Origin of the sequence: Dactylosporangium sp. NPDC005555, from assembly GCF_040605635.1 — a bacterium.
GTDB lineage: Bacteria > Actinomycetota > Actinomycetes > Mycobacteriales > Micromonosporaceae > Dactylosporangium.
In genome coordinates this window covers 1-57,237 of sequence record NZ_JBEXDG010000061.1, presented here as the reverse complement: position 1 = coordinate 57,237, position 57,237 = coordinate 1, and the positions used below count along the sequence as shown (strand labels likewise).

Below are 57,237 nucleotides of genomic sequence, written 5' to 3'. Positions count from 1 at the left end.
GGTCGACGCCTCGGGCTCGACGACCCTGATCAACCGGCCTCAGTCGCGCCGCGGCGCCAGCGCGAGCGTCGCCTTCTCCGCGCAACCCGTGACCGCCGCGATCGCGTCGCGGACGGCCTCCGGCGTGGCCTTGAAGCCGAAGACGGTCATGGCCAGGACCGGATGTCCGCCGCTGTCGAAGACCGGCGCGGAGATCACCCGCGCCTGCGCCAGCACCTCGTCGGAGAGCTCCGGCGGCTCGTAGTCCAGCGAGGCCACCAGCTCGTCGAGCTCCTCGTTGGGCACCGTGCCGGGTTCGGCGGCGAGCCGGCCGAGGGCCGCGGCGAAGCGCCGATGGCCCTCGCTGCCGAGGCCGATGGAGAACCCGCGCTCCCGGATGCGGGCCAGGGCCCGGATCTCGGCCTCCTGCGAGTCCGGCGCGAACTTGGCGACCCACGCTGCCTGCTCGCCCTCGGGCGCCCACGCCTCGAAGATCGAGGGGCCGTGCGGCCGGAACGGCAGGCGCTGGCCGACCAGCGTCGTGGGCTGGGCCGCGACCGTGGCCGAGGGCGGGTCGAGCTGGCCGATGACGACGACGCTGTCGCTCACCGGTGCGGTCACCAGGCAGCGCAGACCGTTGTCGGGCAGCTCCTGTGCGATCGAGCGGATGAGCTCGAAGTGGCGCAGCGGGCGGGTGAGGCTCATGTCCGGGTCGTAGGCGGTCAGGGTGAGCGGCGTGAAGCTGCCGTAGCCGCTGCGGAAGAACAGCAACGGGAGCTCGGTGCTCGCGGTGTCGAGGTGGCGCACCTCGGCGAGCGCGATCTTGTGGTCGCCGGCGTCGTGTACGGCGACCGGGACGCAGTCGATCCAGGCCACCGCGCCCTCGATGATCGGGGCGCCGGACGGGGCCGGGCGCCAGGGGACGCCCTCGAACCGCTCGGCGAGCGGAGCGGTCGCGATCCGGCGGCACACGTCGGACTGGTGGGCGGCGAGGATGTTGACGCACCAGTTGCCGGCCCGCCGCAGGTGCGGCCACGTCTCCGAGGTGACGCTCGGGTAGAACCCGACCAGCGGCGGGTGCATCGACACCGACGAGAACGAGCCGACGACCATGCCGATCGGCGGGCCGTCGTCCGGCTGGGCGGTGATCACGCAGACGCCGGTGGGGTACTGCCCGAGGACGTGGCGGAACCAGGCGGGGTCATCGGCCGAGCCGGCCTGGCGGTGGGCGGTGCTGGTCGACATCTTCGTCCTCTCCGTGCGGCTCAAGCGACTCACGCGTCTCCGGGCCGCAGTTCGCGGTCCTCGCGCAGCCCTATCGCGTCCGCCCACAGCGCGGTCAGGTGGTCGATCACGCCCTCGGGGTCCAGGGGCGGGTCGGGCGGGTCGGCGACGAAGGCGTCGTAGCAGTACGCGCTCACCATGAGGCTCATGGCCCGCGCCGTCTCCTCCGGGTCGAGGCCCGATCGGACGTGCCCGCTCTTCATGCCGCGGGCCAGGGACCGCGCGAAGGAGTGGCGGAAGCTGCCGACCCATTCCCGGCGCAGCTCGGCCAGCCGGGTATCACTCTGGCTGGCGGTCTCCCAGAGGCTGAAGAAGTCGCGGTTCTCCCACTGGGTCGTCACGATCGCGCTGACCGCCCGGCGCAGACCGAGGCGGCCGGTCGCCGCGTCCCAGAAGTCGGCCCCGCGGTTCAGCATGCGCAGGGCGCTCTCGCCGGCGAGCGTCGCCACGATGTCGTCGCGGTCGGCGAAGTACTGGTAGACGGTCCCCAGGCTCACGCCGGACTGCTGGGCGATGTCGCCGAGGGACACGTTCGCGTAGCCGTCGCGGGCGAAGAGTTTCTCGGCGACCTCGAGCAGCTTCTTGCGGGTCCGCAGGGCCCGCGGGCCGACCGGCGTCTCCCGCCCGTCCTGCCGCCGCACCGCCCCGCGCAGGTTGGCGGCGACCCGCTCCAGGCGCCGGCTGCGCGTCGGATCCGGCTCGTCAGACAGTTCCTGCATGCCGCCACCCTTCGTCGCCGGGTCTCCCAAAGTGAACGCGGAGGAACCATAGCGCCATCTGTGTGTCGTACGCCACCCTGAATCTGAACAGATTCAGGTACGTCGCCCACCCCTCCGCGAGGGCGGAGCACGTCGAGACCCATGCATATCTGCACAGGTGCACGCGACGGCACAGTGACAAACATGTTTCCGGCAGTCTCTTGCGCTCGTCGAGTTTCTGAGTAGATTCAGCAATCACTTGTTGAGACCGGCATCACACGCGCCGGGCACGCTCCCCTGGCTCCCCCTGCTTCGCACTCGATCGACACCCGCTTATGAGGAGATCTCCATGCCTCGTCCGACGCCCATGACTTTCGGTGTGTTCATCGCCCCGTTCCACGCCAACGACGACAGTCCGGTGCTCTCCCTGCGCCACGACCTGGCGCTCATCGAGCTCGCCGACCGGCTCGGATACGACGAGGCATGGGTCGGCGAGCACCACTCGACCGGCGTCGAGCGCATCGCCGACCCGTTCATGGCGCTGGCCGCCGCGGCCGTCCGCACCTCGCGGATCCGGCTCGGCACGGGCGTGGTCAGCCTCCCGTACCACCACCCGCTGCTGGTCGCCGACCGCACCGTGCTGCTGGACCACCTCAGCCTCGGCCGCGCGATGCTCGGCGTCGGGCCGGGTGCGCTCATCTCCGACGCCGACATGATGGGCATCGCGCCGGTGACCCAGCGGTCCCGGATGAACGAGGCGCTGGACGTGATCATCCGGCTCCTCGACGGCGAGACCGTCACCGCCTCCACCGAGTGGTTCGAGCTGCGCGAGGCCCAGCTGGCCTTCCTGCCGCTCAGCCCGAAGGGCGTCCCGATCGCCGTGGCCAGCACGACCTCACCCTCGGGCGTGACCACGGCCGGCAAGCACGGCGTCGGTGTCCTGTCGCTGAGCGCCGGGTTCATCGGCGGGAAAAAGGACATGCGCGCCCAGTGGGAGATCGCCGAGCAGGCGGCCAAGGACGCCGGCACGACCATCAGCCGGGACGAGTGGCGGATGGTGGTCCGGGTCCACCTCGCCGAGGACCGCGACCAGGCGATCCGCGACGTCGAACGGGGCCGGGCCGAGGAGCGGGAGCGGTACTTCAAGCCGGTGCTGGGCCTGGAGAACGACTACACCCTCGCCGACGAGATCGCCGACGACAGCTCCATCATCGGCACGCCCGCGGACGCCATCGAGGCCATCGAGCGGATGCTCGACCAGACCGGCGGCTTCGGCGGGTTCATGATCATGACCCACGACTGGGCGAGCCGGGAGAAGGCGCTGACCAGTCTCGAACTCTTCGCTCGTTACGTCATGCCGCACTTCCAGGGCACGCTCACGGCCGCGCAGCGCTCGGCCCGGGTCGTGACCGAGAAGCGACCGTCCTACAAGCCCCTGGCCCAGGCCGCCATCTCCAAGGCGTACTCCGACTCCGGCCGCGAACTGCCCGCCGGGGCGAACATCCAAAGCCTGCGCTGATTTGGTCCCGTGCTGCACACCCTCTCTCCGACACGGAGACAGCTCGGATAATCCGAAAGGACCGACATGCCCATCCCCTCACCCCGCCGTGTCCTCGTTCCCTTAGCCATCCTCTCGCTCGCGGCCGGCCTCACCGCCTGCCGCGGCGAGGACCAGCCGAGCTCCGCCGCCAGCAGCAGCGGCCCGATCAAGATCATGCAGATCGGGACGTTCGAGAGCCCGAACCTGTCACTGAAGGACGCGAAGGCCGGTCTCGACGCGCACGTGCAGTCCATCAACGCCGCCGGCGGCATCGACGGCCGGAAGATCGAGGTGGAGTACTGCAACGACGCGTACAACGCCAACACCGGCGCGGCCTGCGCCCGCCAGGCCGTCAGCAGCGGCGTCGTCGCCGTGGTCGGCGCGGCCAGCTCGCAGGCGCCCGCGGAACTGCCCGTGCTCGAGGCCGCGGGTATCCCGTGGCTGGCCGGCGCCGGATCGGGCGGCCCCACCGAAGGCACGAGCAAGGTGTCGTACCCGATCACCGGGGGCACCCAGTCGATGCAGGTCGGCCTGGGCCGCCTGCTGGCCAACAAGGGCGGCAAGAACATCGCGGTGATCGTCGCCGACGCGGCCGCCGCCTACGCCGCCGCCGACGACATCGCCAACGGGGCGAAGGCGGGCGGTGCCCAGTCCTACCGGATCCTGGCCCCGCTCGGCGCGCCCGACTTCAGCGCCGTCGCCTCCTCGGCGCTGGCCAAGACCCCCGACGCCATCGCCGTCGCCTCCACCGCGACCGATGCGCCGCGGATCATCCGGGCCATCCGCCAGGCCGGGTTCAAGGGCAACATCGCGACCCTGGCGAACATCTTCAAGCCCGCCGACCAGAAGGCGCTCGGTGACCTCGCCGACAAGGTGTTCATCACGTCGTCCGCGGTGCCCGTGACCAACACCTCGATCCCGCAGGTGCAGCAGTTCCTGGCCGACATGGCCAAGTACCACCCGGAGGCCGTGACCGACAACGGCTCCCTGGGCACCTGGACCTCGATCACGTTCCTCGTCGAGATCGTGAAGCGCTTGGGCGGCAACGTCTCGGCCGCCGCGATCACCGGCCTGCTGGACAAGCTCGACAAGCCGATCGTGCTGGGCACCGTGCCCGACTACGCCGGCATCCCCAACCCGCCGGTCGTCCAGACCTACCCGCGGGTGCCCACCTTCAAGGTCTACGTGTCCGAGGCGGTGGGCGGAACGCTCAAGCAGGACGGCGACGCCATCGACCCACTGGGCACCAGGTAGATGAACGCATCGGCGGCAGTGACGACGGTGGCGGCGCAGGACGCGCCCGTCCTCGAGCTGCGCGGACTGAGCGCGGGGTACGACGACCTGGCTGTGGTGCGCGACGTCGACCTCAAGGTGATGCGCGGCGAGATCGTCGCGCTCCTCGGGGCCAACGGGACGGGCAAGTCGACGACGATCCTCACCGCGGCCGGCGAACTGCCGCCGATCGGGGGCGAGGTGCGATGGCGCGGGACGGTCACGACCGCCCCGCTCCACGTTCGGGCCCGTATGGGTATGAGCTTCGTGCCCGAGGAGCGATCCGTGCTCATGGGCATGTCGGTGCGCGACAACCTGCTGCTCGGGCCGGGGCGCATCGAACGGGCCCTGGAACTCTTCCCCGAGCTCGAACCGCTGCTCGCGACCCGGGCCGGGCTGCTGTCCGGCGGCGAGCAGCAGATGTTGTCGCTGGCCCGGGCCCTGGCCGCCAGCCCGGTCGCGCTGCTGCTCGACGAGCTCTCCCTCGGTCTCGCTCCGCTCGTGGTCGACCGCCTGTTCGCCGCTCTGCGACGGGCGGCCGACCAGGAGGGGGTCGCGGTCCTGCTGGTCGAACAGCAGGCCCGCCGGGCCATGGCGGTCGCCGACCGCTGGTACCTCCTGCGGCGCGGTGCCGTCGCGGCGGCCGGTAACGCGGCCGACGGCATCGCGGCCGCGGAGTCCCTCTACCTCGGTGACGCCACCGCCCCAGGAACGGAGTGACCGTGGAAATCGTCCAGTTCGTCCTGCTCGGCTTGGGCATCGGCGCCATCTACAGCCTCCTCGGCCAGGGGCTGGTGCTGATCTACCGGGGCTCCGGGATCGTGAACTTCGCGCAGGGCTCGTTCGTGATGGTCGGCGGCTACGCGTACTACGAGTTCCGCGTGGCGGCCGGCTGGCCCGCGATTCCCGCCGTCATCGCCGCGACCGCGGTCGGCGTCCTGCTCGGGGTCGCGGTGCAGTACCTGATTCTGCGGCCGATGCGTACCTCGTCGCCGATCGAACGGGTGATCGCGACCCTGGGCGTGCTGCTCACCCTCCAGGCCGCGGCCGTGCTGCGCTACGGGGTGGGCCCCATCAGCGTGCCCTCCTTCCTGCCCACCGACGCCGTGGAGCCGCTGCCCGGAACAACCCTCGGTGTCGACCGGCTCATCATCCTGCTGATCGGTGCCGCTCTCACGGCCGCGCTCTACGCGGTCTTCCGTTGGACGTCGTTCGGGCGGGTGGCCAGTGCCATGGCCGAGAACCAGCGGGCGGTCGCGAGCCTGGGCCATTCACCGGACCGGATCGCGACCGCCAACTGGGCACTCGCGGCCGGCATCGCCGCCCTGGCCGGCGCGCTGATCGGCCCGATCACCTACCTGCAGCCGACGCAGCTCACCCTGCTCATCGTGCCGGCCCTCGCGGCCGCGCTGCTCGGCCGTTTCGTCTCGTTCCCGATCGCCTTCGCCGGCGCGCTGGGCATCGGCGTCGTGCAGGCCCTGACGACCCGCTATGTCACGGTCACCGGCTGGGGAGACAGTGTTCCCTTCGTGGTCATCGTGGCCTATCTGGTACTGCGGGGAAGCTCGCTGCCGCTGCGGAGCCACGTGCTGGAGCGCCTGCCCAGCGTCGGCGACGGCCGCATCCGGGTCATTCCGACGGTCGTGGTCGTGGGCGTGTTCGCCTTCCTGATCGCGTTCGTGGTCTCACCGGTGTGGGCGCAGGCGCTGACGGTCACGATGGCGTTCGCGATCCTCACCCTGTCGGTCACCGTGGTCACCGGGTACGCCGGGCAGCTGTCGCTGGCCCAGTACGTGCTCGCCGGGTCGGGGGCCTTCGCCGCGGCGACGTTCGTCTCCCGCGCGGGCTGGAGCTTCCTGCCGGCGCTGATCGGCGCGATGGTGGCCGCGGCGCTCGTCGGCGTGCTGGTCGCGCTGCCGGCGCTGCGGACCCGGGGCATCAACCTCGCCATCGCGACGCTCGGCATGGGCATCGTGCTGTTCAGCCTGGTGCTCAGCGACTTCCAGTTCGCCGGCGGCGACACCGGCATCCCGATCGGCGAGCCGTCGATCTTCGGCTGGGACTTCGGGGCGATCAAGCATCCCTACAACTACGGGCTCGTGGCGCTCGCGGCGCTGACCCTCAGCGCCCTGGCCGTGGCCAACCTGCGCCGCGGCCGGGCCGGCCGGCGCCTGCTCGCGGTCCGGTCCAACGAACGGGCGGCGGCCGCCCTCGGCGTCAACGTGTTCGTCGGCAAGCTCTACGCCTTCGCGCTCGCGTCGGCGCTCGCCGCGCTCGCCGGCGTCCTGCTGGCCTTCCAGGGCGTCACCGTCCTCCCGGCCCAGTTCGACGTGCTCACCTCGATCACCGCCATCGGCGTCGCGGTCGTCGGCGGCATCGGCACCATCGGCGGTGCCCTGCTCGCGGCGACGCTGCTGCCCGGCGGCGTCGGCACGCAGATCCTGCACGGCGCCGACAACCTGGAGAGCTACCTGCCGCTGGTCAGCGGGCTGTTCCTGCTCTACGTCCTGCGCAGCGGCCGCAACGGCCTCTACGAGATGAACGCCCACCTCGTGCGCCGGATCGGCCGGCTCCTGCGGGTGCCGTCCTTCCCGTCCCGCCCTCGGGCCGAGCGGGAGCAGCCCGTCACGCCGGCGCACGACCGCCGGCCGTCGCGGACGCTGCACGTGGCCGGCCTGCGGGTGCAGTTCGGCGGCGTCGTGGCCGTCGACGACGTGACGCTGGACCTCGTCCCCGGCGAGGTGCACGGCCTGATCGGCCCGAACGGGGCCGGCAAGACGACGGTCATCGACGCGCTGACCGGGTTCGTCCGGCCCACCCGCGGCTCGATCCGGCTCGACGACGAGTCGATCGCGCCGTGGAGCGCGCGGCGCCGGGCCCGGGCCGGGATGGCGAGGTCCTTCCAGTCCCTGGAGCTCTTCGCCGACCTGTCCATCCGCGAGAATCTCGCGGTCGCCTGTGACGACGGCGGCGGCCGCCGCTACCTCAGCGACCTCGTCGTGCCGGGCCGCATCCAGCTGACCCCGCCCGCCCTCGCGGCGATCCGGGAGTTCCGGCTCGAGGACGACCTCGACCGCAAGCCGGGCGAACTCGCGTTCGGCAAGCGCCGCCTCGTCGCGATCGCCCGTGCGGTGGCGGCCGACCCGCAGGTGCTGCTGCTGGACGAACCGGCGGCCGGGCTGAGCGACGAGGAGGCCCGCGAGCTCGGCACCCTCATCCGGACCCTGGCCCGCGACCGGGACATGAGCATCCTCCTCGTCGAGCACAACGTCGACCTGGTGCTCAGCACCTGCGACCGGGTCACCGTGCTCGATGCCGGGGCCGTGCTGGCCCGCGGGACGCCGCAGGAGGTCGCCCGGGACCCGCGGGTGGTGTCCGCCTACCTCGGCCGCGAGGCGGACGAGCCCGACGACATCGCCCGCGTGTGAACGGCCGCCCGGATCACGAACCAGAGCACAACCCGCAGGAGGAGCCGATGACCACGCCAGCGACGCACGAGTCCGTGGCGGCCGAAGCGCACACGTTCTTCGCGGCCCGGGCGCCGCGGCGCGAGCGGCACGGCATGCTGCACGGCGTCGGCGACGACGACGTGGTCGGTGTCGGGCTCACCCAGCCGGAAGACGAGGCGGCCGAGGTCGCCCAGGCCCAGAAGTGGCAGCGGGACCTGTTCGACGCCCGGCTCGCCTGGCTCGACGGCCCTGCGGCGCTCGGTGGGCGCGGGCTCGGCCACGACTACGTCGAACTGGTCGCCGGCATCGCCGCGGAGTACGAGGTGCCCTCCACCTCGACCTACATGGTGAGCCACGGGATCGTGGCACCGACCATCCTGGCCCACGGCACCGAGGATCAGAAACAGGCCTTCCTGCCCGGGATCTGGCGCGGCGACCTGATCTGCTGCCAGCTCTTCTCCGAGCCGGAGGCCGGCTCCGACCTCGCCAGCCTGCGCACCACCGCGGTCCGCGACGGCGACGACTGGATCGTCACCGGCCAGAAAGTGTGGTCGTCCTTCGCCCACGTCGCGAAGCTCGGTGAGCTCCTCGTGCGCACCGGACCGCCCGAGAGCCGGCACCGCGGCCTGAGCATGTTCCTCATGGACATGGACTCCCCCGGGATCGACGTCCGGCCGCTGCGCCAGGTGACCGGCTCCGAGCACTTCAACGAGGTCTTCCTCGACGGTGTGCGGGTGCCCGACTCCCGCCGGCTCGGACCGGTCGACGGCGGCTGGAACATCGCGATGACCACCGTCGGCAGCGAGCGCTCCGTGCTCGGCCGGGCCCACAACGGCATCATGATCGAGCCGGTCATCCGGCTGTTCGCCCTGGCCCGCTCGACCGGCGCCATCGCCGATCCGGCCATCCAGGACCTCCTGGCCGAGTGCTGGGCCCGCGAGCAGGTGCTCCACGAGACGGCCACACGGCTGCGGGACGCCGGCGGACCGGCCCCGGGCTCCGTGGTCAAGCTCATGACGACCTCCGACATGGAGTACTACTCCGACGTCGCGGCCCGCCTCCTGGGCTATCGGATGGTCGCCGACACCGGCGCCTGGGGCACGTACTCCTGGTCGCAGCTGCTGCTCAGCGCGCCGTCCCACCGCATCGCCGGTGGCAGCGACGAGATCCAACGCAACATCCTCGCCGAGCGCGTGCTCGGTCTTCCGCGCGAGGAGCGCCCGGCCAGCGAGAAGAGTGCCTAGGCAGATGGACGACATCGAACAGTTGCGGCAGGTGGTCCGCGCCCACCTCGAGCGGGACCCCGGAGCGGCCCTGCGCGGCGGCTCCCTCGACCCCGATGCGGTCCGGCGGCTCGACCGCGATCGCTGGCGGCGGCAGGCGAGCGAGCTCGGGCTGCCCGGGGTCCGGATTCCCGAGGAGTTCGGCGGCGCGGGCATGGGACTGGCGGAAGAGGTGGCCGTCCACACCGAGCTGGGCCGGGCGCTGGACGACGGCCCCTTCCTGACCACCTCGCTGGTGGCCGCGGCGCTGGTGGCACTGGCCGACGACGAGGCCAACCACGACCGGCTCGCCCGGATCGCCGCCGGGGACCTCGTCGCCGTGCCGGTGCTGCCCATCGAGGAGACGTTCCCGCTGGAGTACCCGCACGCCAAGGCCGCGGCCGGCGGCGACTTCGAGATCCGCGGCGAACTGCCCTGCGTGGTCGACGCGACCGCGGCCGACGCCCTCCTCGTGCTCGCCGACTATCAGGGGTACCACGCGTTCTTCTGGGTCGAGGCGAACGACCCCGGCGTCGAGGTCGTCCCGTTGAAGACGCTCGACCTGACCCGGCGCATGGGCACGGTCCGCCTGACCGGCGCCCGGGCCGAGCTGCTCGCGGAACAGGACCGCGCCCGCGCCGGCGTGGCCGCCATCCGCCAGGGCGCGATCCTCGGCATGTCGGCCGAGTGCGTCGGCGCCGCCGAGCGCGCGCTGGACATGGCGGTCGACTACGTCAAGGTGCGCACCCAGTTCGGCCGGCCGATCGGTTCGTTCCAGGCGGTCAAGCACAAATGCGCCGATCTGCTGGTCTCGCTGGAGCGGGCCCGGTCCGCGCTGTCGGTGGCCGTGCGCTCGGTGCAGCACAACGACGCGATCGGCCGGCGACCGGAGTCGCTGGCCGGGCTGGCCGTCGCGCGGATGTACTGCGGGCGGGTCGCCGCCGAGATCACCCGCGAGTCGATCCACCTGCACGGCGGTATCGGGTTCACGTGGGAGCACCCGGCCCACCTGTACTACCGGCGCGCCGTGTCGAACCGGCAGCTGCTGGACTCCACGGGCCAGCAGCCCCGGCTGCTGACCGCGTCCGTGCTCGCGGCGCACGGCGAGGACACCCAGCTGGCCTCGTTCTACGCCGGGAAGGTCGCCCGATGATCCTGCGGGTCGAGGCCGGCGGCGTCACGCTCGTGGACCTCGACGACCTGCACCGGTTGAGCGCGCACGTCGTCGACGGCGCCGCGATCGGGGCCTGGGGGCGCGCGGAGGACGGGCACGTCGTGGTCACCACGCAGACGCTGCTGCGGCTGGCCGGCGAGCGGGCGGGCGACGAGCGGTGGCGCGGCGAGTTCGACGGCATGGTCGACAACGCCCGGCGGCACGGGTGGGTGCAGGACGACGAGGTGCGCATGCACGTCGTCGACGTGTCCGGCGACCGTCGAGGATGAGGAGGTACCCCCATGCAGCTTTCCGGGCTTGCGCCAGGTGACTGGGTCACCGTTCAGGCGCGTTTCACGCCGCGGGCCGACTTCCTCGTCGCCGCGGACGGCAGGACCCGCACGTACGCCGAGGGTGAGGAGCGGATCACCCGGCTCGCCCGGGCGCTGCGGCAGATCGGGATCGGCCGCGGCGACCGGGTCGCCCTCCTCGCGGTGGACTCCCCCGAGTACGTCGAGGTGCTGCTGGCCTGCATGAAGCTGGGCGCGACATATGTGGCGCTCAACTTCCGGCTCTCCCCGGCGGAGATCCGCACGGTACTGGCGGCCAGCGGGGCCCAGGCGATCTTCCACAGCGCCCGGTACCAGGAGATCGTCGACGACTGCGAGCTCCGCGTCGCCATCGCGTTCGAGTCGGGCTACGAGGAGTTCCTCGCCGCCGGGCCGGACGGTGGCGAGCTCTCGGCGGTGACCCATGACGACGACATCCTGAGCATCTCCTTCACCAGCGGGACGACCGGCACCCCGAAGGGCGTGCTGCAGTCCCAGCGAATGATCAAGGCGGTCACGCAGTCGGGGATCCTGGAGCTCGGCCTCCGGCCGGGTGACCTGATCTACTCGGGAGCCCCGCTCTTCCACGCCGGCGGGTTCGGGCATCTGCTCTACGGCGTCGCCCGCGGCGGAGCATCCGTCCTCATGCCGCAGTGGGACGCCGATCTGGCGCTGTCCTGGCTCGGGTCCGGGCGCGTGCGGCACACGATGCTCGTCCCCAGCATGATCATCCAGCTGCTCGAACATCCGGGACTCGCGGAGGCGGACTTCTCCGGCCTGCGCTCGATCATGTACGGCGGCGCGCCCATGCCGACCTCGGTCGTCCGGCGCATGGTCGAGGTCTTCGGCTGCGACCTGCACAACGGGTTCGGCGCCGGGACCGAGGCCGGCGGGCAGCTGGTGCTGCGGCCCGAGGACCACCGGCGGGCCCTCGCCGGCGAGGAGTGGCTGCTCGGCACGATCGGCCGGCCGGCGTTCGGCTGCGACGTCCGGCTCCTCGATCCCGACGGCGCCGAGGTGCCGGACGGGGAGATCGGGGTCATCGCCAGCCGCGGCGACACGGTGATGAGCGGGTACCTCGACCGGCCCGACCTCACCGCCCGGGCCGTCCGCGACGGGTGGTTCGTCGCCGGCGACCTCGCGTGGAAGGACCCGGAGGGCTTCCTGCACCTGGCCGGCCGGGCCGACGAGATGATCATCCGGGGTGGCGAGAACGTCTACCCCGTCGAGATCGAGGACGTGGTCGGCGGGCACGCGGCCGTGGCCGAGATCGCGGTCGTGGGCGAGCCGGACCCGCACTGGGGCCAGGTGGTGACCGCGGTCGTGGCGCTGCGCGACGGCCACGGGTCACCGTCGGCGGCCGAGGTGAAGGAGCACTGCCGCGGCCGGCTGGCCAGCTACAAGGTGCCGCAGCGCATCGTCGTCGTCGAGTCCTTCCCCCGCAACCCGGCCGGCAAGATCGACAAGCTCCGGCTGCGGGAACTCCTGGCCGAGGGCCGGATCTCATGAATCAACCAGTCCCATGTACAGAGGAGCCGTCCTGATGCTGACCGGAGACCAGTACCTGGAATCCCTGCGCGACGGCCGCCGGATCTTCGTCAACGGCCACTCGGTGCCCGACGTGACCGCCGAGCCGTTGCTGCAAGGGCCCGCCCAGGCCGCGGCGCTCGGCTACGACAAGCACTACCAGCCCGGCGACGACGTCCACGGCCCGTACTTCTTCATCCCCACCTCCGTCGAGGAGCTGCGCGAGACCCAGCAGCGGCAGCTGCACTGGGACTTCCCGACCATCTCCACGGCCAACGGCCTGCTCATGGTGCTCACCGCGGCCAGCCGGATGCGGGCGCAGCAGCCGCAGTACGCCGAGCGGGCCCTCGCCTACTTCGAGGAGAGCAAGCGCCGCGACATCCGGATCGTGCAGGCGATCACCGACGCCAAGGGCAACCGCGCGTTGTCCCCGGGCAAGCAGGACGACCCCGACTTGTACGTCCGCATCGTCGACCGGGCACCCGACGGGGTCGTCATCCGCGGCGCGAAGCTGCACATCTCCTCGGCCGCGGTCTCGCACGACCTCATGGTCATGCCGACCAAGCGGATGAAGCCGGGCGAGGAGGACTGGAGCGTGGCCGCCGCGGTGCCGGTCAACGCGCCCGGGGTCCGGGTCATCAACGCCTCGTTCGCACCGCGACCCGACCTGGACCCGGACTTCTACCCGTACAGCTCCCGGCACGTGATGACCGAGGGCCTCATCGTCTTCGACGACGTCTTCGTCCCCAACGAGCGCCTCTTCCTGGCCGGCGAGCTGGAGCACTCGGCGACCTTCGTGCACTCCCTGGGCCTGTGGGAGCGCCTCGGCAGCGTCGGCAGCTACGTGCGCCTCGCGGACACGCTCGTGGGGCTCGCGCAGCTGGTCTCCGAGGCCAACGGCCTGACGCGGATCGGGCACATCAAGGACAAGATCGCGGAGATGATCATCTACGCGACGCTGATCCGGGCCGGGTTCGAGGCCGCGATGACCCACGCCACCTTCACGCCGGAGGGCTGGGCGTCGCCCGACGAGCTCTTCACCAACGCGGCGAAGTACCACGCCGCCGCGCAGTTCAGCACCATGGTGCGCAACCTGCACGACATCGCCGGCGGCTCGGTGCTGACGGCGCCGTCGCTGCGCGACCTGAGCAACCCGGAGACCGAGGCCGACCTGCGCAAGTACATGCGCACGATGGACGGTGTCGACGCCGGCTACCGGATGCGGCTGTTCCACACGATCCGCGACTTCACCGCCGACGCCTACGGCGGCTGGAAGCACGTGACCGTGATCCAGGCCGGCGGGGGCCTCTACGCCCAGAAGGTGGTCGTCACCAACCACTTCGACATGGACACGGCGAAGGCGCTCGCCCGCGAGACCGCCGGCATCACCGAGTCCGGCCAGATTCTCACCGGGCTCCACCGGTTCGGGCCGCACGGCTACGACCCGGAAGCGGCGGCGTACCCCGCGGACGCAAGCGCGTGAAGTACGAGGAGAACACGTTCGCCTGGGCCGACACGTCCGGCGCCGGGCGGCCCGAGCGGCTCACGCGGGTCCGGTGCGAGATCGACGACGGCGTCGCCACGGTGACCCTGGACCGGCCCGACCGGCTCAACGCGGTCGACCGCACGATGCGCAACGAACTCAGCGCCGCGTTCCGGTGGTGCGACGCCGCCGACGAGGTCGGAGCGGTCGTGCTGACCGGCGCCGGGCGGGCCTTCTGCGCCGGCTCGGAGATGACCGCGAACGGCTTCGCCGGAGCCGAGGCGCAGAGCCCGGACCCCGGGTGGATCGCGCCGTATCAGATCCGCAAGCCGGTGGTCGCGGCGATCCAGGGCGCGGCCGTGGGCCTCGGGCTCACCCTGGCGATGCAGTGCGACGTCCGGTTCGTCGCCGACGACGCCGTGCTCGCGCTGCCCTTCGTGCGGCTCGGCGTCACCGCGGAGCTGATGGGCCATTGGAACCTGGTCCGGCACGTCGGCCTGGGGCGGGCCCAGGAGTTGCTGCTCACGGGCCGCCGCTTCACCGGCGCCGAGGCGGCCGTGTGGGGGCTGGCCGTCTCGGCGCTGCCGACGGAGCAGGTCCTCCCCCGCGCGCAGGCCCTCGCCCGCGACATCGTCGAGCACGCCGCGCCGGTCGCGGTCGCGGCGACCAAGCGCCTGCTCTGGGAAGCGGCCGAGGCCGGTCCGTTCGAGCACGCCCGCACCGAGCGGCTGGTGATGGAGACGCTCCTGGACCGCCCCGACGCCCGCGAGGGCGTCGACGCCTTCCTGCACCGCCGCCGGCCAGTCTGGACCGGCCGACCTTCAACCGACCTGCCACCATGGCCCATCGAACACGGGGAGGACTCCACGTGACCACCATCGACCGAGAGTTCATCGGGATTCCCTCACCGGCCGTGGGCCGGGCGGGCGCCGGTGGCCATCCGCTGCAGGGCATCTACCACACCCCCGCCGGGCGGCGGCCGCGCACGGCGTTCATCGCCTCGCACTACAACGTCGACTTCAGCGAGCACTACATGGCGACCCGGATGGCCGCGCGCGGCTACGGGTTCCTCGGCTGGAACACCCGGTTCCGCGGGGCCGAGCACCTCTTCAGCCTCGACCACGCCCTGGCCGAGATCGGTGTCGGCGTGCGGCTGCTGCGCGACCGCGGCGTCGAGACCGTGGTGCTGCTCGGCAACTCGGGCGGCGGCTCGCTGATGGCGGCGTACCACTCGCAGTCCCGCGAGCCGAACATCCGCCCGCCGTACGGCCGGTCCAAGGTGTTCGAGCCGGCCCTGCACCTTCCGCCCGGCGACCTGATGGTGTTCCTGGCCGCCCACCCCGGCCGGCCGGAATGGATCACGCGGACCATGGACCCGTCGATGGTCGACGAGACCGACCCGAACTCGGTCGACCCCGAACTCGACATGTACGACCCACGCCACGGCGGCTCCTACTCCGAGGACTTCCTCGCCCGCTACCGGGCCGCCCAGATCGAGCGCAACCACCGGCTGACCGCGTGGTGCAAGGAGCAGCTCGACGCCGCGCGGGACCGTCCGGCCCGGGACCGGATCTTCACGATGGGCCGCACGTGGGCCGACCCCCGCTACGTCGACGCGAGCATCGACCCGTCGAAGCGCCCGACGCCGCTGTGCTACTTCGGCGATCCCAAGCGCGCCAACTACGGCGTCATGGGCGTCGGCATGGTGAACACGATGCGCACCTGGCTCAACATGTTCAGCCTGCAGGAGTCCGACTGCGTCGCCACACCGCATCTGGCCCGCCTCGACCTGCCCACCCTCGTGGTGCAGCCGGACGCCGACAGCGGCGTGTTCCCCAACGACGCCCAGGGCCTCTACGACGGGGCGGCGACGGCGGACAAGGAGTTCGTGACGCTGCCCGGCGACCACTACTTCGCGGAGCCCGACGGCGCCCGCGACGCGGTGGCCGAGACCCTGGCGGGCTGGCTCTCGGGCCGGGCCCAGCCGTAGGTCTCGTCAGTCGCCGTTCTCCTCGTCGCGCAGCGACAGCACGATGGTCGAGCGCGCGGCCAGGATGTGCGCGCGCATGACGGCCTCGGCCCACGCCCCGTCGCGGGCCCGGAGCGCCTGGACGAGCTCGGCGTGCTGCCGCACGCTCGTGCGCATCCGCTCGCCGCCGTAGCGCTGGAAGGTGCGGAAGATCAGCGGGGTGTCCATGATGCCGCGGACGATGCTGTCGAGCTGCGTGTGCCGGGAGGCGCGCAGGATCGCGCGGTGGAAGTCGCCGTTGAGCACGGTGAGCTCATCGGCGGCGGCCGCGCCCTTCCGGCTCAGCGCGGTCATCCGGGCCGCGATCCGCGCGATGTCGTCGAGCTCCTCGTCGGTGATGCGCTCCGCGGCCAGCCGGGCACCGTAGCTTTCGAGCATGGCCCGGACCTCGTAGTTGTCCTCGAGCTCCTGCTCCGACCACGCGACCACCCGCGCGCCGCGGTTCGGCGTGAACTCGACGAGACCCTCAGCGTCCAGCCGGCGCAACGCCTCGCGGATCGGCGTGCGCGACACCCCGGCCCGCAACGCCAGCTCCTCCTCACGCAGCCGCTGCCCGCGGGCGAACTCACCGGACAGGATGCCGGCCCGGATGGCCTCGTACGCCGTCTCGGCTGCCTTGGCCATCGGCACTCCCCGAACACTCGTCGACATGGATCCGGGCGAGTCTAGTAGCTCGGGGCCGCGCCGAAGTGGTCCGAGCCAAAGTGCATCCGGTGCGGACGACACGGGCGCGCTCGTAGTACCCGCGGCTGCCGCCGATCCCGCCGTTCAGCCGCTCCCGGGTCAGATCGTCGCGGCGAGGCCGCCGTCGACGAGCAGGGTCGTGCCGGTGACGTAGGACGACGCCGGGCTGGCCAGGAACAGCAGCGCGCCGTCCAGCTCGGGCTGCTCGCCGAAGCGGCCCAGGAGGCTGTGCTCGGCGACCATGTCGCGGAGCTTGTCCTCGCCCGTCGCCGTCATCTCGCTGGCGAAGTAGCCGGGGCACAGGGCGTTGACCCGGATGCCCTTGCGGCGTGACCACTGCTGCGCCAGATCGCGGGTCAGCCCGATCACGCCCGCCTTGCTCGCGGCGTAGGACGCGCCCGGGAACCGCGAGGCCACGACACCGTGGACGCTCGCCACGTTGACGATGGACGAGCCGGCCGGCATCACCCGGGCGCAGGCCTGGGCCATCCAGAACGAGCCGTTGAGATTCACGTCGATCACCTGGCGGAAGGAGTCGGGGGTCTCCCGCGAGGCGGCCACGGAGCCGCCGAGACCGGCGTTGTTGACGAGCACGTCGACCCGCCCGAACTCCGCCACCGCCGCGTCCACCAGGGCCTGGCACTGCTCGGGCACTGTCACGTCCACGGCCCGGGCGAGCACGGTCGCCCCCTGCGCCCGCAGCTCGCCCGCCACCTCATTGAGCCGGTCCACGCGCCGGGCGCCGAGGACCAGGATGCCGCCGACGGCCGCGACCGCCCGGGCGAAGCCCAGGCCGAGCCCGGAGCTCGCGCCGGTGATGACCACCACCCGGTCGTCGAGCCGGAACGCGTCGAGTGGTCCGCTGGTCATGTCGCCCCATCCTGGTTCTGGTACTGCACGGTGGCGAGCGCGAGGTCGGCGTACCGCCGGGCCATGGTGGGCGCGTCGACCGGGCCGCCCGGCCGGTACCAGCCGGCGACGCCCTGGCACATCGACAGGATCGCCCGGCCGCACTCGTCCGGATATGGGGTGCGGAAGACGCCCTGCTCCACTCCCCTGCGGATCGCGTCGCGCAGCTCGCGCTCGAGCTCGTCGCGCCGGGCCACGTAGTGCGCCCGGTTCTCGGGGGTGAGGCTGCGCCGCTCGGAGTCGAGGAACGCCAGGTCGCGATGGTGCGCCATGTACAGGACGATGGCCTCGACCAGGGCGCTGAGCCGGGCCGGGCCGTCACCGCCGGCCTCGTCGAGCGCGGCCCGGGCGTGCGTGAGCACGATCCGCATCGCGTGGTCCAGGAGCTCCCGGAGCATGGCCTGTTTGTTCTCGAAGTGGTAGTAGAGCGCCGGCACGGTGACGCCCGCGCGGTTGGCGATCTTGCGGACCGACGTGCCGTCGTAGCCGTGCTCGACGATCTCGTCCAGCGCCAGCGACAGCAGCGCGGACAGCTCAAGCGGGGGGTATTCCCGCCAGTCGACCGTCTTCTCGCTCACTGTCATCCCCGTCTCTGTCCGCCGCTGACCGCCTCTGTCCGCGTCGTGCGGGAGAGCGTAGAACGCCGCAAAGGCGCTGAGCAAACGCTCGCTAAGTACCTCACGAATCATTGCGTTCCGGTCACCCGAACGCTAGCTTAGCGATCGCTAACTAAGTGCAGCGGCGTGGAGGTCATGGCATGGATGTCCGGGGCAAGCAGGCGCTGGTGACCGGAGGCGCGTCCGGGCTCGGGCTGGCGACGGTGGAGGCTCTCGTCGCGGCGGGCGCCCGGGTGGTCGCCCTCGACCTGCCCACCGCCGACCGCGGCCGGCTCGACGCACTCGGCGATGCGGTCCGGTTCGCGGGCGCCGACGTGACCGACGAGGACGCGGTGCAGGCGGCGGTCACGCTCGCCAACGACGACGGCGGCCTAGCCGTCCTGGTCAACTGCGCGGGCATCGGCAACGCGTTCCGGACCGTCGGCAAGAACGGGCCGTTCCCCCTCGCGGACTTCGAGCGGGTCATCCGGGTCAACCTGCTCGGGACCTTCAACGTGCTGCGCCTGGCCGCCGCGGCGATGGCCGGCAACGAGGTCGCCGGCGAGGAGCGCGGGGTCATCGTCAACACCGCGTCCGTGGCGGCGTTCGACGGCCAGATCGGGCAGGCCGCCTACTCGGCGTCCAAGGGCGCCATCGTCGGCATGACGCTGCCGATCGCCCGGGACCTCGCCGCGCTGAAGATCCGCGTCGTGACCATCGCCCCGGGCACCTTCGAGACCCCGCTGCTGGGCCAGCTGTCGCAGGAGGTCCGCGACTCGCTGGGCGCCCAGGTGCCGCACCCGAGCCGGCTCGGCCAACCGGCGGAGTACGCCCAGCTGGTCATGGCGATCGTGGCCAACCCGATGCTCAACGGCGAGACCATCCGGCTCGACGGCGCCATCCGGATGAGCCCGCGCTAGCCCCCCGCCGAAGAAGGGAAGACATCATGCGTCAAGCGGTCATCGTCGACATCGTCCGGACCCCGTCGGGCAAGGGCAAGCCGGGCGGAGCGCTGTCCGGCGTGCACCCCGTCGACCTGTACGCCACCGTCCTGCGCGCCCTCGCCGAGCGCAACGGCCTGGACCCCGTGCGGGTCGAGGACGTCATCACCGGCTGTGTCGGCCAGGCCGGCCAGCAGGCCCTGAACATCGGCCGCCACGCGGTGCTCGCCGCGGGCTGGCCCGAGTCGGTGCCGGCCACGACCATCGACCGGCAGTGCGGCTCCAGCCAGCAGGCGGTGCACTTCGCCGCCCAGGGCGTCATGGCCGGGGCCTACGACATCGTGGTCGCGGGCGGGGTCGAGTCGATGAGCCGGGTGCCCATGGGCGCCTCCACGATGGGCCAGGACCCGCAGGGGCCCGGCCTCGCCCGGCGCTACCCGGAGGGGCTGGTGAACCAGGGCGTCTCCGCCGAGCTCATCGCCCAGAAATGGGGGCTGAGCCGGGAGCGGCTGGACGAATACTCGGCCCGCTCGCACCGTCTCGCGGCCGCGACCGCCGAAGCCGGCGGCTTCGACCACGAGATCGTGCCGGTGACCGTCGGCGACGACCGCCGGTCCGCCGAGGACGAGACGATCCGCGCGGCGACAAGCCCCGACAGCCTGGCCGGGCTGCGCACCGCCTTCGACGTCCCCGACATGCGCGAACGGTTCCCGGACCTGGACTGGCGGATCACGGCCGGTAACTCCTCCCCGCTGACCGACGGCGCCTCCGCCGCGCTGATCATGGGCGAGGACGTGGCCGCAAGGCTCGGCCTGCGCCCGCGGGCCCGCTTCCACGCGTTCGCGGTGGCCGGCGACGACCCGATGCTCATGCTGACGGCGCCGATCCCGGCCACGCGGCTGGTGCTGGAGCGGGCCGGTCTGGGCATCGACGCGATCGACGCCTACGAGGTGAACGAAGCCTTCGCCCCGGTGCCGCTGGCGTGGCTGGCCGAGGTCGGCGGCGACCTCGAGAAGCTCAACCCCCGGGGCGGCGCCATCGCGCTGGGCCACCCGCTCGGCGCCTCCGGCACCCGGCTGATGGGCACGATGCTCAATCATCTGGAGGCCACCGGCGGCCGCTACGGGCTGCAGACCATGTGCGAGGGCGGCGGCATGGCCAACGCCACCGTCATCGAGCGCCTGTAACGCCATGAGCAAGGATCTGTGGGCCCGCCGCCCGTTCTTCACCGCCGACCACGAGGCGTTCCGCGCCACCGTCGCCGAGTTCCTCAGCCGGCACGTCACCGAGCACGTCGAGTCGTGGGACGAGGCGGGCATCATCCCGCGCGAGCCGTGGTCCGAGGCCGGGCGGCAGGGGCTGCTGGGCATCAACGCGCCCGAGGCGTACGGCGGCGGGGGATCCCTGCGCGACTTCGGCTTCCGCTGCGCGATGATGGAGGAGTTCGCCAAGGTCGGCGCCACGTCGCTGGGCTCGGGGTTCTCCGCCCACGCCGACATCGTGCTGCCGTACTTCTTCGACCTGGCCACACCGGAACAGGCCGAGCGGTGGGTGCCCGCCCTCTGCTCGGGCGCGGCCGTCGGCGCCATCGCCATGACCGAGCCGGGCACCGGATCGGACCTGCAGGGCATCAGGACGACGGCCCGCCGCGACGGCGACAACTGGGTGCTCAACGGGGCCAAGACGTTCATCACCAACGGCATTCACAGCGACCTCGTCGTCGTGGTCGCCCGGACCGATCCGGACCCCGATGCCCGGAGCCGGGCGTTCAGCCTGCTGGTCGTGGAGCGGGGCACGCCCGGCTTCGAGCGCGGCCGCAAGCTCGACAAGGTCGGCCTGCGGTCCCAGGACACCGCGGAACTGTTCTTCGACGACGCGATCGTCCCCGCCTCCAACGTGCTCGGCGAGGCCGGCCGGGGACTGCACCACCTGATGAGCCACCTGCCGCTGGAACGGCTGGGGATCGCGGTGGCCGCCTGTGCCGGCGCCCGGGCCGCGCTCGGCTGGACCATCGACTACGTCACTTCCCGGCGGGCCTTCGGCGAGCCCGTCGCGTCGTTCCAGAACACCCGGTTCGCCATCGCCGAAATGCTGACCGAGCTGGAGGTTTCGCAGGCCTACGTCGACGACGCCGTGCTGCGGTTCAACCGCGGCGAGCTGAACGCGGTCGACGCGGCCAAGGCGAAATGGTGGGCGACCGAGATGCACAAGCGCCTCGTCGACCGCTGCGTCCAGCTGTTCGGCGGCTACGGATACATGCGGGAGTACCCCATCGCCCGGGCGTACGCCGACACCCGCGTCACCACCATCTACGGCGGCACGACCGAAATCATGAAGCACATCATCGCCCGCGACGTGTTGGAGACCCGATGACCACGACCGTCGAACCGGCCGCCCTGTACGAGCGGACCGGGCACATCGCCGTGATCCGGCTGAACCGGCCCGAGGCCCTGAACGCCGTCAACGCGGAGCTGTCCACCGCGGTCGGGGAAGCGCTGGAGCAGGCCGCGGCCGACCCCGAGGTGCGGGTCGTCGTGGTGACCGGCAACGGCCGGGCCTTCTGCGCCGGGGCCGACCTCAAGGAGCTGGCGGCCGGACGCCCGGTCGCCGCGCCCGGGCACCCGGAATGGGGCTTCGCCGGGCTCGTCCGGCACTGGATCGACAAGCCGCTCATCGCGGCCGTCAACGGATACGCCATGGGCGGCGGCACCGAGATCGCCCTCGCCTGCGACCTCGTGGTCGCGGCCGAGGACGCCAAGCTCGGCCTGCCCGAGGTCAAGCGGGGCCTGATGGCCGCCGCGGGCGGCGTGGTGCGGCTCCAGCGGCAGATCCCCATCAAGCGCGCGCTGCAGATGGCGCTCACCGGCGACGCCGTCGACGTCCAGGAGGCGGCCGAATGGGGGCTGGTCAACGTGGTCGCCCGGCCCGGGGCCGCGCTCGCGGAGGCCATGGAACTGGCCGGGCGCATCGCCGCGAACGCGCCGCTGTCGGTGCAGTACACCAAAAGGGTCATGTATCAGGTGGCGGAGTCCGGCTCGGACCGGGACCCGGAATGGTCGCGGCACGAGCCGTGGGCGGTCAACCAGGAGGCGGCCGACATCATCTTCGGCAGCCGGGACGCCGTCGAGGGGCCGACCGCCTTCGCCGAGAAGCGGGCGCCGGTCTGGGAAGGCCGGTAACCGGTGCGCGAACTGGTGCGCCCCGACCGGGTGGGACCGCTGCTGGCCGACGCCCTGGGCGACGACCGCTGGCGCGACCTGGACGTCACGCTCATCGCGGGCGGGAAGTCGAACCTGACGTTCGAGCTCGCGGGCCCGGCCGGATCGGTGGTCCTGCGCCGGCCGCCGACCGGTGAGGTGCTGCCGAGCGCCCACGACATGGGGCGCGAGGCGCGGGTGCAGCGGGCCCTCGCCGGGACGCCGGTGCCGGTGCCGCGGGTGCTCCTGGACGACCGCACCGGGGAGCTGCTCGGCGTGCCGTTCTACGTGATGGAGAAGGTCGACGGTCACGTGGTCCGGGACGTGCTGCCCGCGGACTACGCCCCGGACCCGGCCGACCGGGTCGCGATGGCCGACGCGCTGGTCGACGTCCTCGCCGACCTCCACCGGGTGGAACCCGAATCGGTCGGCCTCGGCGACTACGGCCGGCCGGCCGGATTCATGGCGCGGCAGCTGCGCCGCTGGCGGGGCCAGTGGGACGCGTCGAAGACCCATGACCTGCCCGCACTGGACGAGCTGGGTGCCCGGCTGGCCGAGGCGGTGCCGGCCGCCCAGCGGGCCACGATCGTGCACGGCGACTTCCGGCTGGACAACTGCCTGCTCGACCGGCGGGACCCCGCACGGGTCCGGGCGGTGCTGGACTGGGAGCTGTCGACGCTCGGCGATCCGATGGCGGACCTCGGCATGCTGCTGTTCTACTGGCGGGAGCCCGGCGAGCCCGAGCCGTTGCTGACCCCGGCGGTCACCCGCGACACGGGGTTCCCGGGCCGCGCCCACCTCGCCGAGCGCTACGCCCGCCGGACCGGGACGGACCTGACGGAGCTCGCCTTCTACGAGGCGTTCGCGCATTTCAAGTTCGCCGTCATCGCCCAGGGGGTGGCGGCCCGGGCCGCGGCCGGGGCGATGGCCGGGCAGACGTTCGGAGATCTCGACGACGAGGTGCGGCGGATCACCGTAGAAGGCTTGGCCGTTCTCGACCGGAAGGAATGAACACCGTGGACTTTGCGCTCTCGCCGAAGGCGGAGGAGGCCGTCGGGCGGATGTGGGACTTCATGCGGGAGGAGGTCTTCCCCGCGGAGCCGGTGTGGGCCGCCTATCTGGCCGAGCACGGATCGCACGCGTACCCGCCGGTGATGGATGAGCTGAAGGCCTCCGCCCGCCGGCGCGGCCTGTGGAACCTGTTCCTGCCCGAGCTGTCCGGGCTGAGCAACCTGGAGTACGCGGCCGTCGCCGAGGTCTCCGGCTGGTCGCCGGTGATCGCCCCGGAGACGATCAACTGCCAGGCCCCGGACACCGGCAACATGGAGACGTTGCACCGGTTCGCCACCGACGAGCAGAAGCGGCGCTGGCTGGAGCCGCTCCTGGCCGGGACGATGCGGTCGGCCTACGCGATGACCGAGCCGGACGTCGCGTCCTCCGACGCCACCAACATCACGACCACGATCGTCCGGGACGGCGACGACTACGTCGTCAACGGCCGCAAGTGGTGGATCACCGGCGTCGCCGACGAGCGGTGCCAGATCTTCATCGTGATGGGCAAGTCCGACCCCGGAGCCGAGACGCACCGGCAGCAGACGATGATCCTGGTCCCTCGGGACAGCCCCGGACTCGACATCATCCGGCACCTGCCGATCTTCGGCTACCAGGATCAGCACGGCCACTCCGAGCTGGTGCTCCGCGACGTCCGCGTGCCCCGGGCCAACCTGCTGGGCGAGGAGGGCGACGGGTTCGCCATCGCGCAGGCCCGCCTCGGACCGGGCCGGATCCACCACGCGATGCGGGCGATCGGCATGGCGGAGCGGGCCCTCGCGCTCATGGTCGGCCGGGCCAGGTCGCGGGTCGCGTTCGGCGCGCCGCTCGCCGACCAGGGCGTGGTCCGCGAACTGATCGCGCAGTCGCGCATCGACATCGACCAGGCCCGGCTCCTGGTGTACAAGACGGCGTGGCTCATCGACCGGCACGGCGCCAAGGGCGCCCGCACCGAGATCGCCGCGATCAAGGTCGCCGCGCCGGCGATGGCGACCGCGGTCATCGACCGGGCGATCGAGGTCTTCGGCGGCGCCGGAGTCAGCGACGACACCCCGCTCGCGTACTTCTACGCGTGGGCCCGGGTCCTGCGCATCGTCGACGGCCCCGACGCCGTCCACCGCCGCACCATCGCCCGCGAGGAGCTCCGCCGCGAACGCCCCTACATGGGATAGACCGGCGCCCTGCGCTCCCGGAGGGCGGCCAGGCCCTCGGCGTAGTCGGGGCCGTCCAGCAGCTCACCCTGGTCCTCGAGCTCGTGCCGCATGGCCGCCGCGAGCTCGTCGGCGTGGGCTCGCCGGAGGGCCTGCTTGGTGCGCCGAAGCGCCTCCCGCGACGCGCCGGCGGTCCCGGCCGCCAGGGCGCGGGCGGTGCCGAGGAGATCGGCGGCCGGGACGACGTCGGAGACCAGGCCCCACGCGAGCGCCGTCGGGGCCGGCACGCGCTCGGCGAACAGCGCCATCCGCGACGCCCGCACCCGCCCGATCGCGGCGGGGAGCAGGTGGGTCGCGCCCCCGTCGGGCAGCAGCCCGATCTTGACGAACGGCAGCTGGAACCAGCTCGTGTCGGCGGCGATGACGGCGTCGCAGGCGACGGCGAACGAGACGCCGACGCCGACCGCCGGCCCGTTCACGGCGGCGACGACCGGGATGCCGGCCTGGACCACGGCGAGGACCACGTCGTTGGCCGCGGCGACGATCGCGCGGCCGTCCGCACCGCCGGTCGCCGCCCCGGCCGGGGAGACGTCGGCGCCGGCGCAGAAGGCCCGCCCCTCCCCGGTGAGCAGGATGCACCGCACCCCGGACGAGCCGGCCGCGGCACGCAGCCGGCTCCCCAGCAGTCGCATACCGGCCAGATCGAGGGCGTTGAGCCGGTCGGGGCAGGCCAGGGTGACCGTCACGACCGGGCCGTCCGTCGTGACCCGCACCGCGTCCGTCATCGCCCCACGACCAGCGGGCTCAGCTTCGTGCTGATCAGGTCCTCGGCCTGCGCGACCATGCGGGAGACCAGCTCGGCCACGGTCGGGATGTCGTCGATCAGCGCCTGCGACTGCCCCACGGTCCACAGCCCCCGGTCCAGCTCACCGGTCTCGTAGACCTCGCGGCCACGGACTCCCGCCACGAGCTCGCGCACGTCGGCGAACTCACCGCCGGCGCGCAGGATCGAGACGACCTCGCCGCTGATGGCGTTCGTCGCGACGCGTGCGGTGTTGTGCAGCGTCCGGAAGATCAGGGTGGTCGCGAGCTCGTTCGCCTCGACGATGCGCCGTTTGACGTTCTCGTGCACCGGGGCCTCGACGGTGCACATGAAGCGGGTGCCCATGTTCACCGCGTCGGCCCCCAGCGCCAGCGCGGCGACCAGTCCGCGGGCGTCGGCGATCCCGCCCGACGCGACGATCGGGATCGAGACGCGGCGGGCCGCGGCCGCGATGAGGATGAGCCCGGGCACGTCGTCCTCCCCCGGATGGCCGGCGCACTCGAAGCCGTCGATGCTCACGGCGTGCACCCCGAGCGACTCGGCCTTGAGCGCGTGCCGCACGCTCGTGCACTTGTGGATCACCTTGATGCCGGCGGCGGCGAAGGCGGGCATGTGCTCCGCCGGGCTGAATCCCGCCGTCTCGACGACCCGGATCCCCGACTCGATGATCGCGGCCCGGTACTCGGCGTACGGCGGCGGCGAGATCGCGGGCAGGATCGTGAGGTTGACGCCGAACTCCTGGTCGGTCAGCTCCCGGCAGCGGGCGATCTCCTTGACGAGGTCCTCGGGCGTCGGCTGGGTCAGCGCGGTGATGAACCCGAGCGCACCGGCGTCCGCCACCGCGGCCACCAGCTCGGCCCGGCCGACCCACTGCATCCCACCCTGCACGATGGGGTGCCGGACGCCGAACTCACGGGTGAAGCGCGTCTCGATCATGCCGGTCCTCCGATGTTCAGGCCGGTCATCGGGTCGAAGCCCGCCGGCGCCGCGATCTCGACAACCGGGTCCTCGGCGTCGTCGAACTCGGTGCGCAACGCCCGCGACATGATGGCGTGCTGCACGTAGAGCGTGGTGATGTAGGTGAGCTCCAGGATCTGCTCGTCGGTGAGGTGCTCGCGCAGCGCGTCGAAGACCTCGTCGGCCACCCGGCCGCCGGCCAGCGCGAGCGCGTCGGCGTAGGCCAGCACCACCCGCTGCCGGGCGTCGAACAGCGACGACACCGGCCACCCGGGGATGGCCGCGATCTGCTCGTCGCTCAGCCCGGCGCCGCGGCAGGCCTTGGCGTGCTGGGAGAAGACGAACTGGCTGCCGATCACCCAGCCGGCCCGGGTCTGGCCCAGCTCGCGCAGGTCGGGCGGGAGCTTGCGCTTCGGGCTCTGGTACAGCGTGAAACCGCGGACGGCGTGCTTGAGGACGTCCGGTACGAGGGCGAACACCGTCCACCAGTTGCCCGGCGTGCCGGTGGCGGTGCCCGGCTCGGCTACGGGGTCCCGGTCGTCGAACATCCGGTCGTAGCAGCCGAGGACCAGCGGGTCGTCGGTGTCGGTCCGGGACACTTCACGGAGTCTGGGCACCGGTGTCTCCTGTCGCGGGACGCCCGAAATCGGACGAAAAACTTGATGTTAATATCACTTTTAGCTCTCAAATCGTGGAGCGACGACGGAAAGAGAAGCGATGCCACGCCAGTACACGAAGGGAGCGCGCACGGCGGCCGCGTTCCTCGAGGCGGCCAACAAGGAGTTCGCGGCCCGCGGCTACCTGCTGACCAAGGTCGAGGACATCGCTCGCACCGCGGGCCGGTCGTCCGCGAGCTTCTACAACTACTTCACCGACAAGGCCGACGTGCTCGCCGCCCTCGCGCAGGCCTTCCACGAGGACACCCGGGCCCAGATCTCGGTGCCGTACCAGGAGGGTCGCCCGCCCGAGGAGGCCATCCGGCTGGCGATCACCATCTTCTGGGAGACGTACCGCAACCGCCTCGGCGCGCTCAGCGGCGTGTTCCAGGCGTCGATGGCCGACCCGACGTTCCTGCAGAGCTGGCGGGAGATCCGGCGTTCGGCCATCGACTTCATCGTCCAGGGCGTCGAGCGGGCGCAGAAGGACGGCTACTGCCCGGGCATCGACGTGCGGATGACCTCGTCCGCGCTGTCGTCGATGCTCGAGCTCTCCTGCTACGTGTGGCTGGCCCAGGGCGGCGACAACGCCGACTCCGTCGTCGACGAACAGGCCGCGATCGACTCGCTCGCCAGCATCTGGTACCACGCCATCTACTGGCGCCCGGAGAGCCATGAACAGGACCATCACTAGGTGCGGCCGAGGACGCGCAGCTCGACGTCGGTCCGCCGGCCCAGCGCCGCGACGACCTGGGCGAAGCGCTCCGGAGCGAGGCCGGCCCTGATCTCGGCGACCAGGGCCCGTTCGTCCGGCACGCCGAGCTCCGCGAAGACCGCCTGATCGACCTGCCGGCGCTCGGGCCCGGCGGTCAGATCCCGCCGCACCGTTTCGAGGGCGGCGATGCACGCCTTGAGCAGGTACCGGCCGCGTCCGCTGACCTGTGGCAGGAGCTCGGCGCCGAGCGTCTCCACGACCGCCGTCAGCAGGTCGTCGTGGTCGGGTACCGCCGCGTGGGCAGTCATCTGTTCTCCCGTCGTCACCGGAGCAGCCCGAGCAGGTCGTGCTCCACTTCGACCACCCGCCGGCCGACCAGCGCCAGGTCGATCGAGCGGGTCGTGCCGGACAGGTGCCGGTCGGCCTGCTGCAGGCAGCCGACGGCCCAGATCCAGGTGCCCAGCACGACCGCCCACGCGAAGTCGGCGTCGGACACGTCCACGCCCGCCGCGGTCCGGTACGCGTCCAGGAAGTCCGGCACGTCGCCGAAGCCGCCGATCGCGCCCGGTCCGCGGAAGCGCCAGCTGCGCACCGCGATCCACCCCAGGTCCTCCAGGGGATCGCCGCGGTGGGCCGACTCCCAGTCGAGGACCCCGACGAGGCCGTCGCCGCCGACCACGAAGTTCCCGAGCCGGAAGTCGCCGTGGGCCAGGGCGGTCCGACGCCGTGACGGCTGCCGGTCCCGCAGCCACGCGTAGGCGAGTTCGAGGACCGGCCGGTCGGGATCGAGCCGGTCGAGCGTGTTGCGGTACTCCACGAGCCGATCCTCGTCCGGCAGGTCCGGGACGGCGCCGGGATCGACGGTGTGCAGCCGGCCGAGGGCGTCGCCGCACTGGCGGGCCAGCCGCGGTCCGGCTGAGCCGGCCGTCAGCCCGTCGAGAATCCGGCGGGGCACGGTCTCGCCTTCGAGCCGCTCCAGGATGAGCCCGCCGGGCACCACGGCGATCACCTCGGGCGCGGCGACACCGGCCGAGCGGGCGGCGCGGATGACGCTCGCCTCGAACGCGGCGCCACCGCCGCGTCGCTCCCCGGGGGGATCGGTCAGGAGGATCAGCTTGCGGTCCGCGGACTCGAACGCCCAGACCTCCCGGGACGAGCCGCCGGTCAGCCGCTCCAGTCCGGTCACCGGCGCGTCAAGCACCTCGGCGAGCATCGCGTCGACGGTCGGCGCGGTCATCGGCCGGCCACCCGGTCCCATGTTCCCGCGGTGAACGGGTCGCGTTTGAGTTCCACCTTGCGCACCTTGCTGGTCGGGGTTTTCGGCAGCTCGTCGAGGAATTCGATGTAGCGGGGAACCATGAACCGGGGCATGGTGGCCGCGAGGAACCCGGCGAGGGCCGGGGCTTCGAGCTTGACGTCCGGCATGGGCACCACGCAGATCTTGATCTCCTCCTCCCCGTCGTCGGAGGGCACGCCGATCGCGGCGCACTCCAGGACGTCAGGGTGGGCGGTGACCATCGACTCGACCTCGAACGAGGAGATGTTCTCCGACCGCCGCCGGACCGCGTCCTTGACCCGGTCGACGAGGTAGTAGTTGCCCGTCTCGTCGCGGCGGAAGGCGTCGCCGGTGTGGTACCAGCCGTTGCGCCACGCCCGCGCGGTGTCGGCCGGTCGCCCGAGGTAGCCCATGTTCATCGTCCACGGCCGGTCGGAGCGCACGATCAGCTCGCCGATGTGGCCGTCGGGGACCTCGGCGTCGAAGTCGTCGACGATGCGCAGCTCGTATCCGTCCCGGGCGCGGCCGCAGCTGCGGTGGTCGACGACGTGGTCGCCGGTCGCGATCGGCCAGCCGGCCTCGGTCATCCCGTAGTTGGTCCGCATCCGCAACCCGAACCGCTCCCCGAACGCGGCGTGGTCGGGCAGCAGCGGACCACCGGTGATGCTCTCGACCGGGTTGTCGCGGTCGTCGGGGCGCGGCGGCTGCTGCCAGAGGAAGTTCGCCATCGCGTAGAAGGCCCAGGCCCGGTTGCAGGAGTGCGCGCGGACGTCCGGCCAGAAGCGGTCGGTCTTGAAGCCGTCGCGGAAGACGAACGAGCCGCCCCAGTGGGCGACGATCTGCAACGGCACCTTGCCGCCCAGGTGGAACGCCGCGAACGGCGCGTAGAGCACGTCGCCCGGGCCGATGTCGTCGAACGCCTCGATGCCGGTGATGAGCTGCCCCCACGGCGTGAGCACGCCCTTGGACGGCCCGGTCGTGCCGGAGGTGTAGATGATGGCGGCGGTGTCCCACGGCTTCGGGTCGTCCAGCCCGGCCAGCGCCGCCGGGTCGGGCGTCAGCGGCTGCCCGATCTCCAGGACGAAGACCACGGCCTCGGCGTCCGCGGCGTGCCGCAGCTCGTCGGCGCGGGCCGCGACCGTGACGATCAGCCGGGGCCCGGAGTCGTGCAGCACGTGCCGGAGCATCTCGCCGCGGTAGGCCGGGTTGACCGGCACCTGGACCGCGCGCAGCCAGCCGCACGCGATCCACAGCGCCTGCTCGTCGACGCACGTGGGCAGCAGGACGGCGACCCGGTCCGCCGGGCCGACGCCCCGGTCCCGCAGGAGCGCGGCGAACTCCTCGACCCGCCGCTGGAACGCGCCGTAGGTGACCCGCCCCCGCTCGACGTCGATGAGGAAGTCCCGGTCCGCCAGCTCGGCGGCCCGCCGGCGGATGAGGCAGGGCAGGACGCGGGCCGGGTCCAGTTCTCGAGCCACGGACTCACCCACTCGCGACATCGCTCAGGTAGCTCCGCTCCAGGTTCGACCAGTCCTCGGCCAGCTCGGACGAGGTCCCGGCGGTGATCACCCGGCCCCGCCGCAGCACGTAGGCCCGGTCGGCCACCTCCAGGGCCCGGGCCGCCTGCTGCTCGACGAGCAGGACGCCGAGCCCTTCGTCCGCGGCCCGCCGGATGGCCCGCAGCAGCCGGTCGACCACCAGGGGCGCCAGGCCGAGCGAGAGTTCGTCGGCGAGCAGCAGGGCGGGCCGTCCGGCCAGGGCCCGGGCCAGGGTCAGGATCTGTTGCTCACCGCCGGACAGCAGGCCGGCCCGGCGGTCGAGCAGCGGGGTCAGTTCGGGAAACGTCTCGAGCGCGAGCGAGCGCGCCCCCCGGCCGAGCCGCAGGTTCTCCGCCGTGCTCAGCTGCATGAACACCGAGCGTTCCTCGGGGACGAAGGCCATGCCCTCGCGGGCCCGCCGGTGCAGCCGGGCCGATGCCGGCCTGCCGCGCCACCGCACGGTCCCGGCCAGCGGTTTCAGTTCCCCGGCCAGGGTCAGCAGCGTCGTGGTCTTGCCCGCGCCGTTGGGTCCGAGCAGCGCCACGATCTCGCCGGGCCGCACCACCAGGTCGAGGTCCCGCAGCGCGGCCAGGTCCCCGTATCCGGCGCTGAGCCCGCGGGCCTCGATCAGGGGCTCACCGTCCGCGGGCGCCTTGGGTGCCGTTTCGCGCTCGATCACTTTGACCGGGCCGGGCTTCCCTGCGTCGCCGGCCGCGTCCTGGGTGCCGAGATAGGCGGTGATGACGGCCGGATCGTTGCGGATCTCCGCGGGCGTTCCGGACGCGATCACCTTGCCGAAGTTGAGGACCGAGACCTGGTCGCTCACGTCCAGCACGACGGACACGTTGTGCTCCACCAGCAGCACCGCCATCCGCAGTTCGGTGGCCAGCCGGCGGATGAGGTGGCCGAGCTCGGCGGTCTCGGTGTCGTCCAGACCGGCGGCCGGCTCGTCGAGCAGCAGGACCGAGGCTCCGGTGGCGACCGACCGGGCGATGGCCAGCAGCCGGCGGCGGCCGTACGGCAGCTCATCGGGCTTGCGTTCGAGGTCGTCCTCCAGGTGGAACTCGCGGATGGCGGCGAGCGCGGCCGGCGAGTACCGCTCCCGGCCCGGGACGACGAGGTTGGACACGAACGCGGGCCAGTCCTGGCGGTCGCACGCGGCGAGCAGGTTCTCCCGGACCGTCATCGTCTCGAACAGCTCGAGGCTCTGGAAGGAGCGGCTGATGCCGGCCGCGGCCCGGCGCTGGGCCGGCCAGCGGCCGATGTCCTGGCCGTCGAGGGTCATCGTGGCGCCCGGGCTGTCCACGAATCCGGTCAACGCGTCGATCAGGGTCGTCTTGCCCGCCCCGTTCGGCCCGATGAGCCCGTGGACCTGCCCCGGCACGAGTTTGAGCGCCACGTCGTCGAGCGCGGTCACGCCGCCGAAGCGCACCGTCAGCCCGCTCACGTCCACCGGCCGCTCGACGACGCTGAACGTCGTCTCCCCTTCCAGTTCGGCGACGTCACGGCGGCGGACCTGGCGGCCGGCGCGCGCACGGATCCACTTGGGCACCAGCCACGCGGGCAGCCGCTGCGTGGCCAGGCCGTTGGGCAGCTGCGGCAGCACCATGAGCAGGGTCAGGCCGAGGATCATCTGCCCGACCTCGTTGCGCGAGATGAACTGCGCGAACGCGGCGCCGGGGAAGAGCTGCGAGATCACCCCGGAGAGCAGTCCGGCCGGAGCGTACAGGGCGCCGATGACCGCGCCGGCCAGGTAGCCGACACCGCCGATGATCGAGAACACGACCGCGAAGATGGACTGGAAGGCGGTGTACGTCGGCACGAAGGTCACGTTGGGCTGGCGGAACGACAGCAGGACGCCGCCTGCCGCGGCCAGGGCGGCCGAGATGCCGAAGGCGAAGATCTTGGCGCGGGCCACGCTGATGCCGAGGCTGGCCGCGGCGCGCTCGTTCGACCGGACGGCCACCAGGCGGCGGCCGGCCCGGCCCCGCCGGAGGTTCGCGACCATCAGGGCGGCCAGGATGAACAGCACCAGGCAGAAGATCGCGTAGCGGCTGGGCCAGAAGTACGTGTCCATGTCGATGCCGAAGATCTTCGGCGAGCCCACGTTGATGCCCGTGAACCCACCGGTGCGCTCGGTCGAGGAGAAGATCTGGTGCTCCAGCACCACGGCCAGGCACAGCGTCACCACGGCCAGGTTCATGCCCCGGGTCCGTAGCGCCGGCAGGCCGACGATGATGCCGACCGGGACCGCGCCCAAGACGCCGATCAGCATCGCGGCCCAGAACGGCATGCCGTGATCGGCGACCAGGCGGGCGGCGATCCAGGCGCCCATGCCGGCGAGCGCCATCTGTGCCAGCGACAACTGTCCCGTGTAGCCGGTGACGACCACGAGGGACAGCACGACGAGGCCGAGCGCCAGGGTGATCTCGGTGGCGCCGAGCAGGGCCGGCGGGAACACGAAGTACAGCAGGCCGAGGGCGACGAGCCCGGTGCCGATCAGCACCGGGGGGCGCACGATGCCGGTGCCGAGCTGGGGCGGGCGCTGGATCGCCTCGCCCCGCAGCGGCAGGGAACGCCCGGAGACGACGAGGACGAGGATGATGACGATGAACGGCACCGTCTGGCCCCAGCCGTCGGCGTGCTGGCGCGTGCCGATCCAGGCCACCTCGGACTCGAGCATGCCGATCAGCAGCCCGCCGGCCATCGTCAGCGGGAAGGACTTGAAGCCGCCGAGCAGGGCGGCGGCGAGGGCCGGCACGATGAGCATCGCCAGGTTCTCCACCTGCAGCGTGCCGATGCTGACGATGAGCACGGCCGACACCACGCTGAGCGCGCAGCCCACCATCCAGTTCACGGTCGCGACGGTGTCCGGGGAGATGCCCAGCGCCGAGCTCGCCCGCCCGTTCTCGGCCACGGCCGAGGTGGCGAGGCCGAAGCGGGTGGAGCGGTACACGACCGTGAGCACGACGGCCAGCACCACCCCGACACCGAGGATGGCGAGCCGGTCGGTCCCGATCCGGATGCCCGGCAACACGGTCGTCGACCCGTCCGGCAGGATCGAGGTGACGATCCGGGCCTTCCCCACGCCGAACAGGAACTGGCCCAGGCCGAAGAGGAACGCGAAGACACCCAGCGTCGCGATGAGCCGCGACACCGGCGGCGCGTCCCGCAGTGGTCGCATGACGAGCAGATGGATCAGCGCGCCGGTGGCCAGACCCACGCCGATGGCGAGCAGCGCCGCCACCGGCGTGGCCATGCCGGCCTCGCGTTGCAGGTAGAAGACGTAGGCGCCCATCATGCCGACCGCGCCCTGGCTGAAGTTCAGGATCCCGGAGCCGCGGTAGATCAGCACGATCCCCAGGGCGGACAAGCCATAGATCGCGCCGGCCCCGAGTCCGAGTACGGCGAACCTGATCACGTCGGTCAGCATGTGGGCCCGATCCTCAGCTCTTCGGCGGAGTGGTGCAGTTCTGGCCGGTGTACGCATCGCGGAAGGTGTCGTACACCGGCAGTTCCTTGCCGCCGCTGTACTTCACGATGAACGCGCAGGAGCTGAAGATCCGCGGGTATCCGCCCACGTTGCCCTTCTGCCACTGGATCGGCGGGGTGAGGCCGATGTCGATGCCGCTCATGGTCGGCAGCGCGTCCCACAGGGCGGTGTTGGTCGGGTCTGGCACCTTCTTGGCCGCCTCGGCGAAGGCGAGGACGGCGGCGTAGGCGTTGAGCCGGAAGCCCCGCGTCTCGCTGATCCCCTGCTTCGACATGGCCGCGACGTAGGCCTTGGTGGCCGTGTTCTCGTACGACGGCGGCAGGTAGCCCAGCGCCTCGTAGAGGCCGTCCGAGGCCGTGCCGAGCGCGTCGGCGACCTTCTCCTTCTGCGTGCCGATGATGCCGATCGCGATGTTCGGCGCGTCCTTCTTGAGCTGCTTGATGAAGGCGGTCGAGTCGGTGCCCGGCAGCACGGTCAGGATGGCGTCGGTGCCGTTGGCGAGGACGGCCTGGACGTAGGGCGCCATGTCCGGGGCGCCGGTCGGCACGGGCACGTCGTTGAGGATCTTCTGACCGGCGGACGTGAGGCCCTGGTTGGCGAAGCCGCCGAACGCCCCGCCGCCGTCGATCTGGATGCGGGCCATGCTGATCTTCTTGAAGCCCTGCGCGGCCAGCGCGTTGGCCAGCGACGCGGTCTGGATCGGCGTGCTGCCGTCCAGGGGGAACTGCGCGATCTCCGTCAGGTCTGTGCCGGAGGTGACGGCACCGATGATCGGGATCTTCGCCTCCCGGAGGATCTTCTCGTGGCCCTTCTGCAGGGTGAGCTCGGCGACCACGGCCGCCACCCCGAGGCTCTGGGCCTGGCGGGCGCAGTTGTCGGCGGTGTTCGGGTCGTTGCCGGTCTTGCAGACGGTCATCTCGATCGGCCGTCCTTTGATGCCACCGTTCGCGTTCACCTGCGCCAGACCGGCGTTGGCGCCGTCGACGAGCTCGGGGGCGGCGGCCGAACCGGTCTCGTCGTAGATCAGCATGACCTTCACCGCGTTGCCGGCCGGTGAGCCACCGCCCGGGGCGGCGGGTGACTTGGTCTTGTCGTTGCTGCAGGCGGATAACGCGAGCGGCAGAACAAGCATCGCCGCAGCGAGGCGGGTCCGCAGCGTTCTCATGAATGCCTCCATCAAGGCCAGGAAAGTGGGGTGTGGGCCTGATACTGACATCAGATTCAGGAAAAGGGAACAGAAGAGCGTTCAGGCTTTCGCAACCGTCTTCACCACAGGCGCAGCCGGCTCGTGGCGGACGTCGTCAGGGGTCAGTTTCCGCGTCCAGGCCGCGAACTCCAGCAGGATGCCGTCCGGGTCGAAGAAGTACAGCGAGCCGACGTAGACGCCGTCGTGCATGCGCCGCGCGATCGTGGACGGACTGTCGTCATGGAACACGACGTGCCCGACCTCCACGCCCTTGGCCTGGAGCCGCTCGCGGTACTCGTCGAACTTGTCGACCGGAATCTGCAGGGCGACATGGTTCATCGACGCGACGGCGCTGGCGATGTCGCCGACCCCGGGCAGCGCACCGGGATGGGTCACACCGGGGACCTTGTCCGGCGCACCCGGGAACCAGAAGAAGGCCAGGGCGTTGCCGCCGCCGCAGTCGAAGAAGAAGTGCTGTCCCATCCCGCTCGGCAGCTCGACCGTCTTGATCAACGGCAGGCCGAGCACGTTGGTGTAGAAGTCCACCGTGCGGCGCATGTCGCTGCATACCAGCGCGAGGTGGTTGATGCCGCCGATCTCGAATTCTCGCTCGGCCATGGTGCGCCCTCCAGGGGTTCAGTTGATTGAGCCGATCCCGGCCCGGTCGGCCACCAGGTCCAGGTGCAGCGCCGCACCGCCGGCGAGCTGACTGTTGGTGTGGGCCCGCTTGAGATAGATGTGCGCGGGGTGCTCCCACGTGAAGCCGATGCCGCCGTACGTCTGGATCGCGCCCTCGGCCGCCGCCAGATAGGCGTCGGCGGCGGCGAGCTTCGCCACCGCAGCGGCCAGCGCCGAGTCCGGGGCGTCGGCATCCAACCGGCGCACCGCGTGCTCGACCGCCGCCACCGCCGCGTCGAGCTGGCTCGACACGTCTGCCAGGCGGTGCTTGACCGCCTGGAACGAGCCGATGGGGCGGCCGAACTGCATGCGCTGCCGGGCGTAGTCAACGGCGCCCCGCAGCACGGCCCGGGCCCCGCCGATGGAGTCGGCCGCGACCAGCGCGGCGAGTTCCGACCGAAGCCGCTCGGCCCTCCACTCGCCGTCCCGGCCGAGTGGCGTCATTGCCGCCCCGTGGAACTCGACGTGCCAAAGGACGCGCGACGGGTCCAGCGTGGGCAGCGGGCGCCGGACGACGCCGCGGGCGGCGGCCGGCACCACGAACAGCTCCGGGCCCGTCGCGATCACGAAGGTGTCGGCCGCTCCCCCCTCGAGCACGTAGGTCCGCTCGCCGTCGGGCAGCACGAGCGCGACCCGGTGCCGGCCGCTGATCGCGCCCGCCAGGAGCCGGTCCCGTTCCTGGGACGCGGGCGCGGAACGCAGCGCCCGCAGGCCGAACATGTGGCCCAGCAACGGCGTGGCGGCCGGCACGGCGCCGCACTCCTCGATCGCCACCGCCAGGTCCTCGAGCCCGGTCTCGGCGACACCGAGATCGAACAACGCATCCCAGTCCCCGCCGGGTGCACAGCGGGCGGCCACGGCGGCCACCACCGAGCGCCACTGGTCACGCTCGGCGGCACTGAGCTGGCTCATGACCGGCTCATTGGCCGGCTCATGGCCGCAGCGCGGCGGCGGCCTGGCTGTCGAGGTACTCGTCGATGCGCGAGATCCGCCCGCCGGTCACCGTCACCACCAGGCACGCGGGAATCTCGAGCTCGGTGCCGTTGGGCGCGGTGCCCCGCAGCACGTGCTGCTCCACGTAGCCGGTCGGCGTCGCGTGGCGCACCACTTCCTCATAGCGCTTGTTACCGACCTTGCGGTGCAGCCAGTTCAGCACCTTGAGGTTCTCGTCGACGCGCTGCTCGTGCTGATCGTCGTTGTGCCAGACCACCACGTCGGGCGTGTAGATCTCGTCGCGCAGGGCGTCGAGGTCGTTGGCGTCGATCGCCGCGACCAGGCGCTCGGCCAGCGCGAGCGAGATGTCCGCCGGGCTGGTTGTGTGCTCACTCGTCGTCATGACCGTCCCTAAAAGTGATATCAGTATCAGAAATACGCTAACGCGTCGGGCTGGGCTTCGGCAAGATCCGGGATCAGCGCACGACGTCCGACCACGGCGCCTGGTCCCGGTACCTGCGCAGCAGGCGCTTGGCGACCACCATCCGGTGCACCTCGTCCGGGCCGTCGTAGATGCGGGCGTAGCGGGCGTCGCGGTACATGCGCTCGAGCGGGGTGTCCTCGGTGACGCCCATCGCGCCGTGCACCTGCAGCGCGCGGTCGACGACGTCGTGCAGCATCTGCGCGCCGAAGAACTTGATCAGTGAGATCTCGACCCGGGCGTCCTGGCCGCTGTCGATCTTCCGCGCCGCGTCCAGGGTCATCAGCCGTGCCGCCTGGATGTGGGCGGCCGACTCGGCGATGTACCGCTGGACCTCGCCCTTCTCCGACAGCAGCGAGCCGTGGGCGAAGCGGGTCGTCACCCGGTCGCACATCAACTCGAAGGCGCGCTGGGCCTGCCCGAGCCAGCGCATGCTGTGGGTGATCCGGCCCGGCCCGAGCCGCGCCTGGGCCACGGAGAAGCCGCCGCCGCGCGGCCCGAGCAGGTTCCCGGCGGGCACCCGCACGTTGTCGTAGCGGACCTCGCAGTGGTTGCCGCCGTAGTGGCCCATGGTCCGGACGACCCGCTCGATGTTGTACCCGGGCGTGTCCGTGGGCACGAGGATCATTGAGAACTGCTGGTGTTTCGGCGCGTCCGGGTCCGTCTTGACGAAGACGGTGGTGTACATCGCCTTGTTGGCCCCAGAGGTGAACCACTTGTGGCCGTTGATCACCCACTCGTCGCCGTCGAGCACCGCGGTGGTCTGGATCAGCGTCGGGTCCGAGCCGGCCACCTCCGGCTCGGTCATGCCGATCGTCGGCCCGGTCACGCCCTCGAACAGCAGCGGGATCCACTTGGCCTTCTGGGCCTCGGTGCCGAACTCCAGCAGCATCAGACAGTCCTGAAAGGACAGTGTGCCGAGGGCTTCCGTGCCCCAGTAGGAACGGCCGACAATCTCGTTGATCATGACGTAGTCCATGAACGGAAGACCGCCGCCGCCGATCGCGGCCGGATGCCCGAGCGCCCAGACACCGCGCTCCTTGGCCAGGCTCTTCAGCTCGGCCATCGCCGCGGCACTGCTGTCGTCGTTGCGGTCCAGGATCGGCTCCCGCGGGATCAGCTCGTCGTCGACGAACCGCCGGACGTCGTGGCGTTGTTGGGCGAAGTCTCGGCTCGGCCGAGCCTGGGCCACAGTGGACATGGACGCCACCTCCGGTGGAAAGTCAGTAATACTAACGTCAGTTTCAGTTTTGCATCGGCGCCACGGTCCGGTCAACCGCCGGAAGATCACCGTGGGATCTGCGACCAGGACGTGTCCCGGGGCAGACCGGGCTCCTTGGGCAACCCCAGCAACCGCTCCCCGATGATCGTGCGCATGACGTCCGAGGTGCCGCCGGCGATCGTGTAGGCCTGCGACTGCAGCCACGTCCACACCGGGTCGTCCGGGGCCGGGCCGTCGGCCCGCACCGCGTCGGCGTCGTAGACGAGCCCGGCCGCGCCGAGCAGCTCCAGCGCGAAGCGGGCGATGCGCTGCTCCAGCAGGGCCCGGCGCAACTTGAGGCCGGACGAGCCCGGGCCGGGTCCCCCTTCGGCCCGCGTCTCCTGGTCACGCAGGGCGGCCACGCGCAGCACCTCGGCGTCGACCCAGAGCCGGGTCAGCTCGGCCCGCCGGTGCGGGTCGGAGCCGGTCCGGCGCCAGGTGCCGACGGCCAGGGCGATGGCACCCGACCCGCGCTCGCCGACGGATGCGCCGATCGCGGCCCGCTCGCTCGCGAGCATCGTGGTGGCGACCTTCCACCCCTCGCCGATGCCGCCGAGCCGCGCGTCGTCGCCGAGCCGGACCCCGTCCAGGAAGACCTCGTTGAAGTGCGTGCCCCCGGTCAGATCCCGCAGCGGCCGCACCTGCACGCCCGGAGCCCGCATGTCGATGAGGAACGCGGTCAGCCCGGCGTGCTTCGGGGCTTCGGGATCGGTGCGGGTCAGGGCCAGCCCGAAGCGCGCGGCGTGGGCCAGCGACGTCCACGTCTTCTGCCCGTCGACGACCCACCCGGCGCTGTCACGGCCGTCGCGGACGGCCCGCGTGGCCAGGCCGGCGATGTCCGACCCGGCGCCCGGCTCGGAGAACAGCTGGCACCAGATGTGCTCGGCCGTGAAGATGGGCCGGAGCAGGGCCTGCTGGGCGGGCGTGCCGTGGGCCATCAGCGCCGGGGCGACCATGCCGATGCCCATGGGATTGCGCTCCCAGGACTCCAGCCGGCCGGCCGCCGAGAGCACGGCGTCCACCTCGGCCTGACGGTCAGGGCCGATCCCCAGTCCCCCGGCCCCGGCGGGCCGCTGCACCCAGGCCAGGCCCGCGTCGAACTGGGCCGCCAGCGCCGTGGTGCGATCGGCGCCGTCGGTGTCGCGGACGAAGTCGGCGACGTGTCGCTGGAGGGCCTCCGCGCTCCATCGGTGCCCGCTCACTGGATCAACGTCTCCCGTCCGGCCCAGTACTGGTCCTTGAGCTTGCGCTTGTAGAGCTTGCCGGTGGGCAGGCGCGGCAACTCGGTGACGAAGTCGACGGAGCGGGGGCACTTGTAGTGGGCGATCGACTCCCGGCAGAAGGCGATCAGCTCCGCTTCCGTCGCCGGGCCCGGGTCCACCCCGGGCGCGAGCTGCACCACGGCCTTGACCGCCTCCCCGAAGTCCTCGTCGGGGACGCCGATCACCGCCGCGTCGTCCACCTTTTCGTGGGTGATCAGGAGGTTCTCCGTCTCCTGCGGGTAGATGTTGACCCCGCCCGAGATGATCATGAAGCTCTCCCGGTCGGTGAGGTACAGGTAGCCGTCCTCGTCCAGGTAGCCGATGTCGCCCACCGAGCTGGCGCCGAGCTCGAAGTCGCGGGTCGCCGCCGTCTTGCCGGGGTCGTTGAAGTACTGGAAGCCGGCCGGCCCGCGGAACCACACGGTGCCGGTCACGCCCGGCGGGCAGGGGCTCCCGTCCTCGGCCCGGATGAGCAGTTCGCCCATCGCGGCCCGCCCGACGCTGCCCGGGTGCTCCAGCCACTCCGGCGAGGTGCAGAAGGTGTAGCCGATCCCCTCACTCGCCGCGTAGAACTCGAGGATGATCGGGCCCCACCAGTCGATCATCTGGCGCTTCACCTGCGGGGGGCACGGGGCCGAGGAGAGGATGACCGTGCGCAGCGACGAGACGTCGGCGCCGCGCCGGCGCTCCTCCGGCAGCTTCAACAGGCGGGAGAACATCGTCGGGACCAGCTGCGAGTGGGTCGCGCGATGGGCGGCGAGGAGGTCCAGGTACCGGTCCGCGTCGAACGACGCCATGATGACCGACGTCCCGCCGGCCCGCAGCGTCATGGACACGCTGCCCTGCGGAGCGGAGTGGTACAGCGGCGCGGGCGACAGGTACACGCTGGACTCGTCGAGCCCCCACCGCTCCCGCTGGACCCGCGACCCGAGGGGCTCCTCGGACGGATGCGCCTCCGCGAGCGGGTGATAGATGCCCTTCGGGCGCCCGGTGGTGCCGGACGAGTAGAGCATCGCCATGCCCAGCTGCTCGTCCGCGATCGGCTCCGCCGGCAGGCCGGCCACCACTCGGTCGTACGACTCGAACGGGGCCGGCGGGTTCTCCGAGTCGGCCATCAGCCACCGCTCGACACCCGGGCACCGCTGCGGGAGCTGCCGGGCGACGTCGAGCTTGGCCGCCGACGTGACCACGATCCGGGCGGAGCTGTCGTTGATGACGTAGGCGGCCTCATCGGACGACAGATAGTGGTTGATGCAGGTGTAGTACAGGCCGCTGCGTTCGGCGGCCGCCTCGCTCTCCAGCAGGCGCGGGTTGTTCTCCATGAACATCGCCACGTGGTCGCCGAGGCGCAGGCCGCTGCGCCGGAAGAGATGGGCCAGTCGGTTGGCCGCCGCCTCGTACTCACCGAAGGTGATCCGGGTGCCGGCCTCCGCCATGATGATCGCCAACCGGTCCGGGTGGGCCTGCGCGATGTGTGCGGCGTACATGGCTCGGAGTGTGCCGCAGCCGACGATTGTGTGCAATAGTGCAGACCGGCGGGGCAAATGAGCCCGTTCTACGGGCGCCGCGCATCAGATTGTGCACATTCAGGAGAGCGATCGTGACGAAGCACGGTTCTTCGGGTCCCCTGTCGGGCGTCCGGGTCCTCGAGTTGGGCAGCTTCATCGCCGGCCCGTTCGCAGGCCAGCTGCTGGCCGACTACGGCGCCGAGGTGATCAAGATCGAGCCGCCCGGTGAGGGCGACCCGATGCGCCGGTGGGGTGTCGTGCAGGACGGCCAGAGCCTCTGGTGGCCGGCCATCGCCCGGAACAAGAAGTCGGTCGCGCTCAACCTGCGGCACGGGGACGGCCAGGCGGTGGCCCGGACGCTCGCCAGTCGATGCGACGTCGTCCTGGAGAACTTCCGGCCCGGCACCCTCGACGCCTGGGGCCTCGGCTACCAGGCCCTCGCCGCGATCAATCCCGGCATCATCGTCGTGCACGTCTCCGGCCTGGGGCAGACCGGCCCGCGGTCGCGCGAGGCCGGCTTCGGCAGCATCGGCGAGGCCATGGGCGGCATCCGGTTCACGACCGGCGACGCCGGGTCACGCCCGGCCCGGACCGGCATCAGCATCGGCGACTCCCTCGCGGCGCTGTTCGCCGTTGTGGGAACTTCCACAGCACTGGTCGAGCGCGCGAAGAGCGGCCGCGGTCAGGAGGTCGACGTCGCCATCTACGAAGCGGTCGCCGCGCTCATGGAGTCGACGATGGTCGACTACGAGCGGGCGGGTGTGCTGCGGACGCGGACCGGAAGCGTCCTGCCGGGCGTGGCACCGTCCAATGTGTACAGGAGCGCCGACGGCGCCGACATCGCGATCGCGGGCAACGCCGACGCGGTGTACCGGCGGCTCTGCGGCGCCATGGGCCGCCCGGAGCTGGCGGACGATCCACGCTTCGACAACCACGAGGCCCGGGGCCGCAACTCGGTCGTCCTCGACGAGGAGATCGAACGCTGGACCGCCTCGCTCACCGCGGAGGACCTGCTGGGAATCCTCGCGGACCACGGCGTACCCGCGGGGAAGATCTACACCGCGCCCGACATGCTCGCCGACGTGCAGTACGCGGCCCGGCAGATGGTGCTGCGGCCGGAGACGGACGACGGCGTCGAAGGGCCGATGGCCGGCATCGTCCCGAAGTTCAGCCGCACGCCGGGTGCGGTGTCCACAGTGGGTCCGCGCCTCGGTCAGCACACGCGCGCGGTCCTCGGCGAACTGGCCGGGGTGGACGACGAGGGCTGGGCCGACCTGGTGACGCGCGGGATCGTGGCCGGGTGAGCGCACTTCGAACGGCCGTCGTCACCGGAGGCGGGCGCGGTCTCGGCCGGGCCTATGCGATCGCTCTGGCCGCCGCCGGGCACGCCGTCATCGTCAACGACCTCGGGGACGGGCCCGCCGACGCGGTCGTCGCCGAGATCGAGGCCGCCGGCGGAACCGCGCTCGTCAGCCGGCACGACGTGACGGACTTCGCCGCGACCGCCGAGCTGGTCGAGCTCGCCGTCGAGCGCTTCGGCGGCCTCGACGTGGTGGTCGCCAACGCGGGCATCCTCCGGGACCGGACGCTGGCGGCGATGGCCGAAAGCGAATGGGACGACGTCATCGCGGTCCACCTCAAGGGCACGTTCACCATCGCCCACCATGCCGCCGCGCACTGGCGGGCCCGGTCCAAGGCGGGCGACGCGGTCGACGGGCGGCTGATCACGACGACCTCGGCCTCCGGGCTGTACGGGAACATCGGACAGTCGAACTACGCCGCGGCGAAGGCCGGCATCGCCGGGTTCACGCTCGTGGCGGCGCAGGAGCTGCGGCCGTACGGCGTGAGCGTCAACTGTGTGGCCCCGAGCGCCCTCACCCGTCTGACCGAGGCACCGCTGCTGCGCTACGAGGGTGCGATCACCGACCGGCGGCGCGAGGAGCTCGACCCCAACTGGGTGGCCCGCGTCGTCGCCTGGCTCTGCGGGCCGGGTGCGCGCGACGTCACCGGCCAGGTCTTCGACATCCGCGGCCCGCGGGTCGGCATCGCCTCGGGCTGGCGCCTCGAACCGGCCTTCACCCAGCCCGACGACCTCGACGAACTCGACCAGGCGCTCCGGTCGGCCATCGCGGCCGCACCGCCCGCCGCGGACATGGAAGGTCAGCGCAATGGGTGAGCCTCCGCTGCGCGGCGTGCGGGTGCTGGAACTGCTCGGGATCGGACCCGAGCCCTTCGCCGGCATGCTGCTGGCCGATCTGGGTGCCGACGTGCTCGCGCTCCGCCGCCCCGGCCAGACACCCGGGGGCGGCGGGCTGGAGCGGGGCCGGCCCGTGATCGGCGTCAACCTGAAGGACCCCGGCACCCTGGGGGTCGTACGCGAGCTGGTGGCCTCGGCGGATGTCCTCCTGGAGGGGTACCGCCCGGGCGTCGCCGAACGGCTCGGGCTCGGCCCGGAGGACTGCCACGCCATCAACCCGCGGCTCGTCTACGGCCGGATGACCGGCTGGGGTCAGACCGGGCCTCTCGCGGCCACGGCCGGCCACGACATCAACTACATCGCCGTCACCGGGGCGCTGCACGCGGCCGCCCGGCGGGGCCAGGCGCCCACTCCCCCGTCCAACCTGCTCGGCGACTTCGGCGGCGGCGGCATGTACCTCGTCACGGCGGTGCTGGCCGCGCTCGTCGAACGCGCGCGCACCGGCACGGGACGGGTGCTGGACGTGGCGATCACCGACGGCACCACCTATCTCACGTCGATGCTCTACGGCATGCACCGCGACGGCCAGTGGCGGGACGAGGCCGGCACGAACCTGCTCGACACCGGCGCGCCCTACTACGACGTATACGGCTGTGCCGACGGCCGCTACGTCGCGGTCGGCGCCCTCGAGCCCCAGTTCTTCGCGGCCCTGGCCGGGCTGCTGGACCTCGGTCCCGAGGTGTGCGAGGACCGTGACGACCCGGCCCGCTGGCCGGCGTTGCGCGCGGCGATCGCGGCGGCGGTCCTCACCCGGACCCGCGACGAGTGGGCCGCCCTCGCCGCCGGGACCGACGCCTGCCTGGCTCCCGTGCTGGACCTCACCGAGGCGCCGCAGCACGGCCAGGCGGTGGCGCGCGGAACCTTCGCCGACGGGATGCCCCGCCTCCCCCTCGGCCGCGCGGTGCAGACACCGTCGGCCGCCGACGTCGTCCGCTCCTGGGGTGTGGACCCCGAACTCGCCGCGGCCGTCGCGCAGTGGCATGACCTTTAGGAGACCGCTGTGCACGACGCCGTGATCGTCGACATCGTCCGCTCCGCGTCGGGCCGCGGCAAGCCCGGCGGGGCGCTGTCCGGACTGCACCCCGTGGACCTGCTGGCCACCGTGCTCCGCTCGCTCGTCACGCGCACCGGCGTCGATCCCGCGCTGATCGACGACGTCATCACCGGCTGCGTCGGCCAGGCCGCCGAGCAGGCGGCCAACATCGGGCGCAACGCCGTGCTGGCCGCGGGCTGGCCGCTGTCCGTGCCGGGCACGACCGTCGACCGGGCCTGCGGATCGGGTCAGCAGGCGATGCACTTCGCCGCCCAGGGCGTGATGGCCGGGGCCTACGACGTCGTCGTGGCGTGCGGGGTCGAGTCGATGAGCCGCGTCCCGATGGGCACCGCGATGGTCGGCGGCGCCGATCCGTTCGGCCCCGGGGTGGCCGCCCGCCTGGCCGGCAACGGCCTCGTGTCGCAGGGGGTCGCGGCCGAGCTGGTGACCGCCCGCTGGGGCCTCACCCGCGAGCAGCTCGACGCCTACGCCGCCCGCTCGCACGCCCTCGCGTCAGCGGCCACCGAATCCGGGGCGTTCGCGAACGAGATCGTCGCGGTGGACGTGCCCGGGCGCGACGATCCGCTGGTGCGGGACGAGACCATCCGCCCGGCGACCTCACCGGCCGGCCTGGCCGGACTCACACCCGCCTTCTACGACGCCGCCGCCGGCGAGCGGTTCCCGCAGATCGGCTGGCACATCACCGCGGGCAACTCCTCGCCGCTGACCGACGGGGCGGCGGCCGCGCTCATCATGAGCGCCACCCGGGCGGCCGAACTCGGGCTGCGCCCCCGGGCCCGCTTCCACGCCTTCGCCCTGGCCGGCGACGACCCGGTCATGATGCTGACCGCGCCCATCCCGGCCACCCGCAAGGTCCTCGCGAAGGCCGGCCTGACCATCGACGACATCGCCGCCTACGAGGTGAACGAGGCGTTCGCGCCGGTCCCCCTCGCCTGGGCGGCCGACCTCGGGGCGGACCCGGCGCGGCTCAACCCGCGCGGCGGCGCGATCGCGCTCGGCCACCCGCTGGGCGGCTCCGGGGTGCGCCTCATGGCGACCCTGGTGAACCACCTCGAACAGACCGGCGGCCGCTACGGGCTGCAGACGATGTGCGAGGCGGGCGGCCAGGCCAACGCCACCATCGTCGAACGGCTATGACAACGGCCATGACAACGGCCATGACTTGGAGCGACCGGCGCAGTGCCTATCGCCGGTCGCTCCAGGGAACTTCGAACACGGCGGTGCCGGCGAGGTGGACCTCGCCGGTCTGCCGGGTCGCCTTGACCGCAACCGTGCAGACCGTGTGCGTCGCGGTCTCCTCGACGGCGGTGATCTCGCCGCTGTAGGTGATGGTGTCGCCGGGCCAGGCGATCGCGCGGAACCGCACCTCGAACCGGCGGACATTGTCGGGGCCGAGGTGGTCGGCGACGTATGCGGCCAGGACACCGGCCTGCCGCATCCCGACGGCGAACACCGTCGGGAACCCTGCCGCGCGGGCGAACTCGGCGTCGTGGTGGATCGGGTTCATGTCGCCGGACGCGCCCTGGTAGCGCACGAAGTCGGTGACGGTGAGCGGGCCCTCGACCAGCGACTCGAGGTGACCCGGTCGCGGGCGCGGCGCCGTCATCCGGCCGGCGCCGATGCCGTGGGGGCTTCCTCCGTCACGACGAGGGTGGCCGTGGATTCGGCGAGCAGGCGCCCGGCGGCGTCGCGGTACTCGGTGACGATGTCCGCGAACTCGAGGGTGCCGCCGCGGCGGCCCTGTTTCGTGTACACCCGGTCGATTCGTTGCCGGCAGTGCAGTACGGTCCCGGCCCGCGGCGGCGGCCCGTGGAACACGTACGTCTGCCCGGCGTGCAGGACGCGCGACAGGTCGGAGGCTTCGTCGAACCACGGCGCGCTGGCGTCCGTCGTCCAGAGCTCGCTCGACGCCAGGAAGGTCGGCGGCGACACCGGGTCGTCGCCGGAGTACAGCGGATGGTTCGAGCCGACCGCGGCGCCGAACTCGCGGATCTTGCCCTTCTCGACCGTCATCGTGTATTCGGCACCCGACCGTCCCTCGAACTCGGACATCCGGCTCATATGCTCACCACTCCCAACCACGCAATGCCCGATTGTGTGCAATCTAACGGACAACATCGGCCTTGACAACAGATTCCATCGGCCGGCAGGAGCTACTTTGTACACAAAGCTCTGTGCACATGAGTTCACCTTGTCTACGATCCGTCTAGGCGATCGGAGCGGAGAAGCCGTGACAACCCTGCCCGCGTCAGTCCAGATCGTCGAGGTCCTGCTGCGCGACGGCCTGCAGAACGAGCGAACCCTCGTCACGACCGAGCAGAAGGTCGCCTGGGCCGCGACGCTCGTCGCGGCCGGGGCGCGCCGGATCGAGGCCGTGTCGTTCGTGCACCCCCGCCTGGTGCCGGCGATGGCCGACGCCGAGGCGGTCATGGCGAACGTGGAGCGGGTCGCGGGCGTCCGCTGGAGCGGCCTCGTGCTCAACCGCCGCGGGCTTGAGCGCGCGCTGGTCGCAGGCGTCGACGAGGTCAACGTGGTCGTGCCCGCCAGCGACACCTTCAGCCGCCGGAACCAGAACATGTCCACCGAGGAAGGCGTCGACACGGCCCTGGAGCTGGTGGAGCAGGCCCGCGCGTCCGGACTGTTCACGACGGTCACCTTGGCCACGGCGTTCGGCTGCCCCTTCGAGGGCGAGGTTGCCCCCGATCGGGTCCAGCAGCTCGCGGCGCGCCTGGTCGAGGCCCGTCCGGACGAGATCTGCCTGGCGGACACCATCGGTGTCGGCGTCCCCGGACAGGTCGCCAGGCTCACCGCGCTGGTCCGTGACGTCGCCGGACCCGGCACGGCGCTGCGGTTCCACTTTCACGACACCCGCAACACGGGCATCGCCAACGCCTGGGAAGCCGCGCGAAACGGGGCCGAGGTGCTGGACGCGAGCGTCGGAGGCTTCGGCGGCTGTCCCTTCGCCCCGCGCGCGACCGGCAACATCGCGACCGAGGACCTCGCCTTCATGCTCGAGCGTTCCGGGGTGTCGACCAACCTCCAGATCGACAAGCTGGTGGCTGTCGCCGCCGGGGTCGGCGAGGTCCTGGGAAAGACACCACCGTCGTCGCTCTCACGCGCGGACGAGTTCCCCCCGAGAAGGCCATGACATGCGGATCTGGTGGCGTCCCTGAGCGGCTGCTGGACGAGGACGCGGCCCGCGACATCACGCTCGCGATCCCGCTGGAGGCAGTCCGCCTGGTGTGCGTCGATGTCGTATAGCTGCCAGTCGATGAAAGGACACGCCATGTTCATCCTTGGCTACCCGTAGGCAATCCGGCGCTGTAAGTGTGGGCGCTGAAGCGCTCAATGATCGACAATCCGGGCGCCTCGCACGAATGTACGCGAAAGGCTGCGCCCAACGTGACCTCTGGCGATGCCGCCCGCGACCTCGGCGAACAGCGCGCCGCCCTGCACCGCTACGTGACCCGGCTCGTCGCCCCCGACCTGCACCAGGCCGAGGACATCGTGCAGGAGACCCTGCTGCGCGCGTGGCAGCACGCCGACCAGCTCGACTGGGCCGAGCGGCCGATCCGGCAGTGGCTGTTCAGAATCGCGCGCAACCTCGTCGTCGACGCCTGGCGCAAGGACCGCAGCGTGCCGATCGGGATCGCGGCCGACCTGTTTCCCGAGCGGGCCGACCGCAGCGACCTGGCCCAGACCGTCGCCGACCGGCACCTCCTGATGCACGGGCTGCGGCAGCTCCCGGCCCAGCACCGCGAGGTCCTGGTGTACGTCCACCTGCTCGGACGCGGCGGCGACGACACCGCGGCGGCCCTCGGCATCCCCGGCGGCACCGTGAAGTCCCGCACCCACCACGCGCTGCGGGCCATGCGCGTGGCCCTCGGGGAGGCGGCATGATGGCGTTCCTGTCGGCGCACCGCGGGCCGATCAGCGCCCTGCTCGGCGGCCTCGGCCTGCTCGTGCTCGCCCTCGTCCTGCTCCAGCGCGCGGTGCGGCGGGCCGGCGGCTGGCGGGTGGTGCGGCGCCGGTTCGCCCGCGAGGTGCGGCGGACCGCGGCGGCGTTCGGGCGGCCCGTCCGGCGCTGGTGGCGGTACCGGCGACGCCTCAAACTCCTCAGGGGGCTGCTCGCCGACCCGCAGACCTGGACGACCGCCGAGGCGGCGCTGCGCGACATCCCGCTGCCCGGCCGGCGGCAGCCCTACGCCGTGATCCTCGCCGGCGACGCCGTCGGCGTGTACTTCGCCGGGGCGCCCTGCGAGGTCCCCGACGACTCGCCGTGGACCGCTGACGAGGACGACCCGCTGCTGTGGTGGACCCCGCCGGACCTGGACGCACCCGGCGACGCGACCCCGGTGCTGGTGGCGGCCGGCGTGGAGGACGCCCGCGGCGGCGTGGTGTTCCTCGACCTGGCCGCCGGCCCCGCCACCGTCGCCACGACCGGCGACGACCGCACCGGCCGCGCGCTCGTGCAGTCGATCGCCGCCCAGCTCGAGGCCCGCCAGCCGGACGGCGCGGTCACCATCGGCCCCGGCGTGCATCCCCGGTTCGAGGGCGACCTGATCACGCCGGCCAGCGAGTTCCTCATCTGCGCGGGTGTACCCGACAGCACGCGCCCCGATCTGCGCACCGTCCGCATCGGCGGCGCCCAGGGCCATGCCAGGCTGCTCGCCGCCGACCGCACGGGACTCGTGCGCCCGGCCGGCACCCCGCTCGTCCTCGACGTCACCGCGCTGCCGAGATCGGTCGTCCGCACGCTCGCGACGATCCCGCCCGCGCCCCGGCGCCCCGACACCGGCCCGCTCCTCGACGAGGACGCCTTCGTGGCCTCCCTCGACAACCCGTCGTCCCGGCCGCCGGTCCGGGAAGCGGCAGCGCCGGAGACAGACCCGCAAGCGGCAGCGCCCTCGCACCGGCCGGAAGTGGTGCCGCCGCCAGGGGACGCGGCCGGCGCCGGGGCGCCGCCGCCCATCCGGCCGGTCAGTGCCACCACGCCCGACGAGGACGAGTTCGACGAGCCGGAACGCCCCGCCCCCGGCGTGTCCGCGACAAGGGGGACGCCCGCGTGAACCTCACTCTCACCACCGTCGACGGCATCGACGGGACGCGCCGGGACCACATCGTCGACCTGCCCGGCGCCTGCACCGTGGCCGAGCTCAGCGCCGCCCTCGACCGGCCCGCCGACGACGGGGGCCCGGCCCGGTTCCTGGCCGGAGCCGGTCCAGCCAGGAAGGTGTACCTCGACGGCGTCGAGGTACACCTCTCCGCCCCGGTGCACGGCTCCGGCATCCGGTCAGGAGCGGTCCTGGGTCTGGGCCGGCCCGCCCGGCGACGGGACCGGATCCGGCCCGCCCCGGCCGACGCCGGCCCGGTGCTCGTCGAGCTGCACGCGGTCTCCGGCCCGGCCGCCGGCCGGAGCTGGCGGCTCACCCCGGGCAGCTGGGAGATCGGCACCGCCGAGCACTGCACGATCAGCGTCGACGGCCCCGACGCGCCCACCGGCGGGCTCTGGGTGACGGTCTCCACCCGGGGGGCCGTGACGTGGCACCGCGAGCCCGGCGACGACGGCGAGGTCAGACCAGCGGTCGTGGAGCCGCCGTACGCGTTCGACCCGGAAACCGGCATCACCCTCGAAAACGCCGGGCGGCCAGCAGTACCGGACGCGCAAGACGACGACGAACCCGGCCGGCGCTGGGAGCCCGGCACCGATCTTGCCGTCGGTCCGGTCCTGCTGAGGCTCGTCGCCCCGGTGGCGGCCGACGCCGCGGTCACGGACGCCGCCGACGGGATCAGCCTGGACTACAACCGGCCGCCGCGGATCGCGCCGCATCTGGACGCCGAGCGGGTGCGGCTGCCGAACCCCCCGACCAAGCCGCCGCGCCAGCCCTTCCCGATGCTGATGCTCGTCGCCCCGATCGTGCTCGGGCTGGTCCTCGTCGGGGTGTTCCGCTCGTACTTCTATCTGGTCTTCATCCTGTTCACGCCGGTCATGGCGGTCACCAACTGGATGGTCGGCCGGCGCGGCAACCGCAAACAGCACGAGGACCAGTGGCGGCGGTACCGGCTGCGGATGGACTCCCTGCAGCGCGAGATCCACGACGCGGTCCGGCAGGAGCGGCACGTGCGCTGCGTGACCGGACCCGACCCGGCGACGCTCGGCCTCATCGCGACCGGCCCCGGGGTGCGGCTGTGGGAGCGGCGCCGGCGGGACCCCGACCACCTGCTGGTCCGGCTCGGCACCGCCGACCTGCCGTCCGTGAAGGAGATCGACGACCCGGGCCGCGACGAGAACCACCGCACGGTGCGCTGGAACATCCAGGACGTGCCGGTCGGACTGGAGCTCGCCGAATACGGCGTCGTCGGCGTCGCCGGCCCGACCGCGCCGGTGCAGGCGCTGGCGCGGTGGTTCGTCGCGCAGAGCGCCGTCCTGCACAGCCCCCGGGACCTGCGGGTGGTGGTGCTCACCGAGCCGCAGCGCAGCGACGGCTGGGGCTGGGTCCGGTGGCTGCCGCACCTGCGGCCCGCCGGTGGGGGCGGCCCGATGGTCAGCGTCGGCAACGACCCGGAAAGTGTCGCCAACCGCGTCGCCGAGCTGGTCGCCCAGGTGCAGGCGCGCCAAAGGGCACTCGGCTCGTCGCTGGGCAAGGCCATGTTCACCGACCCCGACGTGCTCGTCATCCTCGACGGCGCCCGCCAGCTGCGGGACGTCCCGGGTGTCGTGCAACTGCTCACCGACGGTCCGCGGGTCCGCCTGTTCAGCATCTGCCTCGACGAGCAGGAGCGGCTCCTGCCGGAGGAGTGCACCGCGGTCGTCGTGGCCGCCGCGACGACCGTCACGCTGCGCCGCACCGGCAACGCCGACCTCACCGGCATCCGCGCCGACCTGGTCGACGTCGGCTGGTGCGACTGGCTCGCCCGCGGCCTCGCCCCGCTGCGCGACGTCAGCCCCGAGCACGACGCCGGGCTGCCCCGCGAGGTGCGGCTGCTGGACCTGCTGGACCTCGAGCCGCCCGACCCCGCCGAGCTGCTGCGCCGGTGGGAGAAGCGGCCGGCCAGCACCACGTTCGTGCTCGGCCGCGGCTACGACGGGCCGCTCGCGCTGGACCTGGTCCGCGACGGGCCGCACGGGCTGGTCGCCGGCACCACCGGGTCCGGGAAGTCGGAGCTGCTGCAGGCGTTCGTGGCGTCGCTCGCCGCGGCGAACCGCCCCGACGAGCTGACCTTCGTCCTCGTCGACTACAAGGGCGGCAGCGCGTTCCGGGAGTGCGCCGAGCTGCCGCACACCCTCGGCATGGTCACCGACCTCGACGCGCACCTCGTGCAGCGGGCGATGGACTCCCTCGGCGCCGAACTCCGCCGCCGGGAGCGGATCCTCGCCGACGCCGAGTGCAAGGACCTGCCCGCGTACCGGGCGAAACGCGCCGCCGACCCGGCGCTGCCCCGGCTGCCGCGGCTGCTGCTGGTGATCGACGAGTTCGCCACCCTCGTGCGCGAGGTGCCGGACTTCGTGCCCGGCCTGATCGGCATCGCGCAGCGCGGCCGGTCCCTCGGCATCCACCTCGTCCTCGCCACGCAACGGCCGGCCGGGGCGGTCACCCCCGACATCAAGGCCAACACCAACCTGCGGATCGCGCTGCGGGTCACCGACACGGTGGAGAGCCAGGACATCATCGACACCGGCGAGGCCGTCACCATCTCGCCCGGCAACCCGGGCCGGGCGCTGGTGCGCGCCGGGCACCGCACGACCGTGCCGTTTCAGGCCGCGTGGGTCGGCGCCGGCCGGCACCCCGAGGGAACCGCACCCGTCGCCGCGGCGCCACTGCGCACCGCGGAGCTGTCGTGGCAGCGGCTCGGCCGCCCCGTCGACCTGCCCTCAGGTCCCGCGGCCGACGTCGACCCGCACGCCCCCACCGCCCTCGTGCCGACGGACCTGCAGGTCTTCGTCGCCGCCGTGAACGAGGCCGCGGCCGGCCTCACCGACCTGGTGCCGCAGCCGAGCCCATGGCTGCCGGCGCTGCACGAGCGGGCGCTGCTGGCGGAGCTGACCGTCCAGCGGGAGGCACCCGTGCACGAGAGCGTGCCGCCGCTGATCCCGTACGCGCTCGAAGACGTCCCGCAGCTCCAGCAGCGCCGGGTCGCGACGGTCGACCTCGGCACCTTCGGCCACCTCTACGTGATCGGCGCGCCGCGCTCCGGCCGGACCCAGGTGCTGCGGACCATCGCCGGCGCCGCCGCGCAACGGACGAAGGTCCGCGACGTGCACCTCTACGGCATCGACGCCGCGGGCGGCGGCCTCACCGCCCTCGAAACGCTGCCGCACTGCGGCGCGGTGGTGTCGCGGCACGACATGGAACGCCTCGAACGCCTCCTGCGCCGCCTCGGCCGCGAGCTCACCGAGCGGCAGGAGCGCTGCGCCGCGCTCAGCTGCGCCGGGCTCGTCGAGCTGCGCCGGCGGCTGCCCGTCGCGGAGCGGCCGCCGCACATCCTGCTCTTCATCGACGGCTGGGACGCCCTCGCCCCGGTCCTCGACGAGCACGACCAGGGCCGGCTCCTCGGCGACATCACCCGGATCGTGCGGGAGGGCGCCGCCGCCGGCATCCACGTCGTCGCCACCTCAGAGCGGGCCCTGCTCGGCGGCCGGCTCGCCGCGCACAACGACCACAAGCTGCTGCTGCGCCAGGCCGACCGCAACGACTACCAGCTCGTCGGCATCCTGCCGAGCAAGGTCCCGGCGACGATCGTGCCCGGCCGCGGCTGGCACGTGCTGTCCCGCACCGAGACGCAGGTCGCGCTCCTGGACCCCGACGACAGCGGCCAGGCCCAGGCCGCCGCCCTGCGCAGGATCGGCGCCGCGGCCGGCACCCCCGCGCGGGAAGGACCGTTCACCGTCGCCGGCCTGCCCACGACCGTCGCCTTCACCGACGCCTACGAGCAGGTCCCGGCCCTCCTGCGCCGCCCGATGTGGGGGCTGCTCGGCGTCGGCGGCGACGACGGCACCGCGGTCGGCGTCGACCTCGCCACCACGTCGGCCTTCTACGTCGGCGGCGCACCCGGCACCGGCCGCAGCAACGCCCTGGCCACCCTCGCCGTGTCGCTGCTGGCCGGCGGCACCGGCCTGATCGTGTTCACCCCGCGGGAGTCGCCGCTGCGCGCCCTCGCCCGGCACGCCCAGGTCCGCCTCTTCACCGACCCCGACCCGACCAATGACGCCGTGCAGGCGGCGCTCACCGATCTGCGCGGTCCGGCGGTGCTGCTGGTGGACGACGCCGACCTCCTCACCACCCCCGCCGCCGACAAGGTCCTCCGGGCCGTCGCCACCTCGGGCCGCGACCACGGCCAGTCCATCGTCTACGCCGGCGCCGCCGACGCTCTCTCGATCGGCCTGGGCGCCTGGCTGACCGCCGCCCGCCGCGCCCGCCGCGGCCTGCTCCTCGCCCCCAGGTCCGTCACCGAGGGCGACGGCATCGGCGCTCGCCTGACCTCCAGCCAGGTCCGCGGCGCTGCCCCGGTCGGCCGCGCGTACACCTCGGGACCCGCCGGCACGGCGATCGCCGTGCAGGTCCCCCTGACCGTCCTGCGCGACTAACCGTGCGTCGACGGTCAGCGCCAGAACCATTTCTGGTTGTCCTGGCCGTTGCACCAGTAGAGCTTGACGGGGCTGCCGGTGGTGGTGCGGCGTTCGATGACGTCGGCGCACTTGTCGGCGTTGACGTTGACGAGGTCGTTGGAGCCGTTGAGGCGCCATTGCTGGGCGCGGTTGCCGCTGCAGTAGGCGACCTGGACGACGGTGTAGACGTCGGTGCCGGCCCAGGCGGCGTCCATGCAGAGGCTCACGGAGCGGATGGTGCCGTCGGGGAGGGTCTCCCAGTGCTGGGCGGCGGAGCCGTTGCAGGTGGCGATCACCAGTGCGGTGCCGTCCTTGCCCGCGGCGGCGCTGAGGCAGAGGCGGGACTGGACGCCGACGATCGCGCGGCCGGGGATCGAGGGCGGCGGGGCGACGGCCTTGGCGGTGGTCTTCGCCGGGGCGGCGGCCGCGGTCGTGGTGGCGCCCGCCGGGGCGCCCGTCGACGTGCCGCCGGAGCCCGACCCACCTGAGCCCGACCCGCCGGAGCCCGAGCCGGAGCCGGAGCCGGAGCCGGAGCCCGACCCGCCTGAGCCCGAGCCGCCGGGGGGCGTGGGCGAGCTGGAGGCAGCAGGACCAGCCGTGGGAGCGGGCGGCGTCACAGAGGTGGAGGTCACCGCCGCGGGACGGGGAACGAAGCCCGGCGCGGCGGCGCGGTCGGCGTCAGCCGCGGGACCCGAGGGCAGGACGAACGGCAGGGCCGCCGCGGCCAGTACCACACCCGACACCACGAACACGCGGGGCGCCGGGATGAAGCCCCGGCGGGGCACGGTGGGACGGCGGGTGAAGGCGTCGGCGAACGGGGACATGGCTGCTCCAGTCGGGGCTATCGGGTGGGCAGGTCTTCGGGGGCGAGCAGGACGAGGTCGTCGCCGGTGGCGTCGGGGAGTTCGGCGACGCGTTGGGCCTGGCGTTCGGTCATCTCCTGGAAGACCTGGCGGGCCAGGCGGCCGTTGCCGAAGCCAACGCCCCGGGGCAGGGCGGTGAAGTAGTCGACGAGGCCGCTGCGGGCGACGTCGGTGAGTTCGTACCGGTGGCCGGCGGCCTGGTGCTCGACGATGGAGACCAGCTCGGGGGTGTCGTAGTCGTCGAAGTGCAGGGTGCGGGTGAAGCGTGAGGCCAGGCCCGGGTTCGCGCCGATGAAGCGGTCCATCTCGCCCGGGTAGCCGGCGACGATGACGATGACGTCGTCGCGGTGGTCCTCCATCATCTTGACGAGGGTGGCGATGGCCTCCTGGCCGAAGTCGTTGCCGCCGTAGCGGGGCACGAGCGAGTAGGCCTCGTCGATGAAGAGGACGCCGCCGAGGGCGCTGGTGACGGCGGCGGCGGTCTTCGGGCCGGTGTGGCCGACGTATTCGCCGACGAGGGCGCTGCGGTCGACCTCGACGAGGTGGCCGCGGCGCAGCAGGCCGAGGGCCTTGAGCAACCGGCCGTAGAGGCGGGCGACGGTCGTCTTGCCGGTGCCGGGGTTGCCGGCGAAGACCAGGTGCCGGCTCAGCGGCGGGGCGGGCAGGCCGGCCTCCTCGCGGCGGCGGACGGTCTGCATGAGCTTGACGAGCGTGCCGACGTCGCGTTTGACGCGGTCGAGGCCGATCAGCTCGGCCAGCTCGCCGAGCAGCTCGTCGAGCGAGAGTTCGTCGGGGGCGGGGACGGCGGTGACCTCCGAGGACTTCGCCGGGGACGCAGCCGGCGACACGAGCCCGGTGGCGGCGTCGTGGATGCGGCAGTCCTGAAACACCGGGTCGGCGGCGGCGTCGACGTGCAGGCCGGCGAAGCCGGTCGCGGTCACGTCGCACCGGGTGAACTGCCCGCCGGCGCCCTGGGCGACGTAGATGCCGTTCTTCGCGACGCCGTCGACGCGCAGCCCTTCCACCTGCGGGCGGGAGCCGGTCCACGCGACCAGGCCGGAGCCTCCTCCGCCGATGACGTCGGCGGCGGCGATCCGGACCGTGGCGGCCGTGTCGATCACGATGCCCGCGGCACCCGCGTCGGTGACGCGACCGCCGGTCAGGGTGAGCGCGCCTCCGGCGACGACCTCGACGCCGACCTCTTTGGGTCGCAGGACGGCGCACTGGCGCAGGTCGGCGGGGGACGAGGAGGCGATCCGCACGCCGGTGGCGACGTCGGCGATCGTGCAGCCGGCCGCGGTGAGGGAGGCGCGGTCGCCGGCGTGCAGGCCGGTCAGGGTGAGGTCGCGCAGGTCGCAGTCGGTGAGCGTGACCCGGGACTGCTCCACGGCGTGGACGCCGTGCTCGGCGCCGTGCCGCACCCGGCAGGCGGTGAGCTGCACGTCGGCGGTGCCGCCGGTGTGCACGGCGCTGAACCCGGCGCCGGTGAGGTGGCAGCCGTCGAGGACGGCGCGGGCGGCGCCGACGGCGAGGAGCGCGTTGGCGGAGGTGTCGCGGACGGTGCAGCCGGCCGCGGTGAGCTCGGCGTCATCGGTGACGACGAGACCGCTGGCGCCCGGCCCGGTGATGCGGCAGTCGGTGAGCCTGACCCGGGCGGCGCCGGACACCTGGACGGCGGCGGCGCCGGACATGTCGATGCGGGACTCGTCGGCGACCACGGCCGCGGCGTCCTCGACGAGCAGCCCGTCGCGGCCGGCCCGGTCGATCCGGCAGTCGGTGAGACTGAGCCGGGCGGTGCCGCGCACGCGGATCCCGGACCCGTCGGTGGCGCGGACGAGGAGCCGGACCGCGGCGAGCTGGGCGGCGCCGGACAGCACGATCCCGACCCCGGCGACGGTCTCCAGGCGCACGTCGGACCCTTCGGCCTTGACGTCGCCGGCGAGGTGCAGCGCTGTGCCGGCGGCGCCGTGCACGGCGACGTCGCGCAGGACGACGGCGGCGACGGCGTCGGCCGCGCGGGCCTCGATCCGGCCGCCGTGCACCTCGACGTGGTCCAGGACGGCGCCGGCGCCGTCCTGGACCGACACGGCGGGGCGGGACGGGTCGGCACCGCGCACGATCAGCCCGGTGTCGGGGGCGGCCGCGGCGGTGAGGGT

49 protein-coding genes are annotated in these 57,237 nt (G+C 72.5%); 26 read left to right on the top strand and 23 right to left on the bottom strand.

Going from position 1 to position 57,237, the window contains the following annotated elements; all coding sequences use genetic code 11:
* Positions 1-39: 39 nt before the first annotated feature.
* Positions 40-1,224 (bottom strand): flavin reductase, encoded by a 1,185-nt coding sequence (locus ABZS58_RS41830; RefSeq protein WP_354789442.1) that lies wholly within the window; start codon positions 1,222-1,224, stop codon positions 40-42.
* Positions 1,225-1,253: 29 nt separating this feature from the next.
* A complete protein-coding gene (locus tag ABZS58_RS41825) occupies positions 1,254-1,982 on the bottom strand; it encodes a TetR/AcrR family transcriptional regulator (protein ID WP_354789440.1) in 729 nt (242 codons plus the stop codon).
* A gap of 346 nt (positions 1,983-2,328) precedes the next feature.
* On the opposite strand from ABZS58_RS41825, the gene ABZS58_RS41820 reads away from it, so the two are divergent.
* The 11 genes from ABZS58_RS41820 (at position 2,329) to ABZS58_RS41770 (ending at position 15,966) form a co-directional block, all read left to right on the top strand.
* A complete protein-coding gene (locus ABZS58_RS41820) occupies positions 2,329-3,480 on the top strand; it encodes an LLM class flavin-dependent oxidoreductase (protein WP_354789438.1) in 1,152 nt (383 codons plus the stop codon).
* Between the two features lie 66 nt (positions 3,481-3,546).
* Entirely contained in the window at positions 3,547-4,755 is a 1,209-nt protein-coding gene (locus tag ABZS58_RS41815; protein WP_354789437.1) for an ABC transporter substrate-binding protein, read from the top strand.
* A gap of 18 nt (positions 4,756-4,773) precedes the next feature.
* Entirely contained in the window at positions 4,774-5,493 is a 720-nt protein-coding gene (locus ABZS58_RS41810) for an ATP-binding cassette domain-containing protein (protein ID WP_354789436.1), read from the top strand.
* 2 nt (positions 5,494-5,495) lie between these two features.
* The gene (locus ABZS58_RS41805) at positions 5,496-8,201 is read left to right on the top strand and encodes a branched-chain amino acid ABC transporter permease/ATP-binding protein (protein WP_354789434.1); all 2,706 of its coding nucleotides are present in this window, start codon (positions 5,496-5,498) and stop codon (positions 8,199-8,201) included.
* 47 nt (positions 8,202-8,248) lie between these two features.
* Positions 8,249-9,466 carry an acyl-CoA dehydrogenase family protein gene (locus ABZS58_RS41800; RefSeq protein WP_354789433.1) on the top strand — a complete coding sequence of 406 codons (1,218 nt, stop codon included), beginning with the start codon at positions 8,249-8,251 and terminating at the stop codon, positions 9,464-9,466.
* Positions 9,467-9,470: 4 nt separating this feature from the next.
* Entirely contained in the window at positions 9,471-10,637 is a 1,167-nt protein-coding gene (locus ABZS58_RS41795; protein WP_354789432.1) for an acyl-CoA dehydrogenase family protein, read from the top strand.
* Positions 10,634-10,927 (top strand): hypothetical protein, encoded by a 294-nt coding sequence (locus tag ABZS58_RS41790; protein WP_354789431.1) that lies wholly within the window; start codon positions 10,634-10,636, stop codon positions 10,925-10,927. The genes ABZS58_RS41795 and ABZS58_RS41790 overlap by 4 nt, the downstream gene beginning before the upstream one ends.
* A gap of 12 nt (positions 10,928-10,939) precedes the next feature.
* Positions 10,940-12,475, top strand: a complete 1,536-nt coding sequence (locus tag ABZS58_RS41785; protein ID WP_354789429.1) for an AMP-binding protein — start codon at positions 10,940-10,942, stop codon at positions 12,473-12,475.
* Positions 12,476-12,509: 34 nt separating this feature from the next.
* Positions 12,510-13,976 carry a 4-hydroxyphenylacetate 3-hydroxylase N-terminal domain-containing protein gene (locus ABZS58_RS41780; RefSeq protein WP_354789428.1) on the top strand — a complete coding sequence of 489 codons (1,467 nt, stop codon included), beginning with the start codon at positions 12,510-12,512 and terminating at the stop codon, positions 13,974-13,976.
* Positions 13,973-14,848, top strand: coding sequence for an enoyl-CoA hydratase-related protein (locus ABZS58_RS41775; protein ID WP_354789426.1), 876 nt, complete (start codon positions 13,973-13,975; stop codon positions 14,846-14,848). The genes ABZS58_RS41780 and ABZS58_RS41775 overlap by 4 nt, the downstream gene beginning before the upstream one ends.
* Positions 14,845-15,966 carry a hypothetical protein gene (locus ABZS58_RS41770; protein ID WP_354789424.1) on the top strand — a complete coding sequence of 374 codons (1,122 nt, stop codon included), beginning with the start codon at positions 14,845-14,847 and terminating at the stop codon, positions 15,964-15,966. The genes ABZS58_RS41775 and ABZS58_RS41770 overlap by 4 nt, the downstream gene beginning before the upstream one ends.
* Before the next feature lie 6 nt (positions 15,967-15,972).
* On the opposite strand, the gene ABZS58_RS41765 is transcribed toward ABZS58_RS41770, so the two are convergent.
* From ABZS58_RS41765 to ABZS58_RS41755, 3 genes are all read right to left on the bottom strand, one after another.
* Positions 15,973-16,629 (bottom strand): GntR family transcriptional regulator, encoded by a 657-nt coding sequence (locus ABZS58_RS41765; protein WP_354789422.1) that lies wholly within the window; start codon positions 16,627-16,629, stop codon positions 15,973-15,975.
* A 159-nt stretch (positions 16,630-16,788) separates the two neighbouring features.
* The gene (locus ABZS58_RS41760) at positions 16,789-17,559 is read right to left on the bottom strand and encodes an SDR family oxidoreductase (protein WP_354789421.1); all 771 of its coding nucleotides are present in this window, start codon (positions 17,557-17,559) and stop codon (positions 16,789-16,791) included.
* Entirely contained in the window at positions 17,556-18,182 is a 627-nt protein-coding gene (locus ABZS58_RS41755; protein WP_354789420.1) for a TetR/AcrR family transcriptional regulator, read from the bottom strand. Before ABZS58_RS41755 ends, ABZS58_RS41760 begins: the two co-directional genes overlap by 4 nt.
* A gap of 173 nt (positions 18,183-18,355) precedes the next feature.
* On the opposite strand from ABZS58_RS41755, the gene ABZS58_RS41750 reads away from it, so the two are divergent.
* The 6 genes from ABZS58_RS41750 to ABZS58_RS41725 are packed head-to-tail and all read left to right on the top strand — an operon-like array spanning position 18,356 to position 24,554.
* The gene (locus tag ABZS58_RS41750) at positions 18,356-19,114 is read left to right on the top strand and encodes a 3-hydroxyacyl-CoA dehydrogenase (protein WP_354789418.1); all 759 of its coding nucleotides are present in this window, start codon (positions 18,356-18,358) and stop codon (positions 19,112-19,114) included.
* 26 nt (positions 19,115-19,140) lie between these two features.
* Positions 19,141-20,322 carry a thiolase family protein gene (locus ABZS58_RS41745; RefSeq protein ID WP_354789417.1) on the top strand — a complete coding sequence of 394 codons (1,182 nt, stop codon included), beginning with the start codon at positions 19,141-19,143 and terminating at the stop codon, positions 20,320-20,322.
* A gap of 4 nt (positions 20,323-20,326) precedes the next feature.
* Complete coding sequence (locus ABZS58_RS41740; RefSeq protein ID WP_354789415.1) at positions 20,327-21,508, top strand: acyl-CoA dehydrogenase family protein; 1,182 nt, start codon at positions 20,327-20,329, stop codon at positions 21,506-21,508.
* Positions 21,505-22,314 (top strand): crotonase/enoyl-CoA hydratase family protein, encoded by an 810-nt coding sequence (locus ABZS58_RS41735; protein ID WP_354789414.1) that lies wholly within the window; start codon positions 21,505-21,507, stop codon positions 22,312-22,314. Before ABZS58_RS41740 ends, ABZS58_RS41735 begins: the two co-directional genes overlap by 4 nt.
* A gap of 3 nt (positions 22,315-22,317) precedes the next feature.
* Positions 22,318-23,343, top strand: coding sequence for a phosphotransferase family protein (locus tag ABZS58_RS41730; RefSeq protein WP_354789412.1), 1,026 nt, complete (start codon positions 22,318-22,320; stop codon positions 23,341-23,343).
* Between the two features lie 50 nt (positions 23,344-23,393).
* On the top strand, positions 23,394-24,554 hold the full coding sequence (locus tag ABZS58_RS41725; protein ID WP_354789450.1) for an acyl-CoA dehydrogenase family protein: 1,161 nt from the start codon (positions 23,394-23,396) through the stop codon (positions 24,552-24,554).
* Here the strand turns inward: ABZS58_RS41725 and ABZS58_RS41720 are convergent.
* Genes ABZS58_RS41720 through ABZS58_RS41710 form a run of 3 tightly spaced genes read right to left on the bottom strand, consistent with a single transcriptional unit; the run spans position 24,542 to position 26,912 of the window.
* Positions 24,542-25,318: an enoyl-CoA hydratase-related protein gene (locus tag ABZS58_RS41720; RefSeq protein ID WP_354789410.1), complete on the bottom strand. Its 777-nt coding sequence runs from the start codon at positions 25,316-25,318 to the stop codon at positions 24,542-24,544. The genes ABZS58_RS41725 and ABZS58_RS41720 overlap by 13 nt on opposite strands.
* Positions 25,315-26,292, bottom strand: coding sequence for a nitronate monooxygenase (locus ABZS58_RS41715; protein WP_354789409.1), 978 nt, complete (start codon positions 26,290-26,292; stop codon positions 25,315-25,317). The genes ABZS58_RS41720 and ABZS58_RS41715 overlap by 4 nt, the downstream gene beginning before the upstream one ends.
* A complete protein-coding gene (locus tag ABZS58_RS41710) occupies positions 26,289-26,912 on the bottom strand; it encodes a carboxymuconolactone decarboxylase family protein (protein ID WP_354789407.1) in 624 nt (207 codons plus the stop codon). Before ABZS58_RS41710 ends, ABZS58_RS41715 begins: the two co-directional genes overlap by 4 nt.
* A 118-nt stretch (positions 26,913-27,030) precedes the next feature.
* Here ABZS58_RS41710 and ABZS58_RS41705 point away from each other — a divergent pair, with 118 nt between their 5' ends.
* Positions 27,031-27,663: a TetR/AcrR family transcriptional regulator gene (locus ABZS58_RS41705; RefSeq protein ID WP_354789406.1), complete on the top strand. Its 633-nt coding sequence runs from the start codon at positions 27,031-27,033 to the stop codon at positions 27,661-27,663.
* Here the strand turns inward: ABZS58_RS41705 and ABZS58_RS41700 are convergent.
* The 11 genes from ABZS58_RS41700 to ABZS58_RS41650 all read right to left on the bottom strand — a co-directional run bounded on the left by ABZS58_RS41700 (position 27,660) and on the right by ABZS58_RS41650 (position 41,279).
* Entirely contained in the window at positions 27,660-27,992 is a 333-nt protein-coding gene (locus tag ABZS58_RS41700) for a DUF6285 domain-containing protein (RefSeq protein ID WP_354789404.1), read from the bottom strand. The genes ABZS58_RS41705 and ABZS58_RS41700 overlap by 4 nt on opposite strands.
* A 14-nt stretch (positions 27,993-28,006) precedes the next feature.
* Positions 28,007-28,921, bottom strand: coding sequence for a phosphotransferase family protein (locus tag ABZS58_RS41695; protein ID WP_354789403.1), 915 nt, complete (start codon positions 28,919-28,921; stop codon positions 28,007-28,009).
* Positions 28,918-30,438 carry an AMP-binding protein gene (locus ABZS58_RS41690; RefSeq protein ID WP_354789402.1) on the bottom strand — a complete coding sequence of 507 codons (1,521 nt, stop codon included), beginning with the start codon at positions 30,436-30,438 and terminating at the stop codon, positions 28,918-28,920. The genes ABZS58_RS41695 and ABZS58_RS41690 overlap by 4 nt, the downstream gene beginning before the upstream one ends.
* 4 nt (positions 30,439-30,442) lie before the next feature.
* The gene (locus tag ABZS58_RS41685) at positions 30,443-33,931 is read right to left on the bottom strand and encodes an ATP-binding cassette domain-containing protein (protein WP_354789400.1); all 3,489 of its coding nucleotides are present in this window, start codon (positions 33,929-33,931) and stop codon (positions 30,443-30,445) included.
* Positions 33,932-33,944: 13 nt separating this feature from the next.
* Positions 33,945-35,156 carry an ABC transporter substrate-binding protein gene (locus tag ABZS58_RS41680; RefSeq protein WP_354789399.1) on the bottom strand — a complete coding sequence of 404 codons (1,212 nt, stop codon included), beginning with the start codon at positions 35,154-35,156 and terminating at the stop codon, positions 33,945-33,947.
* A gap of 81 nt (positions 35,157-35,237) precedes the next feature.
* Positions 35,238-35,795: a VOC family protein gene (locus tag ABZS58_RS41675; RefSeq protein WP_354789397.1), complete on the bottom strand. Its 558-nt coding sequence runs from the start codon at positions 35,793-35,795 to the stop codon at positions 35,238-35,240.
* Between the two features lie 18 nt (positions 35,796-35,813).
* Entirely contained in the window at positions 35,814-36,767 is a 954-nt protein-coding gene (locus ABZS58_RS41670) for an acyl-CoA dehydrogenase family protein (protein WP_354789395.1), read from the bottom strand.
* A 19-nt stretch (positions 36,768-36,786) separates the two neighbouring features.
* Positions 36,787-37,191: a nuclear transport factor 2 family protein gene (locus ABZS58_RS41665; RefSeq protein ID WP_354789394.1), complete on the bottom strand. Its 405-nt coding sequence runs from the start codon at positions 37,189-37,191 to the stop codon at positions 36,787-36,789.
* Between the two features lie 73 nt (positions 37,192-37,264).
* Complete coding sequence (locus tag ABZS58_RS41660) at positions 37,265-38,470, bottom strand: acyl-CoA dehydrogenase family protein (RefSeq protein WP_354789392.1); 1,206 nt, start codon at positions 38,468-38,470, stop codon at positions 37,265-37,267.
* Between the two features lie 86 nt (positions 38,471-38,556).
* The gene (locus ABZS58_RS41655; protein ID WP_354789390.1) at positions 38,557-39,732 is read right to left on the bottom strand and encodes an acyl-CoA dehydrogenase family protein; all 1,176 of its coding nucleotides are present in this window, start codon (positions 39,730-39,732) and stop codon (positions 38,557-38,559) included.
* A complete protein-coding gene (locus ABZS58_RS41650; protein ID WP_354789389.1) occupies positions 39,729-41,279 on the bottom strand; it encodes an AMP-binding protein in 1,551 nt (516 codons plus the stop codon). The genes ABZS58_RS41655 and ABZS58_RS41650 overlap by 4 nt, the downstream gene beginning before the upstream one ends.
* Before the next feature lie 113 nt (positions 41,280-41,392).
* Here ABZS58_RS41650 and ABZS58_RS41645 point away from each other — a divergent pair, with 113 nt between their 5' ends.
* Genes ABZS58_RS41645 through ABZS58_RS41630 form a run of 4 tightly spaced genes read left to right on the top strand, consistent with a single transcriptional unit; the run spans position 41,393 to position 45,748 of the window.
* A complete protein-coding gene (locus tag ABZS58_RS41645) occupies positions 41,393-42,604 on the top strand; it encodes a CoA transferase (protein ID WP_354789387.1) in 1,212 nt (403 codons plus the stop codon).
* Positions 42,601-43,476, top strand: coding sequence for an SDR family NAD(P)-dependent oxidoreductase (locus ABZS58_RS41640; protein WP_354789386.1), 876 nt, complete (start codon positions 42,601-42,603; stop codon positions 43,474-43,476). The genes ABZS58_RS41645 and ABZS58_RS41640 overlap by 4 nt, the downstream gene beginning before the upstream one ends.
* A complete protein-coding gene (locus ABZS58_RS41635; RefSeq protein ID WP_354789384.1) occupies positions 43,469-44,548 on the top strand; it encodes a CaiB/BaiF CoA-transferase family protein in 1,080 nt (359 codons plus the stop codon). The genes ABZS58_RS41640 and ABZS58_RS41635 overlap by 8 nt, the downstream gene beginning before the upstream one ends.
* 9 nt (positions 44,549-44,557) lie before the next feature.
* Positions 44,558-45,748, top strand: a complete 1,191-nt coding sequence (locus ABZS58_RS41630; protein WP_354789382.1) for a thiolase family protein — start codon at positions 44,558-44,560, stop codon at positions 45,746-45,748.
* 46 nt (positions 45,749-45,794) lie between these two features.
* On the opposite strand, the gene ABZS58_RS41625 is transcribed toward ABZS58_RS41630, so the two are convergent.
* Positions 45,795-46,217 carry a MaoC/PaaZ C-terminal domain-containing protein gene (locus tag ABZS58_RS41625; RefSeq protein WP_354789380.1) on the bottom strand — a complete coding sequence of 141 codons (423 nt, stop codon included), beginning with the start codon at positions 46,215-46,217 and terminating at the stop codon, positions 45,795-45,797.
* The gene (locus ABZS58_RS41620) at positions 46,214-46,672 is read right to left on the bottom strand and encodes a MaoC family dehydratase N-terminal domain-containing protein (RefSeq protein WP_354789379.1); all 459 of its coding nucleotides are present in this window, start codon (positions 46,670-46,672) and stop codon (positions 46,214-46,216) included. The genes ABZS58_RS41625 and ABZS58_RS41620 overlap by 4 nt, the downstream gene beginning before the upstream one ends.
* A 169-nt stretch (positions 46,673-46,841) precedes the next feature.
* Between ABZS58_RS41620 and ABZS58_RS41615 the strand changes: the two genes are divergently transcribed.
* From ABZS58_RS41615 to ABZS58_RS41600, 4 genes are all read left to right on the top strand, one after another.
* Entirely contained in the window at positions 46,842-47,759 is a 918-nt protein-coding gene (locus ABZS58_RS41615) for a hydroxymethylglutaryl-CoA lyase (RefSeq protein WP_354789377.1), read from the top strand.
* 254 nt (positions 47,760-48,013) lie between these two features.
* A complete protein-coding gene (locus tag ABZS58_RS41610) occupies positions 48,014-48,511 on the top strand; it encodes a sigma-70 family RNA polymerase sigma factor (protein ID WP_354789375.1) in 498 nt (165 codons plus the stop codon).
* Positions 48,508-49,680, top strand: a complete 1,173-nt coding sequence (locus ABZS58_RS41605) for a hypothetical protein (RefSeq protein WP_354789373.1) — start codon at positions 48,508-48,510, stop codon at positions 49,678-49,680. Before ABZS58_RS41610 ends, ABZS58_RS41605 begins: the two co-directional genes overlap by 4 nt.
* On the top strand, positions 49,677-54,197 hold the full coding sequence (locus tag ABZS58_RS41600; protein ID WP_354789372.1) for an FtsK/SpoIIIE domain-containing protein: 4,521 nt from the start codon (positions 49,677-49,679) through the stop codon (positions 54,195-54,197). The genes ABZS58_RS41605 and ABZS58_RS41600 overlap by 4 nt, the downstream gene beginning before the upstream one ends.
* 14 nt (positions 54,198-54,211) lie before the next feature.
* Here the strand turns inward: ABZS58_RS41600 and ABZS58_RS41595 are convergent, their stop codons facing one another.
* Both ABZS58_RS41595 and ABZS58_RS41590 read right to left on the bottom strand, forming a co-directional pair.
* Positions 54,212-55,042, bottom strand: coding sequence for a ricin-type beta-trefoil lectin domain protein (locus tag ABZS58_RS41595; protein ID WP_354789370.1), 831 nt, complete (start codon positions 55,040-55,042; stop codon positions 54,212-54,214).
* 17 nt (positions 55,043-55,059) lie between these two features.
* A partial coding sequence (locus tag ABZS58_RS41590) for a right-handed parallel beta-helix repeat-containing protein (protein ID WP_354789369.1) occupies positions 55,060-57,237 on the bottom strand: 2,178 nt, incomplete at its 5' end.

What these genes read in the sequence shown, in the direction of transcription:
- ABZS58_RS41800 (WP_354789433.1), top strand. Translation starts at nt 8,249, where the DNA reads ATGACCACGCCAGCGACGCACGAGTCCGTGGCGGCCGAAGCGCACACG.
- ABZS58_RS41750 (WP_354789418.1), top strand. Translation starts at nt 18,356, where the DNA reads ATGGATGTCCGGGGCAAGCAGGCGCTGGTGACCGGAGGCGCGTCCGGG.
- ABZS58_RS41635 (WP_354789384.1), top strand. Translation starts at nt 43,469, where the DNA reads ATGGGTGAGCCTCCGCTGCGCGGCGTGCGGGTGCTGGAACTGCTCGGG.
- ABZS58_RS41815 (WP_354789437.1), top strand. Translation starts at nt 3,547, where the DNA reads ATGCCCATCCCCTCACCCCGCCGTGTCCTCGTTCCCTTAGCCATCCTC.
- ABZS58_RS41720 (WP_354789410.1), bottom strand. Translation starts at nt 25,318, where the DNA reads ATGACGGACGCGGTGCGGGTCACGACGGACGGCCCGGTCGTGACGGTC.
- ABZS58_RS41685 (WP_354789400.1), bottom strand. Translation starts at nt 33,931, where the DNA reads ATGCTGACCGACGTGATCAGGTTCGCCGTACTCGGACTCGGGGCCGGC.
- ABZS58_RS41825 (WP_354789440.1), bottom strand. Translation starts at nt 1,982, where the DNA reads ATGCAGGAACTGTCTGACGAGCCGGATCCGACGCGCAGCCGGCGCCTG.
- ABZS58_RS41670 (WP_354789395.1), bottom strand. Translation starts at nt 36,767, where the DNA reads ATGAGCCAGCTCAGTGCCGCCGAGCGTGACCAGTGGCGCTCGGTGGTG.
- ABZS58_RS41765 (WP_354789422.1), bottom strand. Translation starts at nt 16,629, where the DNA reads ATGGCCAAGGCAGCCGAGACGGCGTACGAGGCCATCCGGGCCGGCATC.
- ABZS58_RS41830 (WP_354789442.1), bottom strand. Translation starts at nt 1,224, where the DNA reads ATGTCGACCAGCACCGCCCACCGCCAGGCCGGCTCGGCCGATGACCCC.
- ABZS58_RS41660 (WP_354789392.1), bottom strand. Translation starts at nt 38,470, where the DNA reads ATGTCCACTGTGGCCCAGGCTCGGCCGAGCCGAGACTTCGCCCAACAA.
- ABZS58_RS41695 (WP_354789403.1), bottom strand. Translation starts at nt 28,921, where the DNA reads ATGACCGCGCCGACCGTCGACGCGATGCTCGCCGAGGTGCTTGACGCG.
- ABZS58_RS41680 (WP_354789399.1), bottom strand. Translation starts at nt 35,156, where the DNA reads ATGAGAACGCTGCGGACCCGCCTCGCTGCGGCGATGCTTGTTCTGCCG.
- ABZS58_RS41705 (WP_354789406.1), top strand. Translation starts at nt 27,031, where the DNA reads ATGCCACGCCAGTACACGAAGGGAGCGCGCACGGCGGCCGCGTTCCTC.
- ABZS58_RS41605 (WP_354789373.1), top strand. Translation starts at nt 48,508, where the DNA reads ATGATGGCGTTCCTGTCGGCGCACCGCGGGCCGATCAGCGCCCTGCTC.
- ABZS58_RS41725 (WP_354789450.1), top strand. Translation starts at nt 23,394, where the DNA reads ATGTGGGACTTCATGCGGGAGGAGGTCTTCCCCGCGGAGCCGGTGTGG.
- ABZS58_RS41620 (WP_354789379.1), bottom strand. Translation starts at nt 46,672, where the DNA reads ATGAGCCGGATGTCCGAGTTCGAGGGACGGTCGGGTGCCGAATACACG.
- ABZS58_RS41780 (WP_354789428.1), top strand. Translation starts at nt 12,510, where the DNA reads ATGCTGACCGGAGACCAGTACCTGGAATCCCTGCGCGACGGCCGCCGG.
- ABZS58_RS41745 (WP_354789417.1), top strand. Translation starts at nt 19,141, where the DNA reads ATGCGTCAAGCGGTCATCGTCGACATCGTCCGGACCCCGTCGGGCAAG.
- ABZS58_RS41595 (WP_354789370.1), bottom strand. Translation starts at nt 55,042, where the DNA reads ATGTCCCCGTTCGCCGACGCCTTCACCCGCCGTCCCACCGTGCCCCGC.
- ABZS58_RS41715 (WP_354789409.1), bottom strand. Translation starts at nt 26,292, where the DNA reads ATGATCGAGACGCGCTTCACCCGTGAGTTCGGCGTCCGGCACCCCATC.
- ABZS58_RS41820 (WP_354789438.1), top strand. Translation starts at nt 2,329, where the DNA reads ATGACTTTCGGTGTGTTCATCGCCCCGTTCCACGCCAACGACGACAGT.
- ABZS58_RS41755 (WP_354789420.1), bottom strand. Translation starts at nt 18,182, where the DNA reads ATGACAGTGAGCGAGAAGACGGTCGACTGGCGGGAATACCCCCCGCTT.
- ABZS58_RS41665 (WP_354789394.1), bottom strand. Translation starts at nt 37,191, where the DNA reads ATGACGACGAGTGAGCACACAACCAGCCCGGCGGACATCTCGCTCGCG.
- ABZS58_RS41650 (WP_354789389.1), bottom strand. Translation starts at nt 41,279, where the DNA reads ATGTACGCCGCACACATCGCGCAGGCCCACCCGGACCGGTTGGCGATC.
- ABZS58_RS41700 (WP_354789404.1), bottom strand. Translation starts at nt 27,992, where the DNA reads ATGACTGCCCACGCGGCGGTACCCGACCACGACGACCTGCTGACGGCG.
- ABZS58_RS41675 (WP_354789397.1), bottom strand. Translation starts at nt 35,795, where the DNA reads ATGGCCGAGCGAGAATTCGAGATCGGCGGCATCAACCACCTCGCGCTG.
- ABZS58_RS41760 (WP_354789421.1), bottom strand. Translation starts at nt 17,559, where the DNA reads ATGACCAGCGGACCACTCGACGCGTTCCGGCTCGACGACCGGGTGGTG.
- ABZS58_RS41625 (WP_354789380.1), bottom strand. Translation starts at nt 46,217, where the DNA reads ATGACGGCGCCGCGCCCGCGACCGGGTCACCTCGAGTCGCTGGTCGAG.
- ABZS58_RS41790 (WP_354789431.1), top strand. Translation starts at nt 10,634, where the DNA reads ATGATCCTGCGGGTCGAGGCCGGCGGCGTCACGCTCGTGGACCTCGAC.
- ABZS58_RS41785 (WP_354789429.1), top strand. Translation starts at nt 10,940, where the DNA reads ATGCAGCTTTCCGGGCTTGCGCCAGGTGACTGGGTCACCGTTCAGGCG.
- ABZS58_RS41735 (WP_354789414.1), top strand. Translation starts at nt 21,505, where the DNA reads ATGACCACGACCGTCGAACCGGCCGCCCTGTACGAGCGGACCGGGCAC.
- ABZS58_RS41740 (WP_354789415.1), top strand. Translation starts at nt 20,327, where the DNA reads ATGAGCAAGGATCTGTGGGCCCGCCGCCCGTTCTTCACCGCCGACCAC.
- ABZS58_RS41795 (WP_354789432.1), top strand. Translation starts at nt 9,471, where the DNA reads ATGGACGACATCGAACAGTTGCGGCAGGTGGTCCGCGCCCACCTCGAG.